This window comes from Arthrobacter sp. 18067 (genome assembly GCF_902706295.1).
Lineage (GTDB): Bacteria > Actinomycetota > Actinomycetes > Actinomycetales > Micrococcaceae > Arthrobacter.
Genome location: NZ_CACSJJ010000025.1, coordinates 1 through 55803, shown reverse-complemented (window position 1 = coordinate 55803; position 55803 = coordinate 1). Strand labels below are relative to the sequence as shown.

Here is a 55803-nt window from a genome sequence, read left to right as displayed (position 1 = left end):
CAGGACCAGGATGCGGGAAGGTCCAACGACGGCGTAAACCAGCAGCGGTACAACGGTCGCGTAAAGTCCGGTGACGGGTGGAAGCCCGGCTGCCTGCGCGTAGGCCATCCCGGCGGGCACCAGCAGGGCGAACAGCGCCGCACCAGCGATGATGTCATGCCGCAACCATTCGCGCTTGTAGCCCTTGAGGGCCCAGACGCTGGACAGCCTGTCCTTGGCGGAAGTGCGGGCGGTTGATGCACTCATACTGTGATCATTCCCGACGCCTCCTGTCTGCGGAACAAGGCGACCACCGTATGTGGAAACCGGGCGGGTCCGGGGCACGTCCAATTGTGACGTCCCGGGAGCATAATTGACCCAGTACGACCCCCTGTAACTTCGCATGAAATCAGGTCGCGGTGAACGGACAGAGCAGTTCTACACTCAAGCCCATGCTGCACTTTGGATGGTTTGTGGGCCATGGATTCGGTGTCCAAGGCTGGGGGACGCCCGGCTACGGCCTGGGCTACGACTGGAAGAAACCGGCCCTGTACCAGGAGGCCGTCCGGGCGTTTGAACGATCCGGCCTGGACCTCTTCATCATCGAGGACTCGCTCACGGTTCCTGATACGTATGGCGGTTCGGCCGAGGTGTCCTTGGCCCACGCGTCCTTCGCGCCCAAACATGATCCGCTGGCATTGGTCCCGTACCTTCTCGCCGCCACCGAGCACCTGGGCATCGTGCCGACGGTCAGCGCTTCGTTCTACCCGCCCTTCACAGCCGCCCGTCTCCTCGCCACGTTGCAGCATTTTTCCGAGGGGCAGCTGGGTTGGAACGTGGTCACCTCGGGGAGTGACCTCGCCGCGCAGAACTACGGGCTGGACCAGCAGATCGAGCACGATCTTCGCTATGAAAAAGCGGAGGAATTCGTCGACGTCGTCAGGCGGCTTTGGCGGAGCTGGGAACCTGGCGCTGTTCTTGAGGATGCGGACGCCGGGGTGTTCGCGGACCACAGCAAAGTGCACCCCATCAACCATCAGGGCGACTTCTTCAAAGTCCGTGGTCCGCTGAACACGGCGCCGCTGCCGGAGGAGCCGGTGCTGGTCCAAGCGGGTGCGTCTCCCCGGGGGAAGGCGTTCGCGGGCGGACACGCGGATGTGGCGATTGCCCTAGCCCGTGGCGTTGACGGGATGAAGTCCTACCGTGACTCGATCCGTGCCGAGGCTGCCAAAGCCGGCAGGAACCCCGACGACGTCAAGGTGCTTTTCGTCCTGAAGCCCACCGTGGTTGGTTCTGTTGCCGAGGCCGAGGAATTGCGGGCCCAACGTCGTGAGCTTACCCAGCGCGACATCGACAGCCAGCTCAACTCCATCTCCTACCTGTCCGTGATCGACTTCAAACAATTCGATCTCGACGCACCCCTTCCGGAACTGAGCACCAACAGCAATCAAGGGACACTGGAACACTTCGCCAAGGCGGCGCCTCCCGGGTCCACGCTGCGCCAGATCCTGCAGGCGCGCAGTGGCGGTGCGGGTGACTCGATCATCGGCACGGTTGGCGAAATTGCCGACTACCTCGAGTCGACAGGATCTGAGGTGGGTGGCGACGGCTTCCTCTTCTCGGGCTTCGTTGATCCGGTGACGGTGCATGGCGTGCTGGACAAGCTCACTCCCGAACTTCGGCGTCGTGGCCTGTTGAGGAAGAGCTACGGCAACGGTGGTTTCCGGCAGAATCTCCTGGACTTCTAATGGCGACCGCTGAGCCGCGTACCCTCTTTTTGGGAACGGCGCCGGTGTCTGCCCGGAGTGTGGCCATGGCTGCTGCGGACCCGACGTTTCACGTGAAACTCAACCAAGATGCGTTGTCTTTGATCGGCCGATCCCGGGATGTGCTTGAACGCGCCGCGGCCTCCGGGCAACGCGTGTACGGGCTCAACACCTTGCTCGGCTCCGGCCGCGACACCGCTGTGGAGGAGGAGTCCCTCCTGGCGTACCAAATCCAAGTAGTCAGGTACCACAACAGTGGTGTGGGCTCGTATCTGGAGCGTTCTGCTGCCCGGGCCGTGATACTTGCCAGGCTTATAGGCTTCAGCCGCGGCGGCTCCGGTGTCCGTCCGGAAACAGCTGGTTTCTACGTCGAGATGATCAACCGCGGCGTCCTTCCCGCCATCCCACGCGAAGGGTCCGTGGGCTCGTCCGACCTGACCCAGCTCGCCGCCGTCGCTGCCGTTGCGATAGGTGAGGGCGAAGCCTTCGATGCCGGTGGAACCCTGGTGCCGGGGGCCAAAGCGCTCGCCGACGCCGGCCTCCAACCATTGGTTCTTGCGCCGGGCGAGGCGCTCGCGCTGGTTAGCGCCAACGCGTATTCCGTGGGGGTAGGAACCCTCGCCTTGGTGCGGTTGCAGCGCGTAGCCGAGCTGGCCGACGTCGCGCTTTCCCTCTCGCTGGAGACCATCGCAAGGTACGACGGCGGCGGGAACCTCAGCCCGTTTTCGCCGGCGATCCAGACGGCCAAGGCGGTGGACGGGCAGCGGGACTCGGCTGCTGCTGTGCGTCACCTGTTGAGGGGTGGATGGCTGGAGGACGTTCGTCCCGAGGTTTCGGTGCAGGACGCACTGTCATTCCGGGCTGCGCCGCAAACGCACGGGGCATTCCGGTCCTTGGTGACACAGCTCGGTGTTGCGTTGGAAGTGGAGCTGAACGGCCGCGGCGACAATCCCTTGGTGGACGTCGAATCCGGTCACATGGTGTCCGGCGGGAACTTTCAACCGATGCAGCTGGCTCTTGCGTTTGAAGGCCTGCGGTTGGCCTTGGCGCATGTGGGAATTTCCAGTGAACGGCGCATCGCCAAGTTGTATCCGCCCCAACGGGCCATCCGGGCAAGGCATCTGGAGGCTGCGTCCTCTGAAGCGGGTGCGCCGGGTCTTGCCCATGAGGAACTGCCCGGGCTGCTGTGGTACTCCGCAGCCGGACTGTTGGCCGAACTCAAGTTCCTGGCCGCCCCGGCAACCCTCGGCGCGGCAACCCTGTCCGCCGACGTCGAGGACCATTCAACCCTCGCCCCGCTCGCCTTGCAGCAACTCGAAAAATCGTTGGAGGCGGCGGAAAAGCTCTTGGCGATAGAGGCCCTGACGGCGTCCTATTTGCTGCTTGAAGCGGGAGCCGCGCAGCCGCTCGGAAAGGGGACGGGCGTCGTCGCGGGGCGACTCGCTGACGTGCTGGCGGACAGGCCGTCGGCACCGGACCTTGTGGAGCGGGCGCGGACGGAACTTCGCGACGTCATTGACCAGGTTTTCCCGGGAACAGAGGAAGGGGCGGGATCGTGGTGAGTACGGCGATTCGCAAACACGGGGTGCATGCGGCTTCCGCTGTTCCGGACGGGCTGGATGCTTCGGTTCTGGACAAGGTGGGAAACACCCCGCTGGTGAAGTTGGAGGCGCTGAGCCGCGGACTGGGCAGCGCCATCCACGTCAAGCTCGAGTCCGAAAACCCCGGCGGCTCCATCAAGGACCGGACCGCGCTGAGCATGGTGCGGGCGGCTGAGAGCTCGGGGGAGTTGAAACCCGGGGCCACAATCGTGGAGAGCACGTCCGGCAATACCGGGATCGGGCTTGCACTGATCGGGCACCTGACCGGGCATCCGGTGGTGGTGGTCACGGGCGACACCATTTCCCAGGAGAAGCTCGCTGCACTGCACAACTATGGTGCCCGCGTGATCCTGACCGACTGGAATGCGCCGTCAGAGTCGCCTGAGAACGCGCGGGCGGTGGCAGCCCGGATTACGGCCGAGACTCCCGGAGCGTGGCGGCCCATGCAGTTCGACAACCCCGCCAATCCTCTTGCGCACTACGAAACCACTGGGCCGGAGATCTGGGAGCAGACGGGCGGCTTGGTGACGCATTTTGTTGCGGGAATCGGGACCGGTGGGACCATCAGCGGAAATGGCCGGTACTTGAAGGAACGTGTGGCGGCTCTGCGGCCTGGCGGACATCTGGAAGTCGTTGGCGCTGATCCCTACGGCTCTGCGTACAGTGGCGGGCACCCAGGTGAGATCCTGGTGGACGGCGTGGGCAACTCCTGGCCGGAACCCGAGTGGCCCAAGGCCTTCGACCGCTCCATCGTGGACCGGTTTCTCCGGATCCCCAACGACGAGGTCTACACCACCGTCCACCGGCTCCTCGATGAGGAGGGGCTCGCGTTGGGTCCGTCCTCCGGACTCGCGGTGGCTGCCGCTCTGCGGGTGGCGCGCGCTGCACCGCACGGCTCAGTGGTGGTGGCCATAGCCCCCGACGCCGGTACGAACTACCTGAGCAAGGCCTTCAACCCGGTGTGGCTGGCGGAGCACGGCATCAGGCTCGCCGCCGACACCCCGGCCGCCCGCGAGTAGGACGCTCTCTCACCTCCCGTCGGGTTTCGGCCGACGCTCTCTCACTCCCTGTCGGGTTTTGGCCGATGCTCTCTCACCTCCCGTCGGGTTTTGGCCAACGCTCTCTCACTTGAGAGTGCTCGGCCCCTTTGCGTTAGGCTCCAAATATGCCCGAACAGGAAACACAGCCGCGCCTTGCCGGCTACTTGGACAAGCAGCAGCCGGATCTCTATGCCACCCTGAGCCGCTATTCAGAACAACTCGTTGAAGAGGCCGACCGGCTCGGAATTTCGCGCCGGACCCTTGAACTCATCAACTATCGCTGCTCGCAGATCAACGGCTGCGCATTCTGCCTGGACCTTCACCATCGCCGGGCCCTGAAGTACGGCGAGACCGAACAGCGGCTGTCCCTGGTGGCTGTTTACCGGGAAGTACAGCTCTTCGAGCCCGCCGAAGTAGTCGCCATGGAAATCGCGGAGCAGATCACCCGGATGAGCTCCTCGCGGCCAAGCCCCGAGATCTTCGAACAGGCACGGCAGCACTACAGCGACGAGCAGATCAGTGTCCTTTGCATGGCTGCCATCGGGATCAATGCCTTTAATCGGCTGTCCATTTTGAGCGAGCATCCAGTCCGCGCCGCCAAGAAGTAGGCCGACCCGGACTGAAACAAGGTCAGGAAACCGCAGCCCTAAGCGTCTACTGCCTTCTTGAGCGACCGCCGTCGGCCGTATTTGAAGTAGAAGACGGCGTAGCAGGCGCCCACAAAGGGAACGCCGAACAAGAGTGCCGCAACTTGGTTGGGGTCGAAGGCGATACCGATCAGCGACACCACGCACAGTGCGAACGCGAGGATCGGCACCAGTGGGAACAACGGCGCCTTGTAGGGGAGTGTGCTGAGGTCGCCACCGTTCTTCACGAAGGTCCGGCGGTAGATGAAGTGTGAAGCGACGATGGACATCCACACGCCAACGGTCGCGAAACCGGCCACCGAGACCAACACCAAGTAGACCGTTGCCGGGGCAACCACGCTGCTGATCAGGGACGCCAGGCCACCGAGCATGCTCACGCAAAGGGCCACCATCGGGATGCCGCGCTTGGTCAACTTACGGAAGGCCTTGGGCGCGTGTCCTTCGTCGGCCAGCGAGAAGAGCATACGGGCGCAGGAGAAAAGCCCGCAGTTGCCCGCGGAGAGCAGAGCCGTGATGATCACGAAGTTCATGATGTCCGCGGCGTACGGGATACCCAGCATGGAGAAGACGGTGACGAACGGGCTTTCGTCCACGCTGACTTGCTCGTAGGGAATGGTGGCTGCGATAACGACGATCGCGCCAACAAAGAAGATCATGAGCCGGATGACCGTGGTCCGCATGGCTTTGGGGATGTTCGCGCCGGGGTTGGCCGTTTCGCCCGCTGCGACACCGATCAGTTCGGACCCGGAGAACGCATAGAACACTGCCAGGCAGGTGACAAAGACTCCGGTGAAGCCGTTCGGGAACAACCCGTCCGGCGTGGTGAAGTTCTCGCCAAAGGAGGGGTATTCGCCTACGGCGAGGGGGTGGAAGCCGGCCAACGCGGCGCCACCCAGGATGATCAGGCCGACGACGGCGGCGACCTTGATGAGCGCGAACCAGAACTCCGATTCGCCAAAGACGCGTGATGAAATGGCGTTCAGCGTGAAAAGGACGGTGGCGAACACGAAGCACCAGATCCAGACGTCGACGCCGGGGAACCAGCGCTGCATGAGCAGGCCCGCGGCGGTGAATTCAGACCCCAAAGCGACGGCCCAGCAGAGCCAGTAGAGCCAGGCGGTGGCGAATCCAGTGGCAGGACCGATCGTCCGGGCGGCATAGATGTGGAAGGCGCCTGAGACGGGGAACGCAACAGCGAGCTCCCCGAGGCAGGCCATCACCAGATAGACCACCACGGCGCCGATAAGGAATGCCAGCACGGCACCCAGAGGACCGGCTGTGGCGATGGTGTATCCGGAACTGACGAACAGGCCCGAGCCGATGACGCCGCCCATGGCGATCATGACCAGGTGCCGGGCCCCCATGGACCGGCGCAGTCCTGTGTGTGAGGCATCAGTCTGGGACTGAGCCTCGGTTGCCGATGCTTCGGCTTTTGTGGGGGAGCTGAGTCCCATATTCCCTCCGGGAAGTTAGCCAGCAAAGTCTGAAGTAGTACTAGCCGGACGTGATCCAACTAACACGAGAACAAGATTCATCACATGACTAATGACCATTTCAAGGAGGATAAGGAACGCGATCGGACGCGCAAATTGCCCGCGGCTCAGGCTAAGAGTTCCTAATCATTGAGTCATGCGAGCGATTACTCTACTTGTTACCTGCTAGGTTCCATGCGGGGCTCCGTCGGCGGATGCCAGCGGAGCAGTGTGCCTATTCGATGCCCGCGAAGAGCTCATTGAGTTCGGCGGTGAGCTGCTTCCGCACCGCGGGAGTGCCGATTTCCTTGCCGTTGATGTGGTTCACGGGTGCGATCAGGCGGATGCTCGAGATGAGCCACACAGCATCAGCATCGAAGAGGTCCTGCGGTACCAGAGGTCCGTAGCCAAGCTCCCAGCCCGCAGCCTTCGCGGCGGCAAAGAGCGCACCTTGCGAGGTGCCAGGGAGAATGCCGCTGTCATGTTGCGGCGTGATCAGGCGGCGAATAGTCCTGACGGAACCCTCGCCGTCGTCGACCGTTTCAAGATGCGCCAGCAGCACTGTGGACGTCGGGCCTTCAAGGACGCGCCCATCAGTGGATGTGAAGATCGCGTCGTCGGCGCCCTGTTTGTGCGCGTAGCGCAGCGCCGCCATATTGACCGCGTAGGAGAGTGTCTTGGCGCCAAGGAGCAGCCATGGCGCGCGCTCGCCGGCTTCGGTATCGAAGCCACGGTCCAAAAGTACGACGTCGATGCCCGTCTCGCGCTGCCGGCGACTGCCCGCGGGCGAGGGCGAAGCCTGTACCCAACATGTGGGACTGGCGGCACCTTCAACGCCGCGGGTAACGATCAACTTGACGACAACCTCGTCCTCTTCCGGCGTGGGCGCGGGGTGGATGTCGCGGAATTCGTTGATGGCGGTCTCGATCGCCTTGCGCCACACGTCCTGCTCGGGGACCGCCAAGTCCAAGGCTGCCGCAGAACTGCCCAGCCGGTTCAGGTGCGCCTGGACTTTGCGGGGCCGGCCTTGGACGGCAAGGAGCGACTCGAAGACGCCGTCTCCGCGGGTGGCACCCAAGTCCGTTGCCATGAGCTGGGGCTGGCTGGAATCGGCGATGCGTCCGTTTTCGAAGGCCGGGTCCAGGAAAACAAGGACCGTCGGGGCAGGTGAAGTCATGCTCCCAGCTTAGTGCTGACCCAGTGAAGGGGACTTTGCCGGATAGGCTGTGGTCACTGTCGTTCATGAACTGTGGGGGTTTGTCGGGTGCTCTTTCCTTTTCCGTTTGGCCAGGAGTGGACCTGGTTGCTTGGCGTGTGGGCCATTGCGGAAGTCATCATGCGCATCGTGTTGCTGGGCATCATTCCCGGCAACCGCCGTCCCACCACCGCCATGGCCTGGCTCCTGGCTGTGTTCCTCATCCCATCTGTCGGGTTCGTCCTGTTCCTGCTCTTTGGCAATTTCAAGCTGTCCCGGCGCAGGCGTGAGCAGCAGGAGGAAGTCAACCGCCGCGTGCGGGCCGTCACCTCCGATCTGGCTGATCCCGTGAGCGTCTACTCCGGGCCGGAATGGGTGAAGTCGGCGGGGGAGCTGAACCATCGGCTCGGATCGTTGCCCATGGTTGACGGCAACAAAGTTGAGTTGATACCGGGCTACGAAGAGTCCATCAAGGCCATGGCCCAGGCAGTTAAGGGCGCCAAGAGCTACGTCAATGCCGAGTTCTACATCATGAGCAGCGATTCCGTGACGGACGAACTGCTCACCGAGCTGGAGAACGCGGCTGACCGCGGTGTCACCGTCAGGCTGCTCTTCGACCACATCGGAACTTTGCGCGTCAAAGGTTACCGGCGCCTGATCCGGCGGCTCAAGGCAGGAAAGATCCAGTGGAAGCGGATGCTGCCGCTGCTGCCCATCCACGGTCAATGGCGGCGGCCCGATCTCAGGAACCACCGCAAGATCATGGTGATCGACGGCGAAGTTGCGTTCACCGGCTCGCAGAATCTGATCGAGCCCTCCTACAACAACCCCAAGCACCACAAGGTGGGCCGCAAATGGGTGGAGCTCATGTCCCGGCTCGAGGGCCCGATCGTGGCCACGCTCAACGTCGTGTTCGCAACGGACTGGCTCAGCGAAACGGACGAGTCCCTTGAGGACCAGCTGCGACTGCCAACCCAGCCGGCTCCCGGCCGTGTCACCGCCCAGGTAGTGCCCAGCGGCCCAGGGTTCGCCACCGAAAACAACCTGCGCTTGTTCAACACCCTGATCTACTCGGCGCAGCACCGCATCTCCATTTGCAGCCCCTACTTCGTCCCGGACGACTCCCTGCTCTACGCCATCACCACCGCGGCGCAGCGTGGAGTGGACGTGGAACTCTTCGTCTCCGAAAAGGGCGACCAGTTCCTGGTCCACCATGCCCAACGCTCCTACTACGAAGCCCTGCTTGATGCCGGTGTCCGTATCTACCTGTACCGGGCGCCGTACGTCCTCCACGCCAAGCACTTCACCATCGACGATGAAGTGGCAGTTCTCGGTTCCAGCAACATGGACATGCGCTCCTTCTCCCTGAACATGGAGGTCTCGGTGATGCTCCTCGGCGCCGAAACCGTGGACCTCATGCGGGCCGTGGAATCCACGTATCGCGAGGTGTCCCGTGAGCTTATGTTGGATGACTGGATGCACAGACCACCGTTGGCCAAGTATGTGGATAACGTGGCCAGATTGACGGCGACGCTCCAGTAGTCTGACCGGGGACTTAGCCCGGGAAGTCGGCGCCCAACGTTGACAGAACACCGAACGCCTTGGTGCGGATCTCGTCGTATTCGTCATCCGCCACGGAATCCGCGGTGATGGCCCCGCCCACCCCGAGGGACAGCGTTCGCCCGCCGTCGCCGTCGGGGTTCACCACCAAAGTGCGGATGACAACGGCGAGGTCCGTGGCAGCGTTCAGTGAGAAGTACCCAATGGCACCCGAGTAGATGCCCCGCGGCCCCGCCTCCAGCTGGTCCAGGATGTCCATGGTGCTGATCTTCGGCGCACCCGTCATGGAGCCGGCCGGAAAGGCTGCGGCCAGGGCTTCGGCGCGTGGTGCGCCCGGCTTCAGGTGCGCGTCGATGGTGCTGACCATTTGATGGACAGTGGCGTAGCTTTCAATGGCGCACAGGCGGCTGACCGTCACGGAACCTGGTATTGCGAAATGGCTCAGGTCGTTGCGCAGCAGGTCCACGATCATGATGTTCTCGGCGCGGTCCTTCGGCGAAGCCTCCAACTCGTGCCGCAGGGCGGCGTCTTCAGCCGCGTCCGGGGAACGGCGTCGGGTGCCCTTGATTGGCTCGGCGCGCATGCCGCCATCGGACAGGATGCGAAGGAAACGTTCGGGCGACGTGCTCGCGACCACCAGTTCGCCGAACCGAAGGTAACTTGCGAACGGTGCCGGGTTCCGGCGTCGAAGATTCAGGTAACTGCTCCACGGATCCAGGTCCCCGGCTGGGGCTTCAAGGGTGGTGGTCAGGCAGACCTCGTAGGAATTGCCTTCGCTGATTTCGTGCTGGGAGTCTGCGATCTTGCGTTTGTAGTCCGTGGCGGAGTCGCGGCTGACAAACTCGAGTCCAGAGGGAGCGGTTCCATTGGCGGTGGCCGTGGCAGTGGGGACCGCAGTGGCCCCGACGGCGGTGCGGGCCTCGCGCAACCACTCATCGGCGTCGGGCGCTTCCAAGGCGAGCAGCCAGGCAGTCTGTTCCCGATGGTCCAGCACCACGGCGCGGCCGGCGAAAAGCAGGGCTGCGTCCGGGGTGTCGGAGGTGACGTCGTTGCCGCCGGTTTCCCGTTTGAGTTCGTAGCCCAGGTATCCCAGCCAGCCCAGCGTGAACTGGCCGTCGTATCCGCGGGGTGCGCGGACGGCGCGGCGACCCCATACGGAGTCGAGCCAGCGGAAAAACGGTCCGGAGGTGGTGACGGTGGCGGATCCGGCGGTCACTTCGGTGGCCCCGGCGCGGTGAAGGACCGACTGACCGTAGGTGCCGCCGTCGTCCGCCAGGATGCTGAAGCGGCTGCGGGCAGCAGCCTGGGACCTGCCGGCCACCGCCGAGGCGTTTGACGAGTCCAGCCATACTGCGTTCGTGGAGCGGCCATAAAGCGACTGGAAAAGCTGCGCAGCATCGGGCATCACGTCCAGGCGCTCGGAGCGCAGCTGCAGTCCGCGGCGGCCACTGAGTTCCGGCGAGAGGATCGCCGCGAGCGGCGCCAGGTACATGAGGGCCTGCAGTACGTTATCCGGTGCGCTTCCGTCGGCAAGGTTTTGCACGCGGATATCGGCGGCGTCCGCCACGGAATCCGATTCAAGCCATTCATCCTCCTGGGCGGCCCAGCCGTCCCAGTACGGTTCGTAGGTGCTTCCGTCCCGCGCCAACGCACGACGACGGCGATCGCCACCGGGGGATTCGACCCACACCACGGCGTCCAGCATGGAACGGGCAGCGGCTGCCGCAGCTCCAACGCCTTCAACAATCACGATCTCGGCGGGCAGCGTGACGTTCAGCCCGCCGTCGTAATGCCGTTCCCAGTCCCAGCTGGTCCACTCGGCGGCTTGGCCCGTACTCAGCGGCGTCAGGACTGTGGCGACGTAACGTTCTATGCCCGTGCGGAGGCCGTTCCAGCCGGGGTAGATGTCCTCCAGATGGAAAAGTGAAACCTTGTGGTGCTGCCTTAGCCGGGCCGCCAGTTCAACGGCAAGTGTGGTTTTTCCTGCGCCGGACCTGCCGTCAACAGCGATGATCACGGGTGCAGGGGTCATGACATAGAGGTTACCTGCTGGGGCTCGTGGGCTTGGGCGTCATCAGCAGCAGCGATCGCTGTCTTGACATACTGCACGATTCCGGGGATGGACGCCTTGACGAGTGTCCAGGTGTTGTCGAAGTCAGTGTGGCCGCCATACCAAGGGTCCTCGATGCCCAGGTCCAGGGAGCTGCGCCCTGCCATGTGGGGATCGAAGCTGCGCAGCATCCGGACTTTCCCCAGTGATTCCGGATCGGGTGCACCTTCCTGAAGCCAGCCGAAATGGTCTACGTCGAGCGCAAGAATCAGGTGGCGCTCACTGAACCATTCCCGGCGCCATTTTCGGGCTACGTGGTCCTCGGAAGCGATGTGCTGGGCTGTGAGGACCCGGGCTGCGCGGGGATCGATGGGATGCCCGACCTCGTACCCGGTGGTGCCCGCAGAGTCCACGATGACAAGTTCGCCAAGCCCTTCCGCTTCGAAGGCTTCGGTGAGCATGAGCGCTGCCATGGGCGAGCGGCAGATGTTTCCAGTGCAGACCGTGATGATGCGGTATGGGCTCGTCGTTGAGTACATGCAGCAAGCATGATTCATGGCACCCCTTCTTGGCTAGGGGGCCACTCCACAGGAAAGTCATTTTCTGTGTCGAATCTGTCACATAGTGGTGGAGGACAGTAGTAAACGCTTTCTACTTTAGGAGAAGATATGGATCAAAGTCTTCTATTTCAAAGAAACTCTTGCCTTAATCAATAGTAAGCGCTTTCATTTTAACCCGTGAGGCCGGTCATAGTGATTGGCCCGGACAAAAGGATGATCCATGACTGAAAGCCATAGCCCCGTCCCCGTTTCCCACGACGCCGATAATGCCGGGATAGCGTCCCTGGGGCGTCATGCCATCAGCAGGCGTGGTGCCTTGGGCGCCATGGCGGTGGTTGCCGGCGGCCTGATGGCGCCGTGGGCTGCCGGTCCGGCTGTGGCTGATACCCGAACCAGCCAGTCGCGCAGCCAAATCGTCACGGCGATGCCGGATTCACATGGCTCAGAGGAGGACAGGCTGCAGATCTCCTTGTGTACCACCAACCTTCAATCCACGGGGTTTTACCTGCCGGCAAATGCGTCGTTGATCGTGTCCGTCAAGGCGATGACCGCGCCGGATGCCGTTCTGGTGATTGGGGCGCCCGACGCCGATGCCCGCCCTGAGTTCAAGAAGTCCCGTGAGTACCCACTCAAGCGGGGAAAGAACGTGATCACTGATGCCGGGGGCGGAGTGATCTATTACAAGGTGATCGGCAACAGCGGCTACGTCAATGCCACGCTCGACACCGCTGCCCAACCGATGCCGTACTTCGTCTATGGCCGGACAAGCGAGCTTGAGTTCCAGCGCCAGCTCGATGAGCGCCCAACCCCGTTTGTGGAATTCGTCAGTGCACATGCCACAGTCACTGTGGAGCGCGCGTCTGCCCTGCGGTATCGCTCCGAGAACCACTCAGATTTGATGTTCACATTCGAGGACCTGATCTCCATCGAGGACGTGACCAGCGGCTACGACGGCTCCAGTCCATTCCATGCCCGCCAAGCGCACCCGTATCACCTGGTGGGGTATCCCTCGGCGATTGCCAACGTTGGCGCCTACGCAACGCATGGGCACACTTCCTTTCCGCCGCCCATCCAGGACCGCCTCCTGACGGTGGAGGGCCTGCGCATGCGGGGCTGGGGGATCTATCACGAGCTGGGTCACCAGCACCAGCAGGTGACCTACAAGCCAACGTCACTGACAGAGGTCACGGTGAATATCTACTCGCTCGCCGTGAATGCCAGCTTCGCCAAGAAGTACGGCCAGCAACCACGGCTGCACGTCCCGGACGCCACCACGGGTCTGACGCCTTGGGAGTCTGCCGTGCCCATGATCGGCAGCGAAGGGGTGGTGTATGGGACCACGTTCGACGGCATGGAGCGTCTGGTCATGTTCGAGCAGCTGCGCTTGGGCTTCAAGAACTTCTGGCCCACGCTGCACAAGATCGTCCGGGAGCAGCGCCCGCCGAAGGGTGATTACTGGGACGAGGTCTACAGGCTGCGCAACTTTGTGGTGTGGGCGAGCAAAGCCGCCAAGGACGACTTGAGCGACTTCTTCCTCAAATGGGGCTTCGCGGTGGATGATGACGCGCGTGCCCAGATCGCAGCGGCAGGGCTCGTGCCGCCGTCGAGCGATCCAACGCTGATCCGCGACGAAGCGCAGCTCATGTTGGCCAAGCAAATCCAGGCGCAGAAGTCCCTGGCGGCGCGCTCGCAGTTCGAGGAGGCCGGGACGCTGTAGCTGCTAGGCGCTGGTCGCTGGAGCGTTGGCTTCGGCGGCCAGCGCTGCGGCGGCCAGGTGAACGGTGCGTACGACGGCGGCACGTCGCCTTTCGGTCCGGCCGGGCCTGTCGCCGGCCATCAGTCCGTCGAGTGCTGGCAGCACTGGTGCGGCGTCGCAGAGGCTCACGATCGTGATGAGCAGGTCTCCGGCGTCTTCCCTGGAGATGCCGGGCAGGGCGGCGATGGTGCTGTTGACCTTCGAGGCGCAGTTGGCCATCCGCTTGGGCAGGCCCACAACGTCTGTGCCCCGTTCCAGGCCCTCCCAGAAGAGGAGGCGTGGTGCCGTTGCGTCCTTCTGGTGGTGGTCGAAGAGGCGTCCGGCGTAATCGGCCATGGCTTCGGGCCCGCTGCCTTCAATGGGAACTTCGTCCATAAGGGTGCTCAGCGCGGCAACGATCACGGCGTCGAAGAGTGCGTTCTTATTGCCAAAGTACTGGTAGATCCGCTCTTTGTTTACGCCTGCCTCAGCTGCGATGCGGTCGATGCGGGCGCCGGCCAGTCCACGCGCGCAAAACTCCGACGTTGCTGCCTCGAGCAGCAGTCCCTTTGTTCGCTCTGTGTCCCACGCCATAGGGTCATATTACCAGTTTCCAACTAAGTAGTTGTAATTGTTTGCCGTCGCGGTTATGGTGAATCCAAGCCAATTGCAACTATCTGGTTGGAGAATGCCATGACTGCCCAAGCCACCCCCGAAACAACTACTCCTGCAACTCGCCCGCATATGCCGTCCGTGCACACCCGGGCGCTCATCACCTGGTTGGCGATCTTCCCGCTTGTGTCCCTGGGCATGCTGCTGCTCGGCCCGGTCATGGAGCCGTGGCACCCCGTCCTGCGGGCACTCCTGCTGACGGCGCTGGTGGTTCCGGCTGCCGTTTACGTTGTGGTCCCGCGGCTCATGGCCGGCCACGGTGCTCTGTCCCGCAAGGCCGTGGAGCGCTCCGCCCGCCGCGCCGCCCGCAAGTCCGCTTAACCCAAGTAGGTCGCAGTTAAACGCGTTTTGAGAGCTCAAAATGCGCTTAACTGCGACCCAGTTGGGTGCAGCGCCGGGACTAAGCGTCCCGCAGCTGCTCGACGTCGGCGATGCTTGGGTACGCGGCTTGCGTACCCTTCTTCGTGGCAGCCAACGCTGCGGCTACCGAGGCAAACGCTGCGGCCTCGGCCAAGGTTTCGCCAGCGGCAAGACGCGCGGCAACGGCTCCCGTGAAGGCATCGCCCGCACCTGTGGTGTCTACGGCGTTGACCCGTGTCGGGGCAATGCGGGTGATCTGATCCTCGGTACCGCGGGCAAGCGAATCCAAAACCACAGAACCCTGCGCCCCAAGTGTGACCAGCACACGCTGCAATCCACGGTCGGCGAACTGGCTACGGACCGGCTCCCACGCTTCGGCTTCGGCGTCGGCATCGGGAACGTCAGCTTCGGCGCCGAGGAACAGGGAAGCCTCGTGCGCATTCACCAACAGCACGTCGCTCAAGCCAGCCAAAAGCTCAGGCACCTCAGCGTACGGCGAGAGGTTCAGCAGAACGGTCGAGCCGGCGTCGTGCCCTGCTTGGGCGGCCGCGATCACAGTATCGACCCCCACTTCGAGGCACAGGCAGACAACAGCAGCATCCCGGAAAGCATCGGCAGTAACGTCGGCGGGGACCAGCGTGCCGTTGGCGCCGGCAGAAATGATGATGCTGTTCTCGCCGCTGGCATCGACGGAAATTACCGCAACGCCTGTGGCCTTATCCGAGCGCCGCACGCGGGATACGTCCACCCCGGCGCTGGCTGTCGAGTCCAGGAGCATGGCGCCGTTGGGGTCATCTCCCACGGCACCGATCAGGCTGACCTGGCCGCCGAGCTTGCTCGCGGCAACGGCCTGGTTGGCACTCTTTCCGCCGGGATTTACGGCGAAACCGTTGCCATGGACCGTCTCCCCGGGCTCGGGGAGTCGGTCGCAGTAGATGGTGAGGTCGGCATTGAGGGAGCCGACGACGACGATTCCCGCCTTGGGTGCGTTGGTCATGCGGTCACCTTTTCGGTTTCGCTCACTTCTGCGTCGACAGGCTTCGGAATCAGGAGCGATGCTGCGAAGGCCGCCAACGTGATGGCAAGGCCCACCACTACAACGGTCAGGTAGGAGGCCTTGGCGTCATTCAATGATGCTGTCGCGACGAGGACGGCAGGAAGGACCAGGAAGCTCAACCCGGCGCCCAGGTTGAAAGCGCCCGCGTTCATGCCCGGCAGGAAGCCCGGGTTGCCCTGCGGCGAGAGGACCACGCCGAGTCCGTTAAGCATGATGTTGACGGTACCGGCGTACATGATGCCCAGCAAGGCCGTGCCCACGATCATCATGGGCAGGTTGTTGAGGCCGAAGAAGGCGATGATCGCCAGGGCAACGAGGCTGCCCACCAGGCCGATGCGCAGGACCTTCGTGTAGCCCAGGACAGGTGCAAGGCGGCCGCTGATCGGTCCGAACAGCCAACCGAGCAGCGCATAAGGGGTCAGGATGATCAGCGACATCTCCGTGGGACCAACGCCAAAGCCCGGATCCGCTGCCTGCACATATGCCGGGACGATGCCGTTGATGACCGCGAAGATACCCGTCATGGTCAACGTTGTGGTCAGCAGCGGCGCCCAGGTTGAGCGCTGGCGCAGATGCACGGTTTCCACCATGGGCTGCTTGGCACGCTTCTCGACGGTCCAGAAGGCAAAGAACGCGACGACGGCAATCACCGTGAGCACGATCGCCAGCGTCAACGTGCCGGCGTCGAAGGCCGTGGCCAGCTTTGCGCCCTCGTTCAGTGCCGTCAGCAGCGCGCCCACGGCGATGACGATGCAGAACACGCCCAGCCAGTCCATGGTGGTGCCGGCGGCAGGCTTGCTCTCGCCGGCCAGGATGGCGACCAGAACGGTGGCAACCAAGGCCAGTGCGACCATGAGCCAGAAGATGCTGCGGAAACCGAAGTTCTCGGCGAAGTAGCCGCCAACGAACGAGTCGACGCCGGCCACGCCGCCGTTGACCGCTGTGATGAGGCCCATGAGGGTGCCGTATTTGCGCGGGTTGGTGACCGCGGAGCGAAGCATGATCAGGCAGAGCGGAACGGTGGGGCCGCTGACCCCCTGGATGATGCGGCCCACGAACAGCCACGTGACGTCCGGGGCCATCGCTGCGATGACCGAGCCGACAGCCATCAGGAGCATCATGCCCACAAGGATCTTCTTCCGGCCCACGATGTCGCTGAGGCGGGGGAGGAACAGTGAGAACAGGGCTGCGGCCGTGAAAAACCAGGTCTGGGACAGGCCGATGGTTGCCTGGTCTGTGTTGAGCTCGTTGCCCATGGTGACCAGCGCGGGGCTGAGCATGGAGGCGTTGAGCTGGAAGGCCACACAGGCCGCCAGCAGGGCAACCATGAGGGCAATGACGTTGCCGCGGGAGGACTTGGTTTCTGCGAGGGTCGACATTACTTGGCCTCGCCTGCCAGAACGGTCTCAGCGGTGGCGTTAGCGCCGCCGTCGAGCGTGGGCTCGCCGATCCGCTCGATCGCGTCGGTGACCAAGTCCCAGAACTTCTTGTGGTCCAGGTCCACGGCGACGGACGTGTGGCAGTCCTCCGGGGCGGGTGCGCGGAAGTCGGCAACGGTCATGCCGAGGGTGAGCTTGCCCTGGAGTTCGATGTCCACGGGGACCTTGCGGGTGGTCATGACGGTGGGGTCGATGACGTAGGCGACGGCGCACGGATCGTGGACCGGAGGGAAGTCGAAGCCCTGCGCGTCCTTGTAGGTCTTCTGGAAGAAGTCCATAAGCTCCATGACGAACTTGGCCGGCTTGGTGCCGATAGCGGCGATCCGGTCCACAACCTCGTCGGTTGCCAGCGCCTGATGCGTGAGGTCGAGGCCTACCATCACCACGGGCCACTTTTCGTTGAAGACGATGTGCGCGGCTTCGGGGTCGATGATGATGTTGAACTCCGCCACGGCGCTCCAGTTGCCCACGTGGTAACCGCCGCCCATGAGGACAACTTCCTTGACACGCTCAACGATGCGGGGCTCCTTGCGGGCAGCCATGGCGATGTTGGTGAGGCCCGCGGTGGGGACGAGGGTGACGGTGCCCGGCTGGTGTGCCATGACGGTTTCAATGATGAGGTCGACGGCGTGGCGCGGGTCCAGCTCGATGGCGGACTCGGGCTGCTCCGGGCCATCCATGCCGGAATCACCGTGGATGCTGGGGGCCGTTTCGATGGTGCGGACCAAGGGCCGGTCGCAACCTGCGGCGAAGGGAACGCCGGTGATGCCGGCAATCGTGGCGACCGAGAGGGCGTTGCGGGTGACCTTCTCGAGGGTCTGGTTTCCCACCACGGTGGTCACCGCGAGCAGTTCGATGTCCGGGTTGCCGTGTGCCAGCAGCAAGGCCACTGCGTCGTCATGGCCAGGGTCGCAGTCAAGAATGATCTTCTTGCGTGCTGTTATGGGTTTGGGGTCCACGTTTCTCTCCACGTCATTGGGGCCTGCCTGGTACTTGCCCGGGGCAGGGCGCTAAGCATTCAAGGGAATTCTGGCACCGGTTTACGGTTACGTCAAACGCTTAACGTGGATCGCGTCAAGCGCTTGATGCTTTGTCGCAGCTCAGGGCGGCGTAACAACGTTACGATCGATGCATGGAATCCCTGGATCGGCGGAACACCCGTGCGCCCCGCGTCACTGCTGCGATGGTGGCGGCGCGCGCCGGGGTTTCCACGGCCACGGTCTCCTTGGTGGCCAACGGCAAAACGCAGGGGCGCGTGTCTGACGACAACATTTCCCGTGTCCGTTCCGCCATCTCCGAGCTGGGGTACGTGGTGGACAGCATCGGGAGTTCGTTGGCTCGCGGGGTCAGTTCCATTGTCATTCTGGTGACGCCGGACGTGTCCAACCCGTTCTTTGCCAATGTCATTGCAGGCGTGCGGGAGTCGCTTGGCTCCCAGTACCAGCTGCTGCTCTCCGTCACCGACGCCGGTGAGTCACCGCAGGCCGACGACGTCCGCAAACTGCTCGCCCTCCGGCCCGCTGGTCTGCTGGTGGGTGCCCCCAGTGCAGAGTTCCTGGAGGATCTCTCCGCGGCCGGACCCCTGGTGCTGCTGGACGCGCCAGGACTCGAATCCTACGCGCCGTCCGTGAACCTTGATGTTGCCCAAGGAGCCCGTGAGCTGGCCCGTCATTTGGCGTCTTCCGGTCATACGCGTGCGGCCTACGTGGACGGCATCACCGGAACCGCTACCTTCCAACTGCGCAGGGAAGCGTTCCTGGAGGAGGCCGCCCGCTGCGGACTCTCGGTCGCCGATGGTCACGTCATCAGCACCCCGATCGACGTCGGTGCTGCCGCTTCCGCGTTCGCCGACGCCTGGCCGGGCTGGCAGCGTGAGGGGGTGACCGCCGTCGTCTGCGGCACTGACACGCATGCTTACGGCGTGTTGCAGGAGGCCCGCGTTGAGGGTGTCCGGATCCCTGAAGAGCTTGCCGTGGCGGGCTTCGATGACCTGCCCTATTCGGCCACGAGCAACCCCAGCCTCACCACCGTGCACCTGCCCGCCACTCCGCTGGGACGCAAGGCGGGGGAGCAACTGCGCGGACTGATGGAAGGACTGGCGCTGTACGAACCGCATGTGACGCTGGAGAGCTCGCTGGTGGTGCGGGGATCTACGTCGCCTGCTTAGGGGCAAGCGGGCGAAGCTGGTCTTCCGGGACGGGGTTGGGCACCGTGAAATAGATCTGGGGCGCCGTCATATCACCCCAGTCTTCCTTCTTCACCCGGACCGTGTCAGGTGTGACTTCGGCGATCCGGACGCGCAGCCAAGCGCCGTCGTCGAGCAGTAATTCGTGGGGGTCGGCGAGGTATCGCAGGCCGAGGTCATCGAGCGTTTCCTCGGCGGTGAACCAATCCACAACGTCCGTGCGGGGGCGTCCCAGCATGTCAATTGCGACGAATCCGTCATCCACGGGCTTCATCCAGCCCACGTGCTCGCCATCGTCCGAACGCCGGTGCTCGATCCAGTCAGCTTCCATGCCTCGAAGGTAGCACCGCTTCCGAGGCCGCCGTGGCTAGTGAATGACGGCGAGCAGGATACCCACCAGGACGAACAGGCAACCGAAAATCCGGTTGAGGACCTTCTGGCCATGCTGGTCATGGGTGAACCGTTGGAATGACCGTGCCGCCAGGGCGAAGAAGAACCACATGACCATGATGTCGATGAACAAAACTGTGGCTGTCAGCACGGCGTATTGCTGGAGCAACGGCTGGTCCGGCCGGATGAATTGCGGCATGAACGCCAGGAAGAAGACGATGGCCTTCGGGTTCAGCAGGTTCACCCAGATGCCTCGTTGGAACATGGAGACGGCGGACTCGTTCTTTTTGTCCGCAACCTCTTCCTTGTCCAGGTCCGGCTTGTGCAGGAACTGCCTTATGCCGAGGTACACCAGATAGGCTGCCCCGGCGTAGCGGATGACGTTGAAGATCACCGGTGAATTGGAGACCAGTACGCCGACGCCCAAAGCGACGATCACGATATGGATGACCAGCGCCACCTGCTGTCCGAGGATGCCCCAGAGTGAGCGTCGGAAACCGGAATTGAGCGAGTTGCTCATGGTGAAGATGGCACCGGCGCCGGGAGTGAAACTGATCAGGGTGCCGGCGCCAACCAGGGCCAGCCAAAGTGAAAACTGCACACCTCAGCTTATGCCCGGTAAGTGCGTGGTTTGGACGCGCGCCTTCGTCACCCACTTTGGCGACGGCGAACCGGGAATGCACCCGGAATGGGTTGATTTCGGCGGACGCCCAACCCAAAGAGGGTCTGGAAGCCGCGGCATGGGGCAAACTGGTGCCGTGAGCGGAATCCCGTGGGTGCTGCACGTCGATCTGGACCAGTTCATTGCCGCTGTCGAGATACTCCGGCGGCCCGAGCTCGCGGGTAAGCCCGTCATTGTGGGTGGCCGGGGAGATCCCACGGAACGGGCTGTGGTGTCCACCGCCTCTTACGAAGCGAGGGCGTTCGGCGTCGGCTCCGGAATGCCCCTCCGAATAGCGGCCCGCAAAGTGCCCGACGCCATCATCCTGCCCGTCGACCAAGAGGCTTATCTCGCGGCCTCGGACGTGGTGATGGCCACCCTCCGTGCCCAGCCTGGGGCTACCGTCCAGGTGCTGGGTTGGGACGAGGCGTTTGTGGGTGTCGAAACCGAGGACCCGGACGCCTACGCCCGGCAAATACAGGCCGCAGTCCTTGAGCAGACCCAACTCCACTGCAGCGTGGGCATCGGTGACACCTTGGTCCGCGCAAAGAACGCGACGGATTTCGGCAAACCCGCTGGCATTTTTCGGCTCACCAAAGAGAACTGGCTGGACGTCATGGGTGCCCGGCCCACCAAGGAGTTGTGGGGCGTCGGTCCCAAAGTGTCTCAGCGGTTGGCGAAGCACCAGATCACCACTGTGGCTGAACTCGCGGCGGCCGATCCCCAGGAACTGGTCCCGGAGTTCGGCCCCAAGATGGGACCTTGGTATGCGCAATTGGGACGCGGAGAAGGTTCCAGCGAAGTGGATGACACTCCGTGGGTCGCCCGCGCCCACGGCCGCGAAACTACCTTTCAGCAGGACCTGACCGAGCCCGCCCAGATCTCTGACGCTCTCAAGGAGTTGACCGCACGCGTCCTGGAAGACGTAGCAGCGGAAGGACGCCCTGTGATCGGGCTGACCCTCAAAGTGCGATACGCGCCGTTCTTCACCAAGACCTACGCGAGGAAGATTCCTGAGACTTTCGACCGGGAAGAAGTCCTCGCGCAGGCCTTGGAGCTTACAGCGAAAATGGAACCGGAACGCCCTATCCGGCTTTTGGGTTTGCGTGCCGAAATGGCGATGCCCGAAGAAGCCCGAAAAGGACACACGCCTACGCGCAGCGGTTGGTGAAAGCGCTCGACGGCGGCCAGCCGGCTACCAGCGCGGGTGGATCGCTTCGCGGAAGTAGCGGTCGTAAATGTCCCGGACTCCGTCAGCCAACCCGGCTCCGACGACCTGCAGCCCTCCAGCTTCAGCGTTGGCCCGTGCTTGCTCAGCCGAACGGGCACCGGGAATGACCGCAGTGACGCCGTCTTGGGCGATGACCCAGGCGAGGGCCGCCTGCACGGTGGTGACGCCGTCGGGCACTAATCCGCTGAACTCCTGGGCCGCCTTGACGCCGGTGGCGAAATCGACGCCGGAGAAGGTCTCGCCGACGTCGAATGAGGACCCGTCGCGGTTGTAGTTCCGGTGGTCGTCCGCGGGGAATTCCGTCGCGGCCGTGTATTTCCCGGACAGCAAACCGGAGGCCAGCGGCACGCGCGCGATGATTCCGACGCCTGCTTCCTTGGCCGCCGGAAGCACTTCGTCGAGGGGCTTGAGTCGGAAGGCATTCAGGATGATCTGAACGGATGCGGTGTTGCCACGTTTGATGGCTTCGAGTGCTTCATCCGTGCGTTCGACGCTGACGCCGTAGTTGCGGATGGCGCCTTCACTGACCAGGGTGTCCAGTGCGTCGTAAACCTCGGCGCTGCTGTAAACGGAGGTGGGCGGGCAGTGCAACTGGACCAGGTCCAGGGTGTCCTGCTGCAGGTTGCGGCGTGAACGGTCCGTCCATGCCCTGAAGTTGTCCAGCGTGTAATTCCCGTGCAGTTGATCCACGCGGCGGCCCATCTTGGTGGCTACCGTGATGCCCAGATCCGGATTGGCACGCAGGAAGCGTCCGATGATCTGTTCGCTGCGGCCATCCCCATAGACGTCAGCGGTGTCGAAGAAATTGACGCCGGCATCGACCGAGGCTTCCAACACGGCAACCGCGTCCTCTTCGGTGACGTCACCCCAGTCCGCTCCGAGTTGCCAGGTGCCCAGACCCACCGTAGAGACGGATCGGCCGGTCTTGCCAAGTATGCGCTGTTCCATGGGTTCGACTATATGGGGTCATTGCCCGTCCAGCCTCGCCACTTTACCCATCAAGTACCGCCGCTCCTGCAGGCTCCCGGTCGTCTTCGCAGCGGACAGGTAGGCGGCACGTGCCTCTGCAAGGAAGCCTGCCATTTCCAGCAGATGCCCGCGTACAACATCCAGTCGGTGAGACCGCCCAAGCACCGAATCCAGCCCGGCCAGCAACTCAAGTCCGGCAACGGGACCGTTCACCATGGCCACGGCAACCGCGCGGTTCAGTGCAACCACCGGACTTGGCGCTACGGCTTCAAGGACTGTGTACAGGGCAAGGATCTGCGGCCAATCAGTGTCATCGTTGGAGGCGGCCTCCGCATGAACGGCAGCGATTGCTGCTTGGAGTTGGTACGGCCCGGCCGCGCCCCGTCCCAACACGGAAGACAGGAGGGCGATGCCCTCGTCAATCTGCCCGTGGTTCCACAGGCTCCGGTCCTGCTCGGCAAGCGGCACCGGCATGCCGTCGGCTGTTGCCCGGGCGGAGCGGCGGGAATCAGTGAGCAGCATCAGCGCCAACAGGCCGGTTGCCTCCAACTCACGCGGCACAACAGCCAGCAGCAAGCGCGTCAGCCGGATGGCCTCCGTGGTGAGCTCCTCACGCTGCAGGGACTCACCTGAGCTTGCCGCGTAGCCTTCGTTGAAGATCAGGTACAGGACGTGAAGTACGACGCCGAGCCTCGCCTTGCGCTCGGATGCCGGCGGCATGCTGAACGTGGCCCCCGCCTTCTGGATCCTTTGCTTCGCGCGGCTGATGCGCTGTCCCATTGTCGCTTCGGGGACCAGGAAGGCCGAGGCGATTTCCGCCGTCGTGAGTCCTCCGACTGCCCGCAACGTCAAGGCGAGTTGCGACGGTGCTGACAACGCTGGGTGGCAGCAGAGGAACATCAGGGTGAGGGTGTCGTCGGCTTCTGATGCGGAGCTGTAGGAGAAGTCACCATTCATGGCCGCGACGCGTTCCTCCCGTGCACGTCGGGCGCTTTCGCTTCGATAAAAGTCCACCAGCCGACGGGACGCGACTGCCATCAGCCAGGCCCTCGGGTTGTCCGGCAGGGCGGTTGGCCACTGAAGGGAGGCCTCAAGGAGTGCTTCCTGGACGGCATCCTCGCAGGCATCGAACTGCCCATGCGTCCGGGCCAGCACGCCGAGGACCTGCGGCGCCAAGGTGCGCAGCAGGTCCTCGATTCGTGCTTCCGGTGAAGACTCGGCCAAAGGCTAGACCTCGGGCGGCCCGTCCGGGATGGCGCGAAGCTCAACAACCTGCGAGTACTTCACAATGCTTGAACAGATCTCGACGGCGCGTTCCTCACTTGCGACATCAACCACCCAGTAGCCCACCAGGGACTCCTTGGATTCGGCGTAGGGACCGTCTGTGGTGATGACGCCGTCCGGTGTCTGCTTGACGAGCTTCGCGGTGCTGCCATCGGCCAGGCCCGCGTTGAAAACGAGTTCACCGGATTCGGTCAGGTCCTTGTCGATCTGGATCATGAACCCGATCATTTCCTTGATCCACTCCGGATCTGCGGTTTCCATCATGCCTTCGGCCGACCCGAACATCATGATCATGTATTTCATCTCAAACTCCTTGTGAGGGGCGCCCTTTGTGGGTGCTTTCACTCATGGTCGGAACTGCGGTGGGCTTTTCTACATGGTTCGGGAAACTTTTTGGAAAACTACGCCCGGGCAATGACTTCGCCGTTGGGAATCAGGAAGTAGCCGTCATCGGTGGCTCCCCAACGGTGCCAGCCAGCGGCGATCCGGGCGAGGTCGGCCTCGTTGGCGAAGCCGTACTCCAACGCCTGTTCGGCAAAGGCAGAGTGCAGCACCCGTTCGCTCCAGACCCTGGACTGCCAGGCGCGCTGTTGGGCTGTGGCGTACAGCCAGTTGCTGCTGGTGGGAGCGACCTGGGTGAAACCTGCCTGCTGGGCCCACGAAACCAAGCGACGGCCGGCGTCGGGTTCTGCTCCGTTGCGGCGGGCTATCTTTTGGTAGAGCTCCATCCAGTCGTCCAGCTCCGGGACTTCCGGGTACCAACTCATGCCGTGGAAATCGGCGTCGCGCACTGCAACGATGGCGCCGGGCTTGGCTACCCGGCGCATCTCGCGCAATGCCGCGACGGGGTCGGTGAGGTGCTGGAGCACCTGGTGGGCGTGGACGAGGTCGAACGACTCATCCTCGAAGTCGAGATCGTAGATATTGCCGGTCTGGAACGTCACGTTGTCCACGCCACGCTCGGTGGCCAGCTCGGTGGCCTGAGCGACGATATCCGCAGACCGGTCCAAACCGATCACTTGCGCGGGCGCAACCATCCCCGCGAAATCGCAGGTGATGCTGCCCGGCCCGCACCCGACATCGAGTACTGACGTCCCTGCGGTGAGATGGGGAATCACAAACGCGGCCGAATTCTCGACCGTCCGTGAGGCGTGGGCCCGGACAACCGACTCGTGGTGTCCGTGGGTGTAGACATCTTCAGGCTGCTGCGCGTTCATAGGGAAACGCTACAACTTGGACGATGAATTTAGGTGCCTTGCGGCTAGTCACTCTTGCGCGTGGCTTCTTCACGGGCGGCGAGGGTGGCCTCCACCATGTCCGTCATGAAGCGCTGGACGAGGTCCAATTCCTCGGCGCTGTACGCCGCCATGGCCTTGCCCATGCGGATGGCGAGTGGCATGAACATGGCGCTTCCGTCGCGGTAGGCCTTGGGTGTCATGTGCAGCTGGACCTGGCGCCGGTCGGTGCCAAGGCGTTCGCGCACCACGTGTCCGCTGGCATGCAGGCGATCAACCAACGCAGTGGTTGCGGGGGAGCTGAGTCTGAGTTCGGTGCGAAGGACGCCGGGCGTGACCACCTTGCCCGCTGCGGAGTGGCGCATGATCACAGCGAGCGCATTGAGGTCCGTGCGGTGCATGTCGTTCCGGCCGCCTGCGGCGTCAACATAGTGGTTGGCTTCGAGCGTGAAGTCCTGGAGGAGCCGGACAAGTTCCTGGGGAGCCGCGTTGTCGGGGCGGCCTGACGGGTCGTGGCCGGCTGCGGGTCCGCTGCTGTGGGGTCGCGGGGCTGTTGGGTTCGACATGTCCGCCCTCCTGCCAGCGTGGTCTCTTGTTTACTGCCTTCCGGATATTACTCCCAGCTGCCGGGGAAACCGGCATCAGCGTCCGAACAGCCTTGGAATAGTTCCATGATAGAGATAATCTATGGTGGAATAAAGACCTCAAGCTTCCCCACTGAAGAAGGACTCATGAACCCGCAGAAAGTACCGTTCTGGCTGCGCTGGCTGCTGCCCGTGGTGCTGGTCATCACCTGGCTGGGCATCGCAGGAATTGGCGGCCCCACGTTCGGGCGCCTGGACGAAGTCTCGTCCAACGACCAAGCCTCATTCCTCCCGGCCGGTGCCGAAGCAACGGAAGCCGGAGACTGGCAGGCAAAATTCCGGGACTCCGACGAGATCCCTGCCGTAGTCATCGTGGAGAACGACGCCGCATTCACGCCGGCACAGCTCGGCGAAGCAGCCCAGCTGAAAGCCGACATTGAGGCACTCAAGCTGGGGAGCGCCGTCGTCGGACCTATCCCGTCCGAAGATGGCAAGGCCGTCCAGTTCATCGTGCCGATGGCGTCCTCCGATGAGCTGCGCGCGAAAGTCCAGGAGCTGCGCGACGTGGTCCAGCCCGGCGCGCCCGACGGCATGAAGGCTTTCGTTACGGGACCTGCCGGCCTGACCGCGGACCTCGTCAACGCATTTGGTGGGATCGACGGCATCCTGCTGCTGGTTGCGTTGGGTGCTGTGTTCCTGATCCTGCTTCTGGTGTACCGCTCAGTTGTGCTGCCGTTGGCTGTGCTGTTTACCTCGGTGTTCGCCTTGTGCGCTGCCATCCTGCTGGTCTTCGGCATGGCGAAACTGGGGTGGATCCAGTTGAACGGCCAGAGCCAAGGCATTCTCTCCATCCTGGTCATCGGTGCTGCCACCGACTATGCGTTGCTCTATGTGGCGCGTTTCCGTGAGGCGCTAACGCACACCACCAACCGCACGCAGGCTGTGATCACCGCATGGAAAGCATCGTTCGAACCGATCCTTGCCTCCGGCGCCACTGTCATCATCGCGTTGCTCTGCCTGCTCTTCTCGGACCTGAACTCCAACAAGGCGCTGGGGCCCGTCGCGGCGGCCGGTATCCTTTGTTCGCTGTTCGCTGCCCTCACCTTGCTGCCCGCGCTCATGGCGCTGCTCGGTCGTGCGGCCTTCTGGCCCTTCCGGCCCAAGCTGCTGCCCGACGACGAACGCGAACCCGAGATCGTCACCGGCCTTGAGGGGCAAAAGGGTCTATGGCGCGGCATTGGAACTCTGGTCTCCAAGCGGCCACGGGTTGTCTGGGTGGCTTCGGTCCTGCTGCTCCTCGCTGCTTCGACAGGCCTGATGCAGTTGAAGGCCAACGGTGTCCCGCAAACGGATGTCATCCTCTCCCAGTCGGACGCCGTTGACGGCCAGGACGCGCTGGCGCGCCACTTCGACGCCGGCAGCGGAAGCCCCGCCGTCGTCGTCGCCTCGCAAGGTGCCGCGCAGCAGGTCCTGGACAAAGTCAAAGCGGCCGACGGCGTGGGTGACGCCTATCTTCTGGCGGACGGAAACGTGCCAATCACTGGCGCTCCCGGCGCGCCTGCTGAACCCGCAGTCCGCGACGGCCGGGTGCTCATTAACGCCACGCTGAACTCCGCCGCGGACTCGATTGAGGCTGAGGAAGCTGTGAAGTCGCTGCGGGTGGCGGTACGCGAGGTTGATTCCGATGCTCTTGTGGGTGGAGTGACGGCGACCGCTCTGGATACCAACACCACCGCGCAACGCGACTTGGTGGTCATTATCCCGATCGTGCTGGTGGTCATCCTGTTCATCCTGATGCTCCTGCTGCGTTCGGTGGTGGCTCCGGTGCTGCTGGTGCTGTCCGTGGTTCTGTCCTATGGGGCTGCAATGGGTGTCTCTGCATGGGTGTTCAACGGGATCTTCGGATTCTCCGGGGCTGACGCCACCGTGCCCTTGTTCGGATTCGTGTTCCTGGTGGCCCTGGGCGTTGACTACAACATCTTCCTGATGAGCCGGGTCCGTGAGGAGTCGCTGAAGCACGGAACGCGGCCCGGAATCCTGCGGGGTCTGGCTGTTACTGGTGGCGTCATCACCTCCGCTGGTGTTGTGCTGGCCGCTACGTTTGCTGCGCTGGGCGTCATCCCCATCATGTTCCTGGTGCAGCTCGCGTTCATCGTGGCGTTCGGTGTGCTCCTGGATACGGTGCTGGTCCGCTCGTTGCTGGTACCCGCGCTGGCGTACGACATCGGCAGCAAGATCTGGTGGCCGGGCAAGCTTGGACGTCAGTCGTCAGCGGCCTCGGTTGGGTCTCGCGAGGAGGAAGAAGCCTCGGTGGGGCGTTAGTCCGCTGATCCGTCATCCGGGACGACGTAACCCGCGCCGCCATCCACGGTCACCAGCTGGCCTGTATGGAGGCGCCGGGTTGCGTCGCCCGTTCCCACAACGGCGGGGATTCCGTATTCACGGGCAATGATCGAGGCGTGGGCGGCGAGCGTTCCTCCGTCGGTGACCACGGCGGCTGCCCTGGTGAAGAGCGGTGTCCACGCCGGTGCCGTGGAGCGGGCAACCAGGATTTCGCCCGCCTGGAAGCTGCTGAAATCCTTTGGTCCCTCCATGATCCGCACCCTGCCGCTTGCGCGCCCAGTGCTGGCCGGGTGGCCGACGATGGCATCCTTTGGATATTCGGAAGAGGTTCTGGCTGCTTCCACGGCGTTTGCCACGGGATCGTATCCTGACCTGCCCGGTTCGCCTCCAAACCTCACGGGTTTGCCAATGGTGAGTGGTGCGTCCAGTTGCCTTTGCAGATGCCAGGTGGTTCGGCGGCTCTCCACTTGGGCTCGCAAGTCCTTTTTCGGGTGCCGGACCTCGTCCAACGTCTCGTCCACAGTGAGGAAGTGCATGTCCTGGGGATCGGCAATGGTGCCACTGGAGACGAGGTGCTCGCCCAGCCGTAGGGCGCAGCGGCGCAGGACCGGCCACCCCAGGCTCAGGTGCTGGGCTTGCTCTTCCCGCACGGCGGCGTAGTAGCGGGTCATCGTGAGCAGGGAGTCGAATCGCGTCAGCATCCCAGGGGAGTCAAGCAGGGCGTTGCGGGCCGCGGCTTCGACCTGGGACCGTTGCTCACTCAGCTTCGAAGAGACCTCGATCCGGGACTCCACAGCCGCGGCCAGATCCGGTTGCCCCATCTCGCCGGCAGTGGGGTGGTACCAGTCGAGGGAGTACACAGCATGCGGAGACGGCGCTGTCGGGGTTCCAGTCACTCCACGGAGGAGTACTTGGTGGCCGAGCCGACTCGCTGGGAGTCCGCTGAGAGGTCCGGCCAGTTCCTTGCGCCAAAAGCTGGCCAGTGCCGATTCCATCTTCCAGGCAGACCCGCCCACCACGGCCAGGGACCATAGCTGTATTCCGGCCTGCCGACTGATGGCGTCGACCGTCTCGATAAGGCCTTCCGGCGAAGCCGTCCCGGCTTCCCGCTCCGCCTGGCCGATGAGTGTCCGATACTCGGGCAGCAATTGCTCACGCCATTTCAGTTCCAGCGCGTGGAGGACTGCCCGATGCGCGGCAGCTGGGTTGCTTGACACTCGGAGAAGGACGTTGACGAGGAACCACGGCAGGCGACCCCGGCTGCGGAGTATCAGAGACGCCACGGTCCAGGGTTTGGGAATGGGCGGGGAGTTGAAATACCAGCCGTTGACGGAGCCGTATCGAAACGGCACACGCACACGGACATCACCCTCCATGCCGTCGAGGAATCCGGACTCGATCCGGGGAACGAGCCAGTCCGCGAAGAGCGGTGTCATCGGGTCAGGGAGCCACTCACCGAGTCGGAAATTGCGTGCCCATACGCCCTTGCCCGGTGCTGCCCAGCTGACGGGTTCTGGCTGGGTAGTCATGGGGCGGGCCTGAGAGGCGACGAGCTGGCCGAATTGGTCCAGGTCCCGTTCTTTGCCGTGAGGGCCGGCTCGGTGTTGCCCATGGAATCTCCCAGAAGTGATGACCTTATGCGGAGACGCTACTCCGGTGCATCACCGTGGTCGAGACGCTTGGGCTTGCAGCTTGGACCTAAAGCACCGAAGATCTGCGCTCAATCAGGACGGTGTCCCGCCACTGCCCGGCCAGGGGACCATGCGGCATGCGGGCGATTCGGTTTCGTCGGCCCACAACGTTGAACCCCTCATCGTTATGGAGCCTGAGGCTGGCTGCATTCTCGGGGAAAACGCTGGCTTGGATCGTCCAAATGCCCGCATTCTCGGTGGAGGCGATGAGGGCGCGGAGGAGGCTCTTGCCAACGCCTAGCCCTCGGGCATCTCCTGCGACGTAGATGGAATGCTCCACGACACCCGAGTAAGCGGCCCGCGAGGACACTGGGGAAACGGCGGTCCAGCCCAGAACCTGGCCCTCCTTTTCAGCGACGAGTCGGTGATCCTTGAGTCGCGTTGCGTCGAAGTGGTCCCACTCTGGCGCGGCGGCTTCAAAAGTGGCGTGTCCGGAGTCGATACCTGCGGTGAAGATCTGCCTGACACGTGGCCAGTCCGTCGACGTCATGGGTCGGATGCGGACTCCACTGGCGTCCGTGGCGCGCGGGCTGGTTGTCGCGTGGCTGGTCACAGGCTCTCCAGCAGGCCGGTGGTCCGTTCAATGGCGCCGGGGACCAGCGAATAGTACGCCCATGTGCCACGTTTCTCGCGGTGGAGGAGGCCGGCATCGACCAGGATCTTCAGATGGTGGGACACCGTCGGCTGCCCGAGGTTCAGGGGCTCGGTGAGGTCGCAGACGCATGCTTCGCCGCCCTCTGAACCCTTGACGATGGACAGGAGGCGCAGGCGGTTGGGATCAGCGAGGGCCTTGAACACGGATGCCCTCAGCTGTGCCTCGTAGTCGTCGATGGATGGTTGTCCCGACGGCTCGCAGCACGCTTCTGCTTCCACTGCTGTCAGCTCAAGAGTTTGCCCGGAGTTCATGCATCCATTATGCACATACATTGACAATCATCGATATAGCTGGACATACTCAATATCGAAGTTCATCAATCTATAAGTCCGGTCCGTTGGCTGGGCGTCAGAGCCAGGAGTCTTGTGAGTACCCCGACGCAAACCGCAGCCCGAGAGGATACCCCGGTGTCCGACGTCGTGCGACAGCTCTCCGCTGTGGATCGATTCCTGCCCGCCTGGATCATGTCCGCCATGGCTTTGGGCCTGCTGCTGGGCAGCCTGGTTCCCGGCTTGAATACCGCACTGGAAGCCGTGAAGATCGGCGAAGTCTCCTTGCCCATCGCCGTTGGCCTGCTGGTGATGATGTACCCGGTCCTGGCCAAGGTTCGCTACGACCAGGCGCATCTGGTGTTGGCCGACCGAAAGCTGCTGGTCACGTCACTGGTGATCAATTGGGTACTGGCCCCGGCCTTCATGTTCACGCTTGCCTGGGTGTTCATCCCCGACCTGCCGGAGTACCGGACCGGGCTCATCATTGTGGGCTTGGCCCGCTGCATTGCCATGGTGATGATCTGGAACGACCTCGCCTGCGGAGACCGTGAGTCCGCGGCCGTTTTGGTGTTCATCAACTCCGTCTTCCAAGTGATCGCGTTCGGCGCTTTGGGCTGGTTCTACCTCCAGTGGCTGCCATCCCTCCTGGGACTTCCCACCACGTCCGCCGACTTTTCCTTCTGGGCCATCACGCTCTCGGTTTTGATATTCCTGGGCATCCCGCTGCTCGCTGGACTGCTGACCCGCGTCATCGGTGAGAAGGTCAAGGGTCGCGGCTGGTACGAGCAGAACTTCCTGCCAAGGATTGGTCCCTTGGCGCTCTACGGACTCCTTTTCACCATCACGCTCCTCTTTGCCCTCCAAGGTGGGACCATCACGTCCAGGCCGATGGACGTTCTCCGCATCGCTGTGCCCTTATTGGTCTACTTCGTTGTGGTGTTTGGCGCCGGAATGCTGATCGGGCGCTTTTTGAACCTCGGGTACGCGAAAACCACCACCCTGGCGTTCACTGCGGCGGGCAACAACTTCGAACTCGCCATCGCCGTAGCGATCGGAACCTTCGGCGTGACGTCCGGTCAGGCCCTCGCCGGTGTCGTCGGACCCTTGATTGAAGTACCCGTCCTTGTTGCACTTGTGTATGTAGCCCTCTGGGCGCGCAAGCGCTGTTTCACCCCCACCCATATCGCTGCCTGATCTTTGAGGAAATTCATGACCACCGATGCCGTAAAGAAGCCTTCCGTCCTTTTCGTCTGCGTCCACAACGCAGGGCGCTCGCAGATGGCCGCTGCGTTCCTCACCACTCTCTCCCAGGGTGCCATCGAGGTTCGGTCTGCCGGCTCCCAGCCGGCCGACAAGGTCAATCCTGCTGCCGTTGAAGCCATGTCTGAACTGGGTATCGATATGTCGGCTGAGATCCCCAAGGTCCTCACAACCGAGGCAGTCAAGGAGTCGGATGTGGTGATCACCATGGGTTGCGGCGACGAATGCCCATACTTCCCCGGCAAGCGATACGAGGACTGGGTCCTTGAAGATCCCGCCGGGCAGGGAGTGGACGCTGTCCGCCCCATCCGCGACGAAATCAAAACCCGCATCGAGAACCTGATCGCCTCGTTGATCCCCGCCGCCAAGTAAATCCGACTACCAGGAGCGACTCCCATGAGCAACGAACAACTGATCATTATCGGGTCCGGCCCTGCCGGCTACACGGCTGCCATCTATGCGGCCCGTGCTGGGTTGAAACCTTTGGTTCTGGCCGGCTCTGTTACTGCCGGCGGGGCCCTCATGAACACCACGGAAGTAGAAAACTTCCCCGGATTTCCCGGTGGCATACAAGGGCCGGAGCTCATGGACGGGCTTCAGGAACAAGCCGAGAAATTCGGCGCACGGATAGTGTTCGACGACGTCACTGAGGTTGATCTAAGGGGCCACCTTAAGCGCGTGGTCACCGGGGCAGGCGAGACCCATGAGGCTCCTGCGGTCATCCTCGCCACAGGCTCCGCCTACAAGGAACTCGGCCTGCCGGAAGAGAAGAAGCTCAGCGGACACGGCGTGTCCTGGTGTGCGACCTGCGACGGTTTTTTCTTCCGTGAGCAGGACATCATCGTGGTGGGCGGCGGCGACTCCGCCATGGAAGAGGCCACCTTCCTGACGCGCTTCGGAAAATCCGTGACAGTGGTGGTGCGTAAGGGCGAACTCAGGGCCTCACGGATCATGGCTCAGAGGGCCAAGGACAACCCCAAGATCACGTTCGCCTGGAACTCTGCCATCACAGCCATCCACGGAGACACCAAGGTCACCGGTGTGACGCTCAAGGACACTCGGACAGGTGAAACGCGGGAACAGGCGGCAACCGGAATCTTCGTGGCCATCGGTCATTTGCCGCGTACTGAGTTGGTTGAAGGCCAGGTGGACTTGGACGCCGAGGGCTACATCAAGGTGGACTCGCCTACAACATGCACCAACCTTTCGGGTGTTTTTGCTTGCGGTGACGCAGTGGATCACCGCTATCGCCAGGCCATTACTGCTGCGGGCACCGGGTGCTCGGCGGCGCTGGACGCCGAGCGGTACCTCGCTGCTTTGGACGACGCCGACAGCATCGCAACTGCACTGGTTGAAGAGCCCACCCACTTCTGAGAATTGCCCACCTACTTCTGGGAATTTGCCCAACGGAGGAACGAGTAACCCATGCATGAGAACTCTCCCGTGGCCGTCATAGGCGCGGGCCCTATCGGATTGGCCGCAGCAGCCCAGCTGCTCGAGCGCGGATTGGATCCGATCATCTTCGAAGCGGGCCCGACTGCCGCTGCAGCCATTGGGCAGTGGCGCCACGTCCGGTTGTTCTCGCCTTGGCGTTTCAACCTCGACGCCGCAGCCGTCAGACTGCTTGAGTCCAACGGTTGGGAGACGCCCCGGCTGACGGCCCTGCCCTACGGCGGGGAACTCATCGACGAGTACCTGGCTCCCTTGGCGGCAACTCCGGAGATAGCCTCCCGGCTCCACACGGACGCACGGGTCCTGGCAGTCACCCGTCAGGGCATGGACAAGACCCATGTGCGCCACCGCGATGCAACACCCTTTATTGTTCGCGTTGAGCAATCTGCCGGGGAAGTGCTCGATTACGCGGTGTCAGCTGTCATCGACGCCTCCGGCACGTGGTCCGCCCGAAATCCCTTGGGAACGTCCGGTCTGCCGGCAATTGGCGAAGACCATGCAGCAGGCAAGATCTCGTCACCCTTGCCCGACGTTGTTGGGCGGGACCGCGCTGCCTTCGCGGGCCGCCGTGTCCTGGTGGTCGGCGCTGGGCATTCTGCAGCAAACACCCTGATCAGCCTTACGGAGCTGGCTAAGCAGGAGCCGGATACCCGCATCCTGTGGGCTGTACGCGGAGCTTCTCCGGACAAGGTCTACGGCGGTGGCGATGCCGATGGTTTGCCAGCGCGGGGACAGCTCGGGGCCAGGCTTCGCCGGTTGGTGGACTCAGGTCAGGTCGAGTTGCACACAGGGTTCGGTATCAGCACGCTGGAAGACTCCGCGGGAGGCGTCACTGTAGCGTCCGGTGACGGACGCACCCTGGTGACGGACGTCGTCGTGCCTTGTACCGGCTTCCGTCCTGATCTCACCATGCACAGGGAGCTCCGCCTCAATCTGGACCCCGCCGTCGAAGCACCGACGGAACTTGGTCCGCTCATTGATCCTGAGTTCCACTCGTGCGGCACCGTCCCGGCGCATGGCGCCAAAGTACTCGCCCATCCCGAGAAGGACTTTTACATCGTGGGCGTGAAGTCGTATGGGCGTGCGCCCACCTTCTTGCTGGCAACGGGCTATGAGCAGGTCCGGTCAGTGGCTGCGGCACTCGCCGGTGACTATGTATCAGCAGGTGCCGTTCACCTCGAGCTGCCCGAAACCGGCGTGTGCTCAGCCGGCTCCGGTACCAGTTGCGATGTTCCCGCTGCGGCTGTGCCGTCCGTGGGTGAACCGGACGGTTGCTGCGCAACGCAGCAGCCTGTGTTGGTCGGCATCCCCACCGGATTGACCCATGGCCGTTCAAGCGAAAACCAGAGTCCCTACGACGCGGGAACCTCGTAGATCGATCGGGCCGCCTAAAGAGTACTTTTCGGTACGCCTAACTTTCCGCTATCCTCATAGCAGAATGCCCCGATGATGAGGATGACCATGGCTGCGCCCACTCTCGAAACCCGTCGTGCGCCCCGCAAGGTGTGGTCACGGCTCCTGCTGCTGGGCCCGGCCTTCGTGGCCGCCATCGCCTATGTGGATCCGGGCAACGTAGCTGCGAACCTCACCGCCGGTGCCAACTACGGGTACTTGCTGGTGTGGGTTCTGGTGGTAGCCAATGCCATGGCTGTTTTGGTGCAGTACCAATCGGCCAAACTGGGCTTGGCGACGGGAATGAGCCTCCCGGAAATCCTGGGCAAGCGGCTGGGTACCAAGCGGCGGCGCCTCTACTGGGTACAGGCTGAGATCGTGGCTGGTGCCACGGACATGGCCGAGGTGATCGGTGGGGCAGTGGCCTTGAACCTGCTTTTCGGGCTCCCGCTTCTTGCCGGTGGCGTCATCATTGGCGTGGCCTCGATGTTGCTCCTGGCGTTGCAGTCACACCGCGGGCAACGATCCTTTGAGTACGCAATCCTGGTGCTGCTGGGCGTCATTGCCGTTGGGTTCGTGTCCGGACTCTTCGTGAACCCGCCGGATGCCGGCAGCGCCTTGGCTGGCCTGGTACCCCGATTTGAGGGGACGGATACGGTCCTGTTGGCGGCGAGCATGCTCGGGGCAACCGTAATGCCCCATGCGATCTATCTCCACTCAGCCTTGGCCCGGGACCGTCACGGTTTTTCGGAAGACCCTGCTGTGCGGACGCGGCTGATCCGCGCAACGCGCTTCGATGTCGTGGGCGCCTTGCTGTTGGCGGGTGTGGTCAACATTTCGATGCTGTTGCTTGCCGCATCCAGCCTTCGTGGAATCGAGGGAACGGACACGATCGCCGGCGCACACGCTGCGGTGACGTCGGCCCTGGGCCCAGCCATCGGCGTCATCTTCGCCATCGGCTTGCTTGCCTCGGGCTTGGCCTCGACCTCGGTAGGCTGCTACGCCGGTGCGACCATCATGGGCGGTTTGCTGAAAATCCGGATCCCCCTGCTGACGCGCCGGGTGATCACGCTCATTCCCGCCTTGATCATCCTCGGTGCGGGCATCGAGCCGACCCTGGCCTTGGTCCTGAGCCAGGTGCTCTTGAGCTTCGGCATCCCCTTCGCCCTGATCCCGCTGATCCGGCTCACCGGCAAGCGTGACGTGATGGGCATTCACACGGATTCCACGGCCTTGAAGGTCGCTGGCTGGACCAGCGCCACCTTGATCGTGGGACTGAACATGGTGCTCATCACCCTGACGCTTTCCGGCCAATCCTGATCCACCGGCCAGCAGGAGTCTATTTGGCGGCTTCGTCGAGCAGTTCCCGGAACTGCTCCTCGGTGTCCAAGGTGAGCTTCTTGACGTCGAGGAAGAATGTCGGGGTACCTGTGACGCCAAGGGCGTTGCCGTCGCTGGCGTCCTTTCGAATTCGTGCCTGGGTTTTTTCGTCCGCGACGGCGGCATCGTATTGCGCCATGTCCAAGCCAAGTTCCTGTGCGTAACTGCGGAACGTCGATGCCTGCGAGTCAGACTTTTCGCCCCATTGCGGCTGTGTTGCGAACAACTTGGCCACCATCACCTCGTACTTGCCTTGCTGGGCGGCAGCTTCAACGGCCAGCGCGGCAGTTCCGGAATTCCTGTGCCCGGCGAGGGGGAAGTAGCGCTGGACGAAAGTGATCCGGTCCCCGTATTCCTCTTTTAGTTCCTCCACCAACGGGTAGGCGGCACGGCAGGACTCGCATTCGAAGTCCAGGAACTCCACCAGCTGCGCCTTTTCGGTGGCAGGAGTGGTGATCCTGTGGCTGTCTTCGCGGACCAACTGTGCTCCGCCCGCCGGCGCAGCGGTGCTGGGGGCCGGCTTGGTGGCCGTGAACACTGCGAACCAGATGACCCCTGCCGCTACAACAGCCGCGATCAGGATCCACACGATGATGCGGACTTTCTTGGCGGTGTCTACGGCGGGCCGGGGGCGTGGTGGTGCTTGCGTCATGGATGCTTTCCTGGTCGCGGTGGGTGGCTGGTTTGGAAGGGAGGGTTGTTCTACGCTGGCGGTTTTTCTTCCACCGTTTGGCAGCAGTCGGCGTCTGCCGCGCCATGGGTTGGTGTGTTTGTGCTGGGGGCGGTGCAGCAGACGTCTCCGCGCCAGGCGTTCGCGCCCTCACGAACGGCGATGGCGGCAATCACCAGTGCTGCGCCGGCGTCGGCCCACCACCAACCCAGAGCGCTGTTCAGCACCAGTCCGATCAGCAGCACGCCTGAGAGGTACGTGCAGAGCAGCGTCTGCTTCGAGTCCGCCACTGCAGTTCTGGAGCCAAGTTCCCTGCCGGCCCGACGCTGGTAGTAGGAAAGGGCCGGCATGATCGCAAGGCTCAAAGCCGCTATCACAATGCCTGGCGTGGAATGCTGGGCCTCGCCCCCTCCGGTGAGCGACCTGATTGCGTCCACAGTGACGAACGCTGCCAGCGCGAAGAATGAGACGGCGATGATGCGCAGCGTCAGGTGTTCGCGGCGTTCGGGATCCTTGGAGGAGAACTGCCAGGACAGGGCCACTGCGGAAGCGACTTCCACCACGGAGTCCAGCCCAAAGCCAATCAGGGCTGAAGAGTCCGCCACTCCACCAGCCCAGAGAGCTGCGACGGCTTCGAGGACGTTGTAGGTGATGGTCGCGGCGGCGAACAGCCGGATGCGACGTGTGAGAACCAGCCGGCGATCCGCTGTGAGTAAAAGCAAAGGGGCGCTCATGCCACGCAGGTTCCGTCAGGCGCGCAGCAAGCAGGGTCCACGGCCAGCACCACGCCCAGCAAGTCTTTGATCGCGTGACCCAAGCGGGCGTCGGCCAATTCGTAACGGGTGCGCCTGCCGTCCGGAACTGCAACCACCAAACCGCAGCCGCGGAGGCAGGTCAGGTGGTTGGACATGCTTTGTCGCGATACCCCGACAGCGTCCGCTAAGTCGGACGGATACGACGGCGACTCGGCGAGGGTCAGCAGGACCTGTGCGCGGGTGGGGTCTGAGACGGCGTAGCCAAAGCGGGCCAGCACTGGCGCATGCGTGAGTGTCTCCATGAAATCAAAGTACATGCGTGGATGTATTCACGCAATCCTGTACTAAAAGTTGCGGACGCCGTCCCGGTCATGCCCTGCCGCGGAAGCGTCAGGCGCTGACAGTGTTCCGTTCGCGGTATCCGTCCGCGGCATAGACGCCCAGTACCCGGACCTCCGTGGTGAAGAACTCCAGTTCCTCCAGCGCCCGGCGGAGTCGGGCGTCCTCGGGGTGACCTTCGACGTCGGAAAGGAACATCGTGGCGGCGAATTCGTCGCCCACCATGTAGCTCTCCAGCCGGGTCATATTGAGGCCGTTGGTCGCGAAGCCGCCGAGTGCCTTGTAGAGGGCGGACGGGACGTTGCGGACCCGGAAAACGAAGCTGGTGATCGCCGGACCCGGAAGTTCTTCCTTCGTAGGCAGTTCACGTTCACGGGCCAGGACAACAAAGCGGGTGGTATTGGTGGGGTCATCTTCGACACCGGAGGCCAAGACCTCCAACCCGTACAGCTGGGCGGCCAGCGGCGGAGCGAGGGAGAGTTTGCGCGGATCGTTCCAGTCCCTGACTTCGCGGGCCGAGCCGGCGGTGTCACCTGCGATGACCGGCTTGAGGCCGGCTTCACGGATGATCCGGCGGCACTGACCGAGCGCGTGGATGTGGCTGTGCACTTCCGTTGCGCCTTCGATGGTGCTGCCCGGAATGCCCAGGAGGTCGAAGCGGATCGGGAGGAAGTACTCGCCAACAATCTGGAGCTTCGACTGCGGAAGCAGGACGTGGATGTCGGCCACGCGTCCGGCGATGGAGTTCTCAATCGGGATCATGGCCAGATCGACTTCGCCGGTGGACACCAATTCAAAGGCGTCCTCAAAGCTCGCGCAGGGGACGCTTTCGAGTTCGGGGAACATTTCCTTGCACGCGAGATCCGAATTGGCTCCGGGCTCACCTTGGTACGCAATCTTCTGGGCCATGGTGCTCATGCTTACATGCGGAGCGCCCGGCTTCCCAACTGCGTCCACCCTGTGACTGGACAAGTGGGAACCGCCTTCTCTAGGTTCAGGGCAAGGATTGAGGGCGGCCAGTGACGACTGCAAAAGTGTTCCAAACGCACAACATCGCAATAGCCGGGTCCGGCGTCATGATCCTCGCGACAGCACTCGCCATGCGCCCCAAGAACCCATCTACGTAGCAGCAGAGCGCGTTTTGAGGGCTCAAAACGCGCTCTGCTGCGACTCAGTTGGGAAAGGAGTTAGCCGTTGATGATCTGCGGGACACCCAAGGCCTTGAGGCCCTCGGCTCCGAACTCCAGGCCGTAGCCGGACTGCTTTGCACCACCGAACGGGATGCGCGGGTCCACAGCTCCGTGCTTGTTGATCCACACGGTGCCAGCCTGGATACGGGATGCGACTTCGCGGGCAGCACCCAAGTCCGAGGACCAGACCGAGGCGCCCAGCCCGACGTCGAGCGCGTTCGCCTTGGCGACCGCCTCGTCTACGGTGCTGTATTTGATGATCGGCAATGCCGGGCCGAACTGCTCCTCGGCGACCAGCGGGTTGTCGTTGTCGATGTCGGCGACCAACGTGGTGGGGTAGAAGTTGCCGGGCTGGTCAGCGTCGGGGTTGCCGCCGATCAGCACCCTCGCACCGGAATCGCGAGCGGCCTCCACAAGCCGGGCGACGATGTCGTACTGTTGCCGGTTCTGCAGAGGCCCGAGCACATTGTTCTCATCCAAGCCATTGCCCATCGGCATCGCCGCAGCAACAGCCGTGAGCTCGGAACACACGGCCTCGTACTGGGACTCGTGCACGTACAGGCGCTTCAGGGCGGCGCAGGTCTGGCCGGTGTTGATGAACGCGCCCCAGAACAGGCCCTCGGCGATGGCCTTGGGGTCGGAGTCCGGGAGCACGATGCCTGCGTCATTGCCGCCAAGCTCCAGCGTGAGCCGCTTGACGGTGTCCGCGGAGGAGCGGATGATCGCCTTGCCCGTGGCGGTGGAGCCGGTGAACATGACCTTGCCGATTGCATCGTGCGACGCCAGTGCTTCGCCGACCTCGCGTCCACCGGAGACCACGGACAGCAGGCCTTCAGGCAGCTCTTCGTTGATGATCGCGGCCAGCGCCAGCACGGACAGGGGGGTGTATTCGGAGGGCTTGACCACCACGGCGTTGCCCATGCGAAGTGCCGGGGCGATCTGCCAGACGGTGATCATCATGGGCCAGTTCCAGGGACCAATGGCACCCACGACGCCGATGGGCCGGTAGTGCAGTTCGGCGCGGGTTTCGCCGTCGTCCACCACGGTTTCGGGATCCAGCGGGGTTGCGGCCGTGGCGCGCAGCCATGCGGCGCAGGCGCCGACTTCGAAGCGGGCGTTCGGCCCGTTCAGGGGCTTGCCCTGCTCGCGGGAGAGGAGCTGGGCCAGCTCTTCAGCGGCGCGTTCGACGGCGTCGGCGGCCTTCATCAGCGCGGCGGACCGGGCGTCGTGGCCCAAGGCAGCCCACGCCGGTTGTGCGGCAGCGGCGGCGGTGATGGCGGTTTCGAGGTCCTCGACGGTGTGAACAGGGGCTTGGCCAACAGCCTCGCCCGTGGCGGGGTCGAAAATGGTGCGGCTGTTCTGGCCGTCGGCTGGGGTGATCGAGGCCAGCAGGGCGTCGTAAGTCTCCATTGGTACTCCGCTCGGGTAGTAAGTCTTGGCGGCCAGTGAGGCACGCGGCGATGTTTCCAGTGTGGTCGGCGTCACGCGTCAGGGCCTTGTCGTTGGACGAACAGCCCTTGACGGGAAGCGAACGCTTTCCGTTCGGGGCGTCCTGACTGATAATCGGTCTTGTGACTCTTGCTTCCCTTGCTGCCTTCGCTGGCCTCTGCCTTGTCCTGTCCGTCACGCCCGGTCCGGACACGTTCCTGGTGCTGCGCATTGCATTGAACCGTCCCAGCGCGGGAATTGCTGCGGCGGCAGGGTCTGCAGTTGGCGCGATTGCCTGGGCGGCGCTGGTGGGCGTCGGTTTGGCCGCCATCCTTGAACAGTCCGCGGAACTGTTCCGCTGGGTCAAGATCGCCGGCGGCCTGTACTTGCTGTACCTGGGCGTATCTTCGTTCATCAAGTCCCGGAAGGCAGCCACAGCGGACGGGTCCGCCGCGGAGGCGCCGCTCCCGTACAGCCGGCTCTCCGCCCTGGGAGCAGGTGCCCTGTCTACGCTCCTCAACCCGAAGGTGGGCTTGTTCTACCTGGCTGTCGTTCCGCAGTTCATCCCGCACGGCGGGGACACCATGGGCACTTCCCTGATTCTGGGCGTAGTTGTTGCCGTCATTGCCTTTGCGTATCTCTCGATGATCGCCGTGGTGGCATTCAAAGCGATGCGGTGGCTCAAGCGGCCCAAGGTGAGCACCGTCGTCGAGCGTGTCAGCAGCGGCGTGATCGCCGGGCTGGGCGTCGGCGTGGTGGCGTCGGGCGCTACAAGCTAACCCACCAGCAGGGCCAGGTAGTTATCCAACTGCCCTGCCAAGTCCTGCGAAAAGTGTTCCGCCGGGGATAGTGCCGCCACGATCTGCGCGCCGAGCATCATGTTGAGCAGGTGATCGGCGACGGCGGCGTCCCCGATGGGGGTCTTGATCTCGCCGGCCGCCCGGGCTGCTGCGCTATGAGCGGTGATGGTGATGTGCCACTGGTTCATGGATTCGCTGTGGAGGGCTGCCATGTCAGCGTCGTTGAGCGCCTTCTGCCAGAACGGGATGACGATCCGGGCTTCGTTGACGCGTTCCTCATCCAAAGGCAGCACTTCGGCGCAGAACGCGCGGAGCGCAGCGACGCCCGAGAGCCCTTCGGTCATGGTGGCGATGCGCAGGTTGGTGCGGTTGAACACGTGCCCGAAGGCCGAGGTCAGCAGCAGGTCCTTGGTGGGGAAGTAGGGCTTCAACGCACCGTTGGCGAAACCGGCTTCTTCGGCAATTTCCCGCATGGTGGCGCCTTCCATGCCCAGCCTCGCGATGATCCGCCACGTTGCGTCCACCAGTTCGAGGCGTCGCTGATCGTGGTCCACAATCTTTGGCACTGTGTGGGCTCCCGGAAAAATAAATGGCGGACAGGTCTTGTGACCCATCTTACGTTTTGGTTATTCTCTACACCTATAGAAAATAAATCCTGACCATCATAGGTCCCGGACAAGAGGCAGCCATGACGCCCACAGCAACTGAGACAGTCGCCATCGAGGAAACACAGTACGGCCTGGCAACGGGCGCCGAAATCTCCAAGGTTCAGGGGATCCTGCAGGCCGCCGGACACCTGGGCGCGGAGAAGCGGATCGCCTACCTGGGCCTGGTGGATCCCTCCCGTGGCGCCACGGAGCTGGACCGCCGCTTCCGCGTTTTCCTCCACGACATTTCCGGCGGTGCTCCCACCGACGTCCTGGTCTCCGTCACCCGTGGCGAGGTCCTTTCGGCAACGGAACTGGACACCAAAGTCTCCGGTGAACTCCCCGTGCTCGAAGAGGAATTCGAGGTAGTCGAGTCGCTCCTGGCCACGGATGAGCGCTGGCTGGCTGCCCTTGCGGCCCGGGACCTGGACGTGGAAAAAGTCCGCGTTGCTCCGCTGTCCGCCGGCTACTTTGAATATGAAGAAGAACGCGGCCGCCGCATCCTCCGCGGACTGGCCTTTGTGCAGGACTTCCCGGAGGACAGCGCCTGGGCCCACCCCGTGGACGGGCTGGTGGCTTACGTGGACGTGGTGAACAAGGAAGTCACCCAGGTGATCGACCTCGGCGCCATGCCGATCCCGGCGGAACACGGAAACTACACCGATCCGGAACTCACCGGCCCACTCCGCACCACCCAGAAGCCCATCAGCATCACCCAGCCGGAAGGGCCCAGCTTCACCGTCACTGGCAGCAACCACGTGGAGTGGGAAAAGTGGAGCGTGGATGTGGGCTTCGATGTCCGCGAAGGAGTTGTCCTCCACAACCTGGCCTTCCAGGATGGAGACAAGAAGCGGCCCATCATCAACCGCGCCTCGATCGCCGAGATGGTGGTGCCGTACGGTGATCCTTCGCCCATTCGGTCATGGCAGAACTACTTCGACACCGGCGAATACCTGGTGGGCCAATACGCCAACTCCCTTGAACTCGGCTGCGACTGCCTGGGTGACATCACCTACCTCAGCCCGGTCATCAGCGATGCCTTCGGCAACCCCCGGGAGATCCGCAACGGCATCTGCATGCACGAGGAAGACTGGGGCATCCTCTCCAAGCACTCCGACCTCTGGAGCGGCATCAACTACACCCGCCGCAACCGCCGCCTGGTGATCTCCTTCTTCACCACCGTGGGCAACTACGACTACGGCTTCTACTGGTACCTCTACCTGGACGGCACCATCGAATTCGAAGCCAAGGCCACTGGAGTCGTCTTCACCAGCGCCTTCCCGGAAGGCGGCTCGGACAACATCTCCCAACTGGCACCCGGACTGGGCGCCCCGTTTCACCAGCACCTCTTCAGCGCCCGGCTGGACATGGCCCTTGATGGCTTCACCAACCGCGTGGAGGAAGAAGACGTGGTCCGCCAGGCCATGGGTGAAGGCAATGAACGTGGCAACGCGTTCTCCCGCAAGCGCACACTCCTGACCAAAGAATCAGAAGCCGTCCGTGAAGCCGACGCCCGCGCAGGGCGGACCTGGATCATCTCCAACCCGGAGTCCAGGAATCGTCTCGGCGAGCCCGTCGGCTACAAGCTTCACGCAGAAAACCAGCCCACACTGCTGGCAGACCCGGGCTCGTCCATCGCGAAGCGCGCCGCTTTCGCTACCAAGGACCTGTGGGTCACACGCTACTCCGACGACGAGCGCTACCCCACCGGTGACTTCGTCAACCAGCACTCCGGCGGAGGGGGCCTGCCCGCCTACATTGCCCAGGACCGCGACATCGACGGCCAAGACATTGTTGTGTGGCACACCTTTGGCCTCACACACTTCCCACGAGTGGAGGACTGGCCCATCATGCCGGTGGACACAGTTGGCTTCAAGCTTCGCCCCGAGGGCTTCTTCGACCGCAGCCCCGTCCTTGACGTGCCGGCCAACTCGTCGGGTTCTAGCTGCCACAGCACCGCTGCTTCCGGCGAAGAGCACGGCGGGTCCGCCGGGCACTGCCACTAAAGCCGCGGGCCACCGACATGACAATCGTCGCAGGACGGGTCCGGGCAGCCGGGCCTGTCCTGCACCCCCGGATCTGCGCGGCGCTCACCGCTGTGTCCTGCCTGGTACATCTCTGGCTGGCGGCTTCGGGACACCACGACGCCTGGCTGGGCATCCTCATGATCGGCTTGGCCGCCGTGTGCATCCCGTGCACTGTTCACATCTGGCGCCACAGCAGGGTCGGCGCACTGCATCAAGTGACCATTTCAGCCCTGGCAATGGTTGGCCTCCACGCTGTCCTGCTGCTGGGAGCAGGTGGTTCCGGCCACGCGCACGGCGGGGGACCGGCGTCGAACGCTGTTGCTTCATCCGGCATGGTTGTTTCCTCCGGCGCCGCCGGACTGTTGCTGGTGATCGGGCTGGAAATCACGACGGCGTTACTCGCCGCCACGCTGGTAGCGCGGCTTCGACGCCGGGTGGCCGAGGTGGCACAATTGACCCATGGCCGCAGCGTGGTCAATTCGTGAGGGGTTCCGCAGCGGGCCTGACCCGGATGCCCTGCGCCGTCCCTTCTTCTACGCGGCACTGGTTGTCTTCGCCGTAGTAGTCCTGGCCGAGGTGGGCATGTCGCTCCTGCTGGGCCAGGCCGCCGTCGAGCCCGTCTCCGCCGCCGACGCCAACAAGCTGGGCGTTCCGCTGGATGTTTTCCTCAAGACGCAGCGGGCGGACTCTGATCCTCCAGGTGCCGGGATTGGTTTTCTGGCATTCCTGGATGGGCTTTTGCTGTTCACCGTGGTGATGCTGGGGCTCAGCCTGATCATGGACCTTCGGACCTATGGGCGTGTTCAGGGCCTTGCCACCCTGATCGTGACGCTGCTGTGGGTTATCGCTGCATTCCTCACGGCGATGCTGGCGTTGGCGAAACTGTTCCTCATGATCGGGCTCTTCGTGGCAGCTCCTTTTGGAACCATCGCGTACCTGGCCCTGTGGGGGAGCTTTCCCAAGGGCCAGGCTGCGGCGATTCTGGGCCTGCTTCTGCTGCTCAAGATCGTGTTCGCGGTGCTGCTTGTTTTGAGCCAGCCGAAGTTCTTGAAGGTCACAGGTTTGGTAGTCCTGCTGGCGGTGTCCGTGCTGCTTCAGGTAGTTCTGGGCGTCATTCACGGCTTCCTGCCTGGACCGCTGGTGTCCATCGGGGACCAATTTTGGGCCCTGATCACCGTGGTGGTGGCGCTGGTGTGGGCGTTGATCATGCTGATCGCCTCCATCCCGGCGATCATCAACGCCCTTCGCGTGAGTGGCTCGGCGGGGGACTAGGAACTAAGGACAAGCGAAAGCCGCGTCAGCTTGTCCGGGTTGGAAAGCTGCCGCAGCTCCCGGATGGTCCCGTCCGGTCCGCAATCGATCGTCACGATGTCCGCGCGGCCGTGATGCCTGAGCACCAGGGCCGCTTCGCCGTTGACCTCGACGATTTCGGCGCGGACCGGCCGCACTGGATCGAAGTCCACCGCTTTGCCGAGGATGCCCGCAAAGAAGCGCGCGATCCTTGCCGCCCCGAACAGCGGGTTCATGGCGCTCTTGACCTTGCCGCCGCCGTCGGCCCATAGGATGGCGTCCCGATCAAGCATGGCCACCACGGTCTCAAGCTCGCCCTGTTCAATGGCGTGCACCAGCTTGTCCAATGCGGCCCGGTCCTTCGCCCGGGGAGCGGGGGCTTCCGGGTCGATGTCCAGACGTCGTTCTGCGCGGGAAATCATCTGGCGCACAGCGGCGGGTGTCTTCTCCAGGATTTCCGCGATTTCCGGGGCGGACATCCCGAAGGCGCGGTGCAGCACCAACGCTGCCCGCGCCTCCGGGGCCAATTGCTCGGCGAGGTGCAGCAAGGTCAATGACAAGAGCTCGCGGTTGGCCACCGTTTCCTCCGGGAGTGTGGCCGTATCCAGCGGCTCGGGCAGCCACGGGCCAATGTAGTCTTCCCTCGCTGCGGCGAGTTGGCGGACGCGATCTACAGATCGCCGCACGCACACGGTGGTCAGCCATGCGGGCCAGGAATCCACCCGGGACTCCGCCTTCCGCTCCTGCCGGACGGCGTCGATCGCAACCTCGGAGACGACGTCCTCTGCATGGCCGAAATCTCCAAGCATCCGGTACGCGATCCCCAGCAGCCGGTTCCGTTCACTCTGCCACGCCGCAGTGGCCGACACCCCAAGAGTCATGCTGCCAACGCTACCGCTCAGACCAGCGGGTTCTTCTCATCCAAAGGCGGCTCCATTTGCGTGCTGATCGCAATCCGGTTCCAGACGTTGATGGTGGAGATGGCCAGGATCAGGCCACCCATCTGGCTGTCGTCGAAATGCGTGGCCGCCGCGTTCCAGATTTCGTCGGTGACCGTCTCAGGGCCGAGCTGTGTCACGGCGTCCGTGAGGGCCAGTACCGCTTGCTCGCGGGCATCGAAGAACACCTTCGAATGCTGCCACGCTGCGACGGCATGCAGTTTGCGGGCGGGAATCCCGCGCTTGCCGCCGTCCGTGGCGTGCATGTCCACGCAGAAACCACAGCCGTTGAGGATGGAGGCGCGGAGCTTGATCAGTTCATACAGATCCGGGTCGACTGACTTGCGGGCGTAGCCTTCCAGCCCGATGACGGCGGCGTAACCGAGTTTGTTGCTGCGGCCGATGTTGATGCGGGGCATGATGTTTCCCTTCAGCGATGGAGTCTTACATCAGGGATGTCGGATCCGACGCCGGAAGTGTGACACTTTCGACCGGCCCCACCCAAGTAGGTCGCAGATCAGGGCGTTGTGAGCGCTCAAAACGGCATGTGCTGCGACTTAGTTGGGTGCGTCTGTGGGGCGGTTCCGGTACGCGGCGAGGTAGGTGGAGATGCGGCGCACCGCTTCCTCGATGTCTCCTACGTCCGGGAGGATCACGAAGCGGAAATGGTCAGTCGTGGGCCAGTTGAAGGCCGTTCCGTGAGAGACCAGGATCTTCTGCTCCTGCAGGAGTTGCAGGACGAACTTCTCGTCCGAGGCAATGGGGTAGATCTCCGGGTCCAGGCGGGGGAAGAGGTACATGGCGCCGGCCGCGGGGACACAGCTGACGCCCGGGATCGCCGTCAACAGCTTCCACGCCAGGTCCCGTTGCTCGCGCAGTCGGCCGCCGGGACGGATGAGGGCTTCGATGCTTTGATACCCGCCAAGGCAGGTTTGGATGGCGTGCTGGGCCGGGACGTTGGCGCATAACCGCAGTGAGGCCAGCAGTTCCAAGGACTCACGGTAGGCCGCCGTCGCAGTCAACGGCCCGGTGACGGCAACCCACCCGGCCCGGTAGCCGGGCATGCGGTACGCCTTCGACAGCCCGCTGAACGTCAGGACGCACACATCCTCAGCCACGGCGGCGGTGTGGATGTGAGGTGCATCGACGTAGCGGATTTTCTCGTAGATCTCATCGGAGAACAGGACAAGGTCGTGTTTCCGTGCCAGTGACGCGAACTGCTCCAGGATGTGCCGCGGGTAGACAGCGCCGGTGGGGTTGTTCGGGTTGATGATGACAATCCCACGCGTGCGCGGGGTGATCTTCGCTTCGACGTCGGCCATGTCCGGCCACCAGTTCTCGTCCTCATCACACAGGTAATGCACGGCCTGGCCGCCGGTGAGCGTCACGGCGGCAGTCCAGAGCGGGTAGTCCGGGGCGGGGATGAGGATTTCGTCGCCATTCTCCATGAACGCCTGCAGGGTCATGGAAATAAGCTCGCTGACGCCGTTGCCAATGAAGACGTCCTCGACGCCGATGGTCATCAGCCCGCGGGTTTGGTAGTACTGCGAGATAGCGGTGCGGGCGGAGAAGATGCCCTTGGAATCGCTGTAGCCCTGCGCGCCGCGGAGGTGGTGGATCATGTCCACCACAACAGACTCCGGAGCCTCCAAACCGAACGGTGCGGTGTCCCCAAGGTTCATCTTGAGGATCCGGTGTCCCTCGGCCTCCATGGCTTTGGCAGCCTGGAGGATGGGACCGCGGAGTTCATAGCGGACGTTCTGGAGTTTGCTGGAGTGCTGCATCGGACGCATGGTTGATCTTTTCACGTCACCGCCCACGACCGGCAAACACGTCTCACCGTTGCAGCCTCAGCACGCAGGCCTGCGGATTGGTCATGCAGATGTTAGGCAGGGGATCGAAGATGGGGCTCAGCCGTGGCTCCGTCCGCACCAGGACCAACGCGTTCTGGTTGACCTTGTTGCCGACGTCAGGGTTCACCCCCACCACGATGCAGGGCCTGAAGAGTGGCTCAAAGGCGGAGGAGAAACACTGCGATCCTTGCGTGAAGTCCAGTTGCAGCTTGGCAGCCTGGAAGGCCGCCCGCGCATCCTCGATGCGCTGGCCCAGCACGTCCGGCACGGTGGCCCGGACCGGCACCGCGATTTCCAGGGTCACCGTGCTGCCCCGGCCCACTTTCTCGCCGCCGCCCGGGGTCTGGTTCACTACGGTGCCTGCAGTAGAGGCGCTTTCCGTCTCCGAGGTTGCTGCCTTAAAGCCGGCATCCTCGACGATCTTCACCGCTTCGGCCTGCGGCTTGGTTTTCACATCGGGAACGTTGGCGTCCTTGAAGATGAAGAACAGGATCAGGCCCACGACGGCCAGCAGCACCACGCCGCCGATGATCACCCACAACCATGGGAAGGGCGCCGGTGGTCTGGGTGCCTCTGCGGCGGGAACGCTCAGCGTGACTACATGCGCTTGGTCCGCATAGTCCTCCGGGGCGTCGTCGGCGGAGTAGGCAATCAGCTTCACGGCGTAGCTGCCCGCTGCAGCGCCGGCAGTGTCGAAACTGACAACGTACTGCTCCGTGGCCCCGGCAGCGATGGTCCGCAGCGGGTTGGGGATGGTTGCATACGTTTTCGACGGCGGATTGGTCACCTGCCCGGGGAATGCGCCGAGCACCACCCGCTCGGCTTCGGCGGAGCCGTTGGTGACGGACGCAGTCAGCGATCCCTTTCCGTCCTTGAGGACAACGTCCGGGGAGCTCAACGTCATGGTGATGGTAGTCATGGCACAACAACTCCTGGGACGGCGGTTGATGGATTCGGCGTGCAAAGGTTCATCTCAGCCTCCGGCTTCCTGGAGTTGCAGTACGCAGGCCCCTATGGCCAGGCAAACGATTCCCAGCTGTCCACCAGAGGTCCCGAAGGTCACGTCCACGGTCTTGCCCGGGCCGGAGTCCTGCTCGGCACGGGTGCCTTGGATGAACAGCGAGACCCTCACCAGCTGTTGGGGCGCCAGCCTGGCCCGCTTGGTAGGCGGTCCAAAGGAGAACAAGCCTCCGCCGAATTCCTTCACCTCGAACACGCAGGCGCCGGTCACCACCAGCTGCGTATCGGACGCCGAACAAGAGCCACTCTGCACCGACAAGTCCGCCGCAGCGAGCTTGGCGCCCGCGGCCGAACCGGAGAATCCGCCCTGCCAATCCGCGGCGGCGTCATCGTTGCCTCCGCCACAGCTGACACCGAACACCAGCACCAGGACCGCCACCACGCCACAGGCGATCACCACCAGGATGGGTGTCCGGTTCTCCTTATTCACCGGTCCGCACCTCGATGTCATCGGTCACGTGCGCCGGTTTCACGCCTTTGACGATCCTCCGGATCAGTTCCAACTGCCCGGCTGCCTCCGCGGGGACCAGCACCTTGATGTGAAAGGCACCCGGGACGGATTCGACGTCGAAACCCGTCACCCCCGTGGCAAGGTGCAGGAAGCGGGTGAGCCCGTCAACGGTTCCACGCCGCGAGGAGAGATCGGCTGCCTCGGCGATCAGGTCCCTCTGGCGTGTGATGGGAATGGCGCTGGAAACCGCAGCGCCTTCGGCCCCGGGGAGCGTCAACCAGTCAAGGTCCACCCAGCGCGACAGAAACGGTATCAACGACGCCGGTGCCCGCCCAGGATCCGGAACGGTATGGAGCCGGTCCAAGACTTGCCGGACGGGCTGGTGCATATCCTCTGCCACGGCCAGAAGTGCCTGCATGGGGGCGCTGGTATCAGCGGCCACCTGGAACACTTCGGGGAGGACCGTGAGGAGCTTGGATGCCTGGACGCCCGAGGGCCTAGCCATGTCCGTGGACCACCTCGATCCTGTGGTCGCCGGAGCAGAACAGCCACGTATCCGGCAGCGTCACCAGATCGTCCACCACCCGCCGCGTGCAGCTTTCCCATGAGACGGCGTCGTCTTTGCTTCGATAGACACCTTTGGGTCCGGCGGCCAGCACCAAGACCTGGCCGCCGTCCAGAACAGCGCCCGACACTGAGCGGACGGGCTCAAACCGCGTCCGGTCCCGCAACGGCAGGTTGCAGTTCACATCAGGCACACTCCATTGCGCCGAAGCCTGACCAAGTTGCAGCCGCAGGACGCCGCCGCTTTGAGTCGCGGCATACGCGGCCTTGCCCATCACATGCACGCCCCAACAGCTGCCGCCGGTCCACCCGGCGCTGAACTGCTCCCAGGAGTTCATGAACGATTCGTCAAAATCCGTTCGGCCCAGTTCGTCGATTTTCAGCCGCAGGCATCCCGTCCCAATGCCTTCCGGCACTGCGCGGCCGAGCCACACATAGCTCGCACCGCCGTCGTACTGGACCGTCATGCAGCGAATGTCCTCGCCGGCCGCCTTCACCTGCTTGAAGGTACCGGCCGTCCCGGCGTCGGGGGAGAGCCACACACCGGCGGACGCCTCGGCGGCCACCACCACTCCGGTCCTGCCGCGCACATCAACCAGGGCATCGACGGCGTAGAAGCCGCGGTCGGGCTGCGAGGTATCCACCACATTCTGTACCGGAATGGCGCCCGGGCTCACGGGAAGTTCATAGAGACCCCGCTCGCCGGCCAGCAGCAACAGCGGCTCGCCTTGCCGGTCCACCCAGCACAAATCGGCGACGACGAAACCCAGCTCTGCTGCCTTGCGCCAGGATTCGCCGAGGTCGTCGCTGATGTATACACGGGAGCCCGTGGCCGTGACGGTGCTGACGGCCACCATTCCGGGGTGCTTCTCGGGACCGACACGACCCGGTGCGGGTGATCGGAACGGAGCGATGGAGCGGACTGTTTCCTCTTTGTCTGCTGCGTCACCAAACTCAGCGCACGCTTCCCAGCCGTCGGCGGCGTTCGTGGTGCGGAACAACGTGCTGCCCTGGGCCACGAACCATGTGTTGTCCTGGCCTTCGGCCTGCACCAGGGCCATGGCATCGGTGTCCGGAACCTTGTCCACTTCCAGCGTCACCCGGTCCACGTACTGCACCCCGGGCTCGGCTTCCTCCATGGCCCGGTACAGGTTGGAAACGCGCAGGGGCTTTCCGAACCCCGATCCGTAGCTTGAAGGATCCGGGCTCAACGGGCTGATTCCTTCAGAGAGGCGCCCCACGATCCTTGACTTCACGGCCTCGGCATCCTCGTCAGGCCGAACAACTATTCTCGCGTCCACCAGCACCTGCTTGTAGAGGCCCCAGCGCACCACGGGCTCGGCACCGACCGTGGAGCGCCTGCGAAGATACTGTTCCACCTCGAGCCGTACTTCGTCACGGGCATGGGCCACGAGTTCGGCTGCCTTGAGGGGCTTTTGTGCCGCTGTCCGGCTTCCAGGTGCCCCGCTTCCGGGGACGAAAGGCACCAGCACGACTTCTACTTCACCGGGGCGGGCGAACGCCCACAGTTCCTTTCGTGTGAAGGCCCGCGCACGGCCCACACCGCCGTGTCGCAGGGCCAGGACCTCGTAGTCGCGGACGGTGACAGCCCGATCGCGGGCATGGAAATCCTGCGGAGCACGCCTCAATGCGTTGTCCAAGGATTCGCCATCGCGGCCACCGGTGGCAGGTTCCGGATTGGTGACCCTGGCGCCCGGAACAGGGGAGCGCAACACTGTGAGCTGGCCGGCGCCGACGTTCCCGCCAGCGCCCCCGCCGCTGCGATACCAGGCAAGCACTTCGGCGCCCGGTGCAGGTACCTGGCTTTGGACTGTCCGCCCCGTGGACTCCTCGTCCCACCAGGCGAACATCGCGACGCCGGCACTCCGGTCTATCCGCACCGGCATCTCCCCGGGCCTCGCGTCGGCAAACGCCTCCACCTCCTGGCAATACCGGAATGTTTTCCCATCCACCAGCACCGCTTCACCGCTGCTGAGCCTCGTCCCTGCCGGAACCTCGACGGCGATGGCCAGGCCGGCGCCCGAAACGATCGGAGCGTTGGGGATCACCAGGCTCTGGCCGGGTCTGCCGGTCCCCGTACCGATGGGGATGGCGTCGTATAAGGTGACATCGGCTGCCGGGACCAGGACGGCTGCCTTGCCAGCCGCCAACGTGGCTGCCGCCGTCGTCGTAAATACAGGCTGGGGTGGACCCGGGACGCCGGGTGGGCAGCTGACCTGGGTGCCGCGGGGGATGCGGATTTCCAGATCTGAGGCGGAAGCGCGGCTGAATTCCAGCATTGTCTCGGCCGTACTGGGCGGATAAAGGGACGTGCCCAGCAGGTTCAGGTAGACGGCGTAGAGCTTCTCCGGCACGCGGTTGAGCCGGTACATCAGCGTGTCCGTGAGGTAGGCGAAGGCCTCAACGATGGTGATGCCGGGGTCGTGGACGGAGAGATCGGTCCACTCCGGCGCGATCTGCTGGATGCGCTCGCGGGCACCGGCCACCAGATCCGCGAAACTGCGGTCGTCCAGGTTGGGCACGGGGATACTCATGTTGCACCTCCGGATTCCACAGGCAGGGCGATAGTGATCTGGTCCTCAAGCTGGGTAGTCCGAACACGGTATTTCAGCCTGACCTCAAGTACTTCAGGCTCCTCCGGCGATCTTGAGGCATCCAGGGAAAGGACCGTGATGCGGCGCTCCCACTGCTCTACCGCCCTTGCCACATAGTGAATCGCGAGGCCCGCCGTGGTGTCGTCGGCCGGTGCGAAGGCCAAGCGGAACAGATGACACCCGTACGTAGGGCGGTTCACGCGCTCGCCGGGCCGGGTGCTCAACAGGAGGAGCAGGGCTTGCCTCACCGACGCCGCGTCCGTGACAGTAGCCAGCATGCCCGACGCCGTGAGCCTGAGTCCGGGAATGCCTGCGGTGGCGTCGAAGTCCGGGTGGATGAAAGCCACAGACTTATAGCGTGGGGCGCTCATGGCTGGTGCCTTTTCATGAATCGGCTCCCACGAGTGTTTGCCCGGGCCTTCGGACGTTGTACTTGACCGCGCCCGGGGGAGTTCCGTCGGTGAAGCCCTCCACCGTGTCCAGGCAGACCGCCTTGCCGCCGATGGTGACGAACGTTGAATAGCCCTTGGTTACCGGCAGCGTCTTGTTGCACGGCTTGATGTTGATGCCGATATGCGGGCACATGCTGATGTCCCGGCTTTGCGGATCACTGTCCACCAGGATGGGGGATTCCTTGACCCGGACCCACTCCTGGGACGGCACGTTCTCCACCTTGCCGTCGTGCCCGCAGCGCAGGATGGCTTCCTTGACGAGGATTCTCATCTAGGCCTCCTCGAAGTCGACGGATTTGGCGCGGATCTTCATGGCCTTGCCAGGGGCCTCGAGCACCAGGTCCGTGGCGGCAGTGATCCTGAGTTTGTCCGGTCCCAGCTCAACGGAGGAGCCGTGGCCGTCGCTGAAGCTGACGGTGCGGGCACCGCCGTCGAGCATGATCTGTTGACCGTCCGCGCTGCGGAAGGTGTAGCGGCTCTCCCTCTCAGTGCCGATCCGGCTGTCCGGCGTCTGCTCGCTGCCATAGAGACCGCCAAGGATGATGGCCTGCGCAGGATCAGTTGCGGGGAGGAGGACCAGGACGTTGTCCCCGGGCGCCGGCGGGACAACGAGTCCTTTGCCCGGACCTGCGCCTGCAGTCAGCACAGGGGCCCAGTTGGTTTCGAGGTCGGGATAGGCGGGGAGCCTGACACGGGCGCGGCCACGGGCTTCGGGGTCATCCACATCCGCGATGGTCCCAAGGGTAAAAACGTCCGGGCGACGTTCCGGTACGGAACCAGGGGGCCGCGTAGTCAGGGTGGTTTCGTAGCCGGTTCCGTCCAAGCGGTGCGAGGCGCTCGCGATCAGGTACGTTCCCTCGATGGCCGTCGCCACTCCCTTGATCCTTACCCGGCCGCCTGCCCTCAGCCGCGGGTTTCCTTCAGCGACAAAAACCGCAGTGACCTGGCCTGCGATCCTGGTGTCCAGCTCGGCCTTGGCCAGGGCGTCAGCGAGCGCCCCTGAGTCGAGGACTTCGTTGTCCCGCCTGAGGTCGCCGCCCGCCCCTACACTTGCCAGCGCTGGATCGGCCGTGACCTGGGCTTTGGCGTCGCTGCTTGTTGCGTCGGCTTGGTGGAGGGAGGCGTCGTCGCTACGCCACCCGTTGGTCCGGGCTCCTGCATAGGCCGGCTCTTGGCTGAGTTCGATGTCGGCGGAATGAAGCGTGGCACCGAGGGTCAGCTCCAGGGGTTCGCCTTCGCCGTCGAGTCCTGTGAGCCTGAGGGCACCGTCGTGCACCACGGGGTAGGCGCCCACCCGGGCGCTTTGTTCCACGAGGAGGCTGAGGTCGGTCCGCGCGCACTGGTACACCTGGCCGAGCCGGTCACCGCCGCCGACGACGTCCAGGCCGGTGCCTTCGCAGAGTTTCCTGGCGAGTCCGGCGAGGTCGACGTCGTCGTGGAGCCTGGTGAATTGGCGCTTCCTCAGGCGATGGAGGGCGTCGTAGGCCCTGATCCGGATTTCCTGTCCGAGGTCAGCGCCGTAACTGTACTCCACCACCGTCACCTCGCCCACGAAGAGCGGTGTCCGTTGGCCGCCGAGCTCTACCCTGAGGGCGTCTCCGGGTGCTGGATCCACGCCTCCCCTTGCTGCCGCTGTGCGCCCGGGGCCGGGACGCCAGCTGACGAGGCACTGGGCCGGGCGTGCGAGTGAGCTGAGCACCTGGACGGAAACTATCGCGGCGGTTTCGGCTGTGCTGAGCCTGCGCCTGCCGAGAGTGACGATGAGTTCGGGGAGGCCCTGCAGCTGCCTCATGGCGTATCACCCATGGGCGGAACGGCGAGTGGGCCGCTGAAATGTGAGGGATCGTCAATGTTGTTGTACTCCAGGAGCAGCTTCCAGAGCAGGGGTGTGCCGAACGCTTCCACGGACAGTCGCCCCAGCTCAGCCGGGGGTACCTCGGGAAGCAGTTCGCCGCCGTCGGACATCAGTGCGTCCCGGTCTGTTCTGCCGTCGCCGGTGACGGGGAGCGTGTCCACGGGAGGTGCTGTCAGGTCGACGGCAGGTAGGCGCTGGGCGAGTTCGTAGTTCTCGCCGCCTTCCTCGTCGGCCGCCTGCCCCACCCTCACGAAGACCATGCGCATCCAGGACCTGAGCGGGGATCCATCCGGGGCGAACCGGTCGAAACGCTCCGCCACCTCCGTCACGATGCCCGGTACGTTCCACGCGCGGCCCCACACAAACCGGACCGACGGCGGCCTGCGCTGCCTTTCGACTTCGGCGCTGTTCTCCGCGAGCGCCCAGATGGGGCGGGTCATTTGCCGAACGTCCTGGACACGGAGCGACGCCGGCGCGAGGTCGACGTCGAACAACAGATCCAGCCGCAGCTCAGTGTGGCCGCCGCCGGTGAAGAGCAGGGGGTCGTCCGCCAATCCGCTGCCGCTCAGTTTGCCGCCCGCACTCCTTCGTGCCTCGACACCGGCCGAGCGTTGCATCACCACGGTTTCAGGGTTGAGCAGGCAGCCGAGGTGTTCCCCGGTGTCCTCGATCAGGAAAGCGACACGTTCCATCTCAGACCGCCAGGTGTTCGTCGTGGAGGCGGGCCTGGCGGGACATCGCGTTTTCCAGGGGTGTCAGTGGGGCGGGCTGGGTGTTTCCGGTGGTGTGGGC

The 55803-nt window shown here is 63.8% G+C and carries 55 protein-coding genes (1 of these 55 only partly in view); 19 read left to right on the top strand and 36 right to left on the bottom strand.

The genetic code is table 11. The features are described from left to right. Positions 1-246: the 5' end (the start) of a SulP family inorganic anion transporter gene (locus tag GVL04_RS21060; RefSeq protein WP_159708154.1), read on the bottom strand. Its footprint begins 1458 nt before the window's first position; only the first 246 of its 1704 coding nucleotides appear in the window; its start codon is at positions 244-246; its stop codon lies off the left edge, out of view. A 152-nt stretch (positions 247-398) separates the two neighbouring features. Between GVL04_RS21060 and GVL04_RS21055 the strand changes: the two genes are divergently transcribed. The 4 genes from GVL04_RS21055 (at position 399) to GVL04_RS21040 (ending at position 4994) form a co-directional block, all read left to right on the top strand. Next, the gene (locus GVL04_RS21055) at positions 399-1727 is read left to right on the top strand and encodes an NtaA/DmoA family FMN-dependent monooxygenase (protein WP_159708152.1); all 1329 of its coding nucleotides are present in this window, start codon (positions 399-401) and stop codon (positions 1725-1727) included. Beyond that, positions 1727-3307, top strand: coding sequence for an aromatic amino acid ammonia-lyase (locus tag GVL04_RS21050; protein ID WP_159708150.1), 1581 nt, complete (start codon positions 1727-1729; stop codon positions 3305-3307). Before GVL04_RS21055 ends, GVL04_RS21050 begins: the two co-directional genes overlap by 1 nt. Beyond that, entirely contained in the window at positions 3301-4365 is a 1065-nt protein-coding gene (locus GVL04_RS21045; RefSeq protein WP_159708148.1) for a PLP-dependent cysteine synthase family protein, read from the top strand. The genes GVL04_RS21050 and GVL04_RS21045 overlap by 7 nt, the downstream gene beginning before the upstream one ends. A 146-nt stretch (positions 4366-4511) precedes the next feature. Next, positions 4512-4994 (top strand): carboxymuconolactone decarboxylase family protein, encoded by a 483-nt coding sequence (locus tag GVL04_RS21040; protein WP_159708146.1) that lies wholly within the window; start codon positions 4512-4514, stop codon positions 4992-4994. Positions 4995-5032: 38 nt separating this feature from the next. Here the strand turns inward: GVL04_RS21040 and GVL04_RS21035 are convergent, their stop codons facing one another. After that, a complete protein-coding gene (locus GVL04_RS21035) occupies positions 5033-6487 on the bottom strand; it encodes an amino acid permease (protein ID WP_159708144.1) in 1455 nt (484 codons plus the stop codon). A 253-nt stretch (positions 6488-6740) separates the two neighbouring features. Beyond that, complete coding sequence (locus tag GVL04_RS21030; RefSeq protein WP_159708142.1) at positions 6741-7682, bottom strand: aminodeoxychorismate lyase; 942 nt, start codon at positions 7680-7682, stop codon at positions 6741-6743. An 87-nt stretch (positions 7683-7769) separates the two neighbouring features. Here GVL04_RS21030 and cls point away from each other — a divergent pair, with 87 nt between their 5' ends. Next, a complete protein-coding gene (cls, locus tag GVL04_RS21025; protein ID WP_159708140.1) occupies positions 7770-9242 on the top strand; it encodes a cardiolipin synthase in 1473 nt (490 codons plus the stop codon). A 13-nt stretch (positions 9243-9255) separates the two neighbouring features. Here the strand turns inward: cls and pabB are convergent, their stop codons facing one another. Together pabB and GVL04_RS21015 are read right to left on the bottom strand one after the other, a co-directional pair. Further along, positions 9256-11292 (bottom strand): aminodeoxychorismate synthase component I, encoded by a 2037-nt coding sequence (gene pabB, locus GVL04_RS21020; RefSeq protein WP_159708138.1) that lies wholly within the window; start codon positions 11290-11292, stop codon positions 9256-9258. Continuing rightward, the gene (locus GVL04_RS21015; RefSeq protein WP_159708215.1) at positions 11289-11849 is read right to left on the bottom strand and encodes a low molecular weight protein-tyrosine-phosphatase; all 561 of its coding nucleotides are present in this window, start codon (positions 11847-11849) and stop codon (positions 11289-11291) included. Before GVL04_RS21015 ends, pabB begins: the two co-directional genes overlap by 4 nt. 241 nt (positions 11850-12090) lie before the next feature. Here GVL04_RS21015 and GVL04_RS21010 point away from each other — a divergent pair, with 241 nt between their 5' ends. Next, entirely contained in the window at positions 12091-13587 is a 1497-nt protein-coding gene (locus tag GVL04_RS21010) for a M60 family metallopeptidase (protein ID WP_159708136.1), read from the top strand. Between the two features lie 3 nt (positions 13588-13590). Here the strand turns inward: GVL04_RS21010 and GVL04_RS21005 are convergent, their stop codons facing one another. Then, on the bottom strand, positions 13591-14199 hold the full coding sequence (locus GVL04_RS21005) for a TetR/AcrR family transcriptional regulator (protein ID WP_159708134.1): 609 nt from the start codon (positions 14197-14199) through the stop codon (positions 13591-13593). A 99-nt stretch (positions 14200-14298) separates the two neighbouring features. On the opposite strand from GVL04_RS21005, the gene GVL04_RS21000 reads away from it, so the two are divergent. Further along, the gene (locus GVL04_RS21000) at positions 14299-14598 is read left to right on the top strand and encodes a hypothetical protein (RefSeq protein ID WP_159708132.1); all 300 of its coding nucleotides are present in this window, start codon (positions 14299-14301) and stop codon (positions 14596-14598) included. Between the two features lie 79 nt (positions 14599-14677). On the opposite strand, the gene GVL04_RS20995 is transcribed toward GVL04_RS21000, so the two are convergent. The 3 genes from GVL04_RS20995 to GVL04_RS20985 are packed head-to-tail and all read right to left on the bottom strand — an operon-like array spanning position 14678 to position 18104. Then, complete coding sequence (locus GVL04_RS20995) at positions 14678-15634, bottom strand: ribokinase (protein WP_159708130.1); 957 nt, start codon at positions 15632-15634, stop codon at positions 14678-14680. Then, the gene (locus tag GVL04_RS20990) at positions 15631-17073 is read right to left on the bottom strand and encodes an MFS transporter (RefSeq protein ID WP_159708128.1); all 1443 of its coding nucleotides are present in this window, start codon (positions 17071-17073) and stop codon (positions 15631-15633) included. The genes GVL04_RS20995 and GVL04_RS20990 overlap by 4 nt, the downstream gene beginning before the upstream one ends. After that, complete coding sequence (locus GVL04_RS20985; RefSeq protein WP_159708126.1) at positions 17073-18104, bottom strand: nucleoside hydrolase; 1032 nt, start codon at positions 18102-18104, stop codon at positions 17073-17075. Before GVL04_RS20985 ends, GVL04_RS20990 begins: the two co-directional genes overlap by 1 nt. A gap of 161 nt (positions 18105-18265) precedes the next feature. On the opposite strand from GVL04_RS20985, the gene GVL04_RS20980 reads away from it, so the two are divergent. After that, on the top strand, positions 18266-19300 hold the full coding sequence (locus tag GVL04_RS20980) for a LacI family DNA-binding transcriptional regulator (protein WP_159708124.1): 1035 nt from the start codon (positions 18266-18268) through the stop codon (positions 19298-19300). On the opposite strand, the gene GVL04_RS20975 is transcribed toward GVL04_RS20980, so the two are convergent. Both GVL04_RS20975 and GVL04_RS20970 read right to left on the bottom strand, forming a co-directional pair. Next, the gene (locus tag GVL04_RS20975) at positions 19284-19649 is read right to left on the bottom strand and encodes a hypothetical protein (protein ID WP_159708122.1); all 366 of its coding nucleotides are present in this window, start codon (positions 19647-19649) and stop codon (positions 19284-19286) included. The genes GVL04_RS20980 and GVL04_RS20975 overlap by 17 nt on opposite strands. Before the next feature lie 36 nt (positions 19650-19685). Continuing rightward, a complete protein-coding gene (locus GVL04_RS20970; RefSeq protein WP_159708120.1) occupies positions 19686-20309 on the bottom strand; it encodes a LysE family transporter in 624 nt (207 codons plus the stop codon). 139 nt (positions 20310-20448) lie between these two features. On the opposite strand from GVL04_RS20970, the gene GVL04_RS20965 reads away from it, so the two are divergent. After that, positions 20449-21540 (top strand): DNA polymerase IV, encoded by a 1092-nt coding sequence (locus GVL04_RS20965; RefSeq protein WP_200846920.1) that lies wholly within the window; start codon positions 20449-20451, stop codon positions 21538-21540. 24 nt (positions 21541-21564) lie between these two features. On the opposite strand, the gene GVL04_RS20960 is transcribed toward GVL04_RS20965, so the two are convergent. From GVL04_RS20960 to GVL04_RS20940, 5 genes are all read right to left on the bottom strand, one after another. Further along, positions 21565-22548, bottom strand: a complete 984-nt coding sequence (locus tag GVL04_RS20960) for an aldo/keto reductase (RefSeq protein ID WP_159708118.1) — start codon at positions 22546-22548, stop codon at positions 21565-21567. Between the two features lie 18 nt (positions 22549-22566). Continuing rightward, positions 22567-23793, bottom strand: a complete 1227-nt coding sequence (locus GVL04_RS20955) for an RNA polymerase sigma factor (protein ID WP_200846919.1) — start codon at positions 23791-23793, stop codon at positions 22567-22569. Positions 23794-23796: 3 nt separating this feature from the next. Next, entirely contained in the window at positions 23797-24156 is a 360-nt protein-coding gene (locus GVL04_RS20950; protein ID WP_105692194.1) for a YciI family protein, read from the bottom strand. A gap of 98 nt (positions 24157-24254) precedes the next feature. Then, positions 24255-25070 carry a methyltransferase domain-containing protein gene (locus GVL04_RS20945; protein WP_159708116.1) on the bottom strand — a complete coding sequence of 272 codons (816 nt, stop codon included), beginning with the start codon at positions 25068-25070 and terminating at the stop codon, positions 24255-24257. A gap of 44 nt (positions 25071-25114) precedes the next feature. Continuing rightward, positions 25115-25654: a MarR family winged helix-turn-helix transcriptional regulator gene (locus GVL04_RS20940; protein ID WP_159708114.1), complete on the bottom strand. Its 540-nt coding sequence runs from the start codon at positions 25652-25654 to the stop codon at positions 25115-25117. A 165-nt stretch (positions 25655-25819) separates the two neighbouring features. Between GVL04_RS20940 and GVL04_RS20935 the strand changes: the two genes are divergently transcribed. After that, positions 25820-27994, top strand: coding sequence for an MMPL family transporter (locus tag GVL04_RS20935; RefSeq protein WP_159708112.1), 2175 nt, complete (start codon positions 25820-25822; stop codon positions 27992-27994). On the opposite strand, the gene GVL04_RS20930 is transcribed toward GVL04_RS20935, so the two are convergent. The 3 genes from GVL04_RS20930 to GVL04_RS20920 form a co-directional block, all read right to left on the bottom strand. Continuing rightward, positions 27991-29544: a PEP-utilizing enzyme gene (locus GVL04_RS20930; RefSeq protein WP_159708110.1), complete on the bottom strand. Its 1554-nt coding sequence runs from the start codon at positions 29542-29544 to the stop codon at positions 27991-27993. The two genes, GVL04_RS20935 and GVL04_RS20930, sit on opposite strands and share 4 nt — an antisense overlap. Positions 29545-29713: 169 nt before the next feature. Then, positions 29714-30196 (bottom strand): GNAT family N-acetyltransferase, encoded by a 483-nt coding sequence (locus tag GVL04_RS20925; RefSeq protein WP_159708210.1) that lies wholly within the window; start codon positions 30194-30196, stop codon positions 29714-29716. Between the two features lie 59 nt (positions 30197-30255). Then, positions 30256-30612 carry a metalloregulator ArsR/SmtB family transcription factor gene (locus tag GVL04_RS20920; RefSeq protein WP_159708108.1) on the bottom strand — a complete coding sequence of 119 codons (357 nt, stop codon included), beginning with the start codon at positions 30610-30612 and terminating at the stop codon, positions 30256-30258. Between the two features lie 114 nt (positions 30613-30726). Here GVL04_RS20920 and arsB point away from each other — a divergent pair, with 114 nt between their 5' ends. The 5 genes from arsB (at position 30727) to GVL04_RS20895 (ending at position 36057) form a co-directional block, all read left to right on the top strand. Beyond that, positions 30727-31827 carry an ACR3 family arsenite efflux transporter gene (arsB, locus tag GVL04_RS20915; protein ID WP_327785622.1) on the top strand — a complete coding sequence of 367 codons (1101 nt, stop codon included), beginning with the start codon at positions 30727-30729 and terminating at the stop codon, positions 31825-31827. A gap of 15 nt (positions 31828-31842) precedes the next feature. Then, a complete protein-coding gene (locus GVL04_RS20910) occupies positions 31843-32265 on the top strand; it encodes an arsenate reductase ArsC (RefSeq protein WP_159708107.1) in 423 nt (140 codons plus the stop codon). A 24-nt stretch (positions 32266-32289) separates the two neighbouring features. Then, the gene (trxB, locus tag GVL04_RS20905; RefSeq protein WP_159708105.1) at positions 32290-33267 is read left to right on the top strand and encodes a thioredoxin-disulfide reductase; all 978 of its coding nucleotides are present in this window, start codon (positions 32290-32292) and stop codon (positions 33265-33267) included. A gap of 51 nt (positions 33268-33318) precedes the next feature. Further along, on the top strand, positions 33319-34719 hold the full coding sequence (locus GVL04_RS20900) for an NAD(P)-binding domain-containing protein (RefSeq protein ID WP_159708103.1): 1401 nt from the start codon (positions 33319-33321) through the stop codon (positions 34717-34719). Positions 34720-34806: 87 nt separating this feature from the next. Further along, complete coding sequence (locus GVL04_RS20895) at positions 34807-36057, top strand: Nramp family divalent metal transporter (protein WP_159708101.1); 1251 nt, start codon at positions 34807-34809, stop codon at positions 36055-36057. Positions 36058-36076: 19 nt separating this feature from the next. Here the strand turns inward: GVL04_RS20895 and GVL04_RS20890 are convergent, their stop codons facing one another. The 5 genes from GVL04_RS20890 to GVL04_RS20870 all read right to left on the bottom strand — a co-directional run bounded on the left by GVL04_RS20890 (position 36077) and on the right by GVL04_RS20870 (position 40481). Then, on the bottom strand, positions 36077-36769 hold the full coding sequence (locus GVL04_RS20890) for a thioredoxin domain-containing protein (protein ID WP_159708099.1): 693 nt from the start codon (positions 36767-36769) through the stop codon (positions 36077-36079). A 50-nt stretch (positions 36770-36819) separates the two neighbouring features. Further along, positions 36820-37521, bottom strand: coding sequence for a cation diffusion facilitator family transporter (locus GVL04_RS20885; protein ID WP_159708097.1), 702 nt, complete (start codon positions 37519-37521; stop codon positions 36820-36822). After that, positions 37518-37844, bottom strand: coding sequence for a helix-turn-helix transcriptional regulator (locus GVL04_RS20880; protein WP_159708206.1), 327 nt, complete (start codon positions 37842-37844; stop codon positions 37518-37520). The genes GVL04_RS20885 and GVL04_RS20880 overlap by 4 nt, the downstream gene beginning before the upstream one ends. Positions 37845-37932: 88 nt before the next feature. Continuing rightward, positions 37933-38790 (bottom strand): prephenate dehydratase, encoded by an 858-nt coding sequence (locus GVL04_RS20875; RefSeq protein WP_159708095.1) that lies wholly within the window; start codon positions 38788-38790, stop codon positions 37933-37935. Positions 38791-39068: 278 nt separating this feature from the next. After that, positions 39069-40481 carry an aldehyde dehydrogenase family protein gene (locus GVL04_RS20870; RefSeq protein WP_159708204.1) on the bottom strand — a complete coding sequence of 471 codons (1413 nt, stop codon included), beginning with the start codon at positions 40479-40481 and terminating at the stop codon, positions 39069-39071. A 161-nt stretch (positions 40482-40642) separates the two neighbouring features. Between GVL04_RS20870 and GVL04_RS20865 the strand changes: the two genes are divergently transcribed. Further along, positions 40643-41278, top strand: a complete 636-nt coding sequence (locus tag GVL04_RS20865) for a LysE family translocator (protein WP_159708093.1) — start codon at positions 40643-40645, stop codon at positions 41276-41278. Here the strand turns inward: GVL04_RS20865 and GVL04_RS20860 are convergent. Continuing rightward, the gene (locus tag GVL04_RS20860; protein WP_159708091.1) at positions 41275-41865 is read right to left on the bottom strand and encodes a TetR/AcrR family transcriptional regulator; all 591 of its coding nucleotides are present in this window, start codon (positions 41863-41865) and stop codon (positions 41275-41277) included. The genes GVL04_RS20865 and GVL04_RS20860 overlap by 4 nt on opposite strands. A gap of 122 nt (positions 41866-41987) precedes the next feature. Here GVL04_RS20860 and GVL04_RS20855 point away from each other — a divergent pair, with 122 nt between their 5' ends. Genes GVL04_RS20855 through GVL04_RS20845 form a run of 3 tightly spaced genes read left to right on the top strand, consistent with a single transcriptional unit; the run spans position 41988 to position 45245 of the window. Then, on the top strand, positions 41988-43952 hold the full coding sequence (locus GVL04_RS20855; protein WP_159708089.1) for a primary-amine oxidase: 1965 nt from the start codon (positions 41988-41990) through the stop codon (positions 43950-43952). A gap of 17 nt (positions 43953-43969) precedes the next feature. Further along, positions 43970-44458, top strand: a complete 489-nt coding sequence (locus GVL04_RS20850; RefSeq protein ID WP_159708087.1) for a hypothetical protein — start codon at positions 43970-43972, stop codon at positions 44456-44458. Next, a complete protein-coding gene (locus GVL04_RS20845) occupies positions 44433-45245 on the top strand; it encodes a hypothetical protein (RefSeq protein WP_159708085.1) in 813 nt (270 codons plus the stop codon). Before GVL04_RS20850 ends, GVL04_RS20845 begins: the two co-directional genes overlap by 26 nt. Here the strand turns inward: GVL04_RS20845 and GVL04_RS20840 are convergent. The 11 genes from GVL04_RS20840 to GVL04_RS20790 all read right to left on the bottom strand — a co-directional run bounded on the left by GVL04_RS20840 (position 45242) and on the right by GVL04_RS20790 (position 55703). After that, positions 45242-46144: a sigma-70 family RNA polymerase sigma factor gene (locus tag GVL04_RS20840; RefSeq protein ID WP_159708083.1), complete on the bottom strand. Its 903-nt coding sequence runs from the start codon at positions 46142-46144 to the stop codon at positions 45242-45244. The genes GVL04_RS20845 and GVL04_RS20840 overlap by 4 nt on opposite strands. 17 nt (positions 46145-46161) lie before the next feature. Continuing rightward, positions 46162-46620: a carboxymuconolactone decarboxylase family protein gene (locus tag GVL04_RS20835; protein WP_159708081.1), complete on the bottom strand. Its 459-nt coding sequence runs from the start codon at positions 46618-46620 to the stop codon at positions 46162-46164. A gap of 138 nt (positions 46621-46758) precedes the next feature. Beyond that, positions 46759-47994 (bottom strand): pyridoxal phosphate-dependent aminotransferase, encoded by a 1236-nt coding sequence (locus GVL04_RS20830; protein ID WP_159708079.1) that lies wholly within the window; start codon positions 47992-47994, stop codon positions 46759-46761. Between the two features lie 43 nt (positions 47995-48037). Beyond that, positions 48038-48973, bottom strand: coding sequence for a PASTA domain-containing protein (locus GVL04_RS20825; RefSeq protein WP_159708077.1), 936 nt, complete (start codon positions 48971-48973; stop codon positions 48038-48040). 54 nt (positions 48974-49027) lie between these two features. Next, a complete protein-coding gene (locus tag GVL04_RS20820) occupies positions 49028-49504 on the bottom strand; it encodes a hypothetical protein (protein WP_159708075.1) in 477 nt (158 codons plus the stop codon). Beyond that, positions 49497-50030, bottom strand: a complete 534-nt coding sequence (locus GVL04_RS20815) for a phage tail protein (protein WP_159708073.1) — start codon at positions 50028-50030, stop codon at positions 49497-49499. Before GVL04_RS20815 ends, GVL04_RS20820 begins: the two co-directional genes overlap by 8 nt. Beyond that, a complete protein-coding gene (locus GVL04_RS20810; protein ID WP_159708071.1) occupies positions 50023-52644 on the bottom strand; it encodes a baseplate J/gp47 family protein in 2622 nt (873 codons plus the stop codon). Before GVL04_RS20810 ends, GVL04_RS20815 begins: the two co-directional genes overlap by 8 nt. Next, the gene (locus GVL04_RS20805; protein ID WP_159708069.1) at positions 52641-53075 is read right to left on the bottom strand and encodes a GPW/gp25 family protein; all 435 of its coding nucleotides are present in this window, start codon (positions 53073-53075) and stop codon (positions 52641-52643) included. The genes GVL04_RS20810 and GVL04_RS20805 overlap by 4 nt, the downstream gene beginning before the upstream one ends. A 13-nt stretch (positions 53076-53088) precedes the next feature. Then, complete coding sequence (locus GVL04_RS20800) at positions 53089-53427, bottom strand: hypothetical protein (protein ID WP_159708067.1); 339 nt, start codon at positions 53425-53427, stop codon at positions 53089-53091. Continuing rightward, positions 53428-54948 carry a phage baseplate assembly protein V gene (locus tag GVL04_RS20795; RefSeq protein ID WP_159708065.1) on the bottom strand — a complete coding sequence of 507 codons (1521 nt, stop codon included), beginning with the start codon at positions 54946-54948 and terminating at the stop codon, positions 53428-53430. Beyond that, positions 54945-55703 (bottom strand): hypothetical protein, encoded by a 759-nt coding sequence (locus tag GVL04_RS20790; protein WP_159708063.1) that lies wholly within the window; start codon positions 55701-55703, stop codon positions 54945-54947. The genes GVL04_RS20795 and GVL04_RS20790 overlap by 4 nt, the downstream gene beginning before the upstream one ends. Between the last annotated feature and the right edge of the window lie 100 nt (positions 55704-55803).

What these genes read in the sequence shown, in the direction of transcription:
- GVL04_RS20885 (WP_159708097.1), bottom strand. Translation starts at nt 37,521, where the DNA reads ATGAGCGCCCCTTTGCTTTTACTCACAGCGGATCGCCGGCTGGTTCTC.
- GVL04_RS20935 (WP_159708112.1), top strand. Translation starts at nt 25,820, where the DNA reads ATGAACCCGCAGAAAGTACCGTTCTGGCTGCGCTGGCTGCTGCCCGTG.
- GVL04_RS21040 (WP_159708146.1), top strand. Translation starts at nt 4,512, where the DNA reads ATGCCCGAACAGGAAACACAGCCGCGCCTTGCCGGCTACTTGGACAAG.
- GVL04_RS20945 (WP_159708116.1), bottom strand. Translation starts at nt 25,070, where the DNA reads ATGAACGCGCAGCAGCCTGAAGATGTCTACACCCACGGACACCACGAG.
- trxB (WP_159708105.1), top strand. Translation starts at nt 32,290, where the DNA reads ATGAGCAACGAACAACTGATCATTATCGGGTCCGGCCCTGCCGGCTAC.
- GVL04_RS20990 (WP_159708128.1), bottom strand. Translation starts at nt 17,073, where the DNA reads ATGTCGACCCTCGCAGAAACCAAGTCCTCCCGCGGCAACGTCATTGCC.
- GVL04_RS20895 (WP_159708101.1), top strand. Translation starts at nt 34,807, where the DNA reads ATGGCTGCGCCCACTCTCGAAACCCGTCGTGCGCCCCGCAAGGTGTGG.
- GVL04_RS20910 (WP_159708107.1), top strand. Translation starts at nt 31,843, where the DNA reads ATGACCACCGATGCCGTAAAGAAGCCTTCCGTCCTTTTCGTCTGCGTC.
- GVL04_RS20830 (WP_159708079.1), bottom strand. Translation starts at nt 47,994, where the DNA reads ATGCGTCCGATGCAGCACTCCAGCAAACTCCAGAACGTCCGCTATGAA.
- GVL04_RS20925 (WP_159708210.1), bottom strand. Translation starts at nt 30,196, where the DNA reads ATGACGTCGACGGACTGGCCACGTGTCAGGCAGATCTTCACCGCAGGT.
- GVL04_RS20965 (WP_200846920.1), top strand. Translation starts at nt 20,449, where the DNA reads ATGGGGCAAACTGGTGCCGTGAGCGGAATCCCGTGGGTGCTGCACGTC.
- GVL04_RS21035 (WP_159708144.1), bottom strand. Translation starts at nt 6,487, where the DNA reads ATGGGACTCAGCTCCCCCACAAAAGCCGAAGCATCGGCAACCGAGGCT.
- GVL04_RS20960 (WP_159708118.1), bottom strand. Translation starts at nt 22,548, where the DNA reads ATGGAACAGCGCATACTTGGCAAGACCGGCCGATCCGTCTCTACGGTG.
- GVL04_RS20810 (WP_159708071.1), bottom strand. Translation starts at nt 52,644, where the DNA reads ATGAGTATCCCCGTGCCCAACCTGGACGACCGCAGTTTCGCGGATCTG.
- GVL04_RS20795 (WP_159708065.1), bottom strand. Translation starts at nt 54,948, where the DNA reads ATGAGGCAGCTGCAGGGCCTCCCCGAACTCATCGTCACTCTCGGCAGG.
- GVL04_RS21050 (WP_159708150.1), top strand. Translation starts at nt 1,727, where the DNA reads ATGGCGACCGCTGAGCCGCGTACCCTCTTTTTGGGAACGGCGCCGGTG.
- GVL04_RS20835 (WP_159708081.1), bottom strand. Translation starts at nt 46,620, where the DNA reads ATGCCCCGCATCAACATCGGCCGCAGCAACAAACTCGGTTACGCCGCC.
- GVL04_RS20995 (WP_159708130.1), bottom strand. Translation starts at nt 15,634, where the DNA reads ATGACCAACGCACCCAAGGCGGGAATCGTCGTCGTCGGCTCCCTCAAT.
- GVL04_RS20980 (WP_159708124.1), top strand. Translation starts at nt 18,266, where the DNA reads ATGGAATCCCTGGATCGGCGGAACACCCGTGCGCCCCGCGTCACTGCT.
- GVL04_RS20950 (WP_105692194.1), bottom strand. Translation starts at nt 24,156, where the DNA reads ATGAAATACATGATCATGATGTTCGGGTCGGCCGAAGGCATGATGGAA.
- GVL04_RS20975 (WP_159708122.1), bottom strand. Translation starts at nt 19,649, where the DNA reads ATGGAAGCTGACTGGATCGAGCACCGGCGTTCGGACGATGGCGAGCAC.
- GVL04_RS20850 (WP_159708087.1), top strand. Translation starts at nt 43,970, where the DNA reads ATGACAATCGTCGCAGGACGGGTCCGGGCAGCCGGGCCTGTCCTGCAC.
- GVL04_RS20805 (WP_159708069.1), bottom strand. Translation starts at nt 53,075, where the DNA reads ATGAGCGCCCCACGCTATAAGTCTGTGGCTTTCATCCACCCGGACTTC.
- GVL04_RS21030 (WP_159708142.1), bottom strand. Translation starts at nt 7,682, where the DNA reads ATGACTTCACCTGCCCCGACGGTCCTTGTTTTCCTGGACCCGGCCTTC.
- GVL04_RS20875 (WP_159708095.1), bottom strand. Translation starts at nt 38,790, where the DNA reads ATGGCCCAGAAGATTGCGTACCAAGGTGAGCCCGGAGCCAATTCGGAT.
- pabB (WP_159708138.1), bottom strand. Translation starts at nt 11,292, where the DNA reads ATGACCCCTGCACCCGTGATCATCGCTGTTGACGGCAGGTCCGGCGCA.
- GVL04_RS20855 (WP_159708089.1), top strand. Translation starts at nt 41,988, where the DNA reads ATGACGCCCACAGCAACTGAGACAGTCGCCATCGAGGAAACACAGTAC.
- GVL04_RS20800 (WP_159708067.1), bottom strand. Translation starts at nt 53,427, where the DNA reads ATGAGAATCCTCGTCAAGGAAGCCATCCTGCGCTGCGGGCACGACGGC.
- GVL04_RS20845 (WP_159708085.1), top strand. Translation starts at nt 44,433, where the DNA reads ATGGCCGCAGCGTGGTCAATTCGTGAGGGGTTCCGCAGCGGGCCTGAC.
- GVL04_RS20890 (WP_159708099.1), bottom strand. Translation starts at nt 36,769, where the DNA reads ATGACGCAAGCACCACCACGCCCCCGGCCCGCCGTAGACACCGCCAAG.
- GVL04_RS21010 (WP_159708136.1), top strand. Translation starts at nt 12,091, where the DNA reads ATGACTGAAAGCCATAGCCCCGTCCCCGTTTCCCACGACGCCGATAAT.
- GVL04_RS20930 (WP_159708110.1), bottom strand. Translation starts at nt 29,544, where the DNA reads ATGACTACCCAGCCAGAACCCGTCAGCTGGGCAGCACCGGGCAAGGGC.
- GVL04_RS21000 (WP_159708132.1), top strand. Translation starts at nt 14,299, where the DNA reads ATGACTGCCCAAGCCACCCCCGAAACAACTACTCCTGCAACTCGCCCG.
- GVL04_RS20840 (WP_159708083.1), bottom strand. Translation starts at nt 46,144, where the DNA reads ATGACTCTTGGGGTGTCGGCCACTGCGGCGTGGCAGAGTGAACGGAAC.
- GVL04_RS21005 (WP_159708134.1), bottom strand. Translation starts at nt 14,199, where the DNA reads ATGGCGTGGGACACAGAGCGAACAAAGGGACTGCTGCTCGAGGCAGCA.
- GVL04_RS20790 (WP_159708063.1), bottom strand. Translation starts at nt 55,703, where the DNA reads ATGGAACGTGTCGCTTTCCTGATCGAGGACACCGGGGAACACCTCGGC.
- GVL04_RS20825 (WP_159708077.1), bottom strand. Translation starts at nt 48,973, where the DNA reads ATGACTACCATCACCATGACGTTGAGCTCCCCGGACGTTGTCCTCAAG.
- GVL04_RS20920 (WP_159708108.1), bottom strand. Translation starts at nt 30,612, where the DNA reads ATGAACTCCGGGCAAACTCTTGAGCTGACAGCAGTGGAAGCAGAAGCG.
- GVL04_RS20815 (WP_159708073.1), bottom strand. Translation starts at nt 50,030, where the DNA reads ATGGCTAGGCCCTCGGGCGTCCAGGCATCCAAGCTCCTCACGGTCCTC.
- GVL04_RS20880 (WP_159708206.1), bottom strand. Translation starts at nt 37,844, where the DNA reads ATGGAGACACTCACGCATGCGCCAGTGCTGGCCCGCTTTGGCTACGCC.
- GVL04_RS21015 (WP_159708215.1), bottom strand. Translation starts at nt 11,849, where the DNA reads ATGTACTCAACGACGAGCCCATACCGCATCATCACGGTCTGCACTGGA.
- GVL04_RS20900 (WP_159708103.1), top strand. Translation starts at nt 33,319, where the DNA reads ATGCATGAGAACTCTCCCGTGGCCGTCATAGGCGCGGGCCCTATCGGA.
- GVL04_RS20940 (WP_159708114.1), bottom strand. Translation starts at nt 25,654, where the DNA reads ATGTCGAACCCAACAGCCCCGCGACCCCACAGCAGCGGACCCGCAGCC.
- GVL04_RS20870 (WP_159708204.1), bottom strand. Translation starts at nt 40,481, where the DNA reads ATGGAGACTTACGACGCCCTGCTGGCCTCGATCACCCCAGCCGACGGC.